Annotated in this window: 52 protein-coding genes (2 of these 52 cut by a window edge); 16 read left to right on the forward strand and 36 right to left on the reverse strand. The window is 38.5% G+C overall.

What is annotated here, in order from left to right; all coding sequences use genetic code 11:
- The 17 genes from bfmS to cysM all read right to left on the reverse strand — a co-directional run.
- Nucleotides 1-874 carry the 5' portion of a sensor histidine kinase BfmS gene (gene bfmS / locus CFY84_RS05940; RefSeq protein ID WP_088823236.1) on the reverse strand. The gene continues 767 nt to the left of window position 1, outside the view, so 874 of the gene's 1,641 nt are visible here — the first part of the coding sequence; the start codon lies at nt 872-874; the stop codon falls past the left edge of the window.
- A 45-nt stretch (nt 875-919) separates the two neighbouring features.
- On the reverse strand, nt 920-1,636 hold the full coding sequence (gene bfmR, locus CFY84_RS05945; RefSeq protein ID WP_088823237.1) for a response regulator transcription factor BfmR: 717 nt from the start codon (nt 1,634-1,636) through the stop codon (nt 920-922).
- Between the two features lie 340 nt (nt 1,637-1,976).
- Complete coding sequence (infC, locus tag CFY84_RS05950; RefSeq protein WP_088823238.1) at nt 1,977-2,525, reverse strand: translation initiation factor IF-3; 549 nt, start codon at nt 2,523-2,525, stop codon at nt 1,977-1,979.
- A 5-nt stretch (nt 2,526-2,530) separates the two neighbouring features.
- The gene (gene thrS / locus CFY84_RS05955; protein ID WP_088823239.1) at nt 2,531-4,453 is read right to left on the reverse strand and encodes a threonine--tRNA ligase; all 1,923 of its coding nucleotides are present in this window, start codon (nt 4,451-4,453) and stop codon (nt 2,531-2,533) included.
- A 161-nt stretch (nt 4,454-4,614) separates the two neighbouring features.
- Nucleotides 4,615-5,166, reverse strand: coding sequence for a ribosome biogenesis factor YjgA (gene yjgA, locus CFY84_RS05960; RefSeq protein WP_088823240.1), 552 nt, complete (start codon nt 5,164-5,166; stop codon nt 4,615-4,617).
- A 2-nt stretch (nt 5,167-5,168) separates the two neighbouring features.
- Nucleotides 5,169-5,438 (reverse strand): HPr family phosphocarrier protein, encoded by a 270-nt coding sequence (locus CFY84_RS05965; protein WP_088823241.1) that lies wholly within the window; start codon nt 5,436-5,438, stop codon nt 5,169-5,171.
- Complete coding sequence (gene rapZ, locus CFY84_RS05970; RefSeq protein ID WP_088823242.1) at nt 5,435-6,286, reverse strand: RNase adapter RapZ; 852 nt, start codon at nt 6,284-6,286, stop codon at nt 5,435-5,437. Before rapZ ends, CFY84_RS05965 begins: the two co-directional genes overlap by 4 nt.
- A gap of 27 nt (nt 6,287-6,313) precedes the next feature.
- The gene (gene panC, locus CFY84_RS05975; protein WP_088823243.1) at nt 6,314-7,162 is read right to left on the reverse strand and encodes a pantoate--beta-alanine ligase; all 849 of its coding nucleotides are present in this window, start codon (nt 7,160-7,162) and stop codon (nt 6,314-6,316) included.
- Between the two features lies 1 nt (nt 7,163).
- Nucleotides 7,164-7,973, reverse strand: a complete 810-nt coding sequence (gene panB / locus CFY84_RS05980; RefSeq protein ID WP_088823244.1) for a 3-methyl-2-oxobutanoate hydroxymethyltransferase — start codon at nt 7,971-7,973, stop codon at nt 7,164-7,166.
- Nucleotides 7,974-7,995: 22 nt separating this feature from the next.
- Entirely contained in the window at nt 7,996-8,499 is a 504-nt protein-coding gene (gene folK / locus CFY84_RS05985; RefSeq protein ID WP_088823245.1) for a 2-amino-4-hydroxy-6-hydroxymethyldihydropteridine diphosphokinase, read from the reverse strand.
- Nucleotides 8,499-9,953, reverse strand: a complete 1,455-nt coding sequence (gene pcnB, locus CFY84_RS05990; protein WP_088823246.1) for a polynucleotide adenylyltransferase PcnB — start codon at nt 9,951-9,953, stop codon at nt 8,499-8,501. The genes folK and pcnB overlap by 1 nt, the downstream gene beginning before the upstream one ends.
- Nucleotides 9,954-10,072: 119 nt before the next feature.
- Nucleotides 10,073-10,417 (reverse strand): ComEA family DNA-binding protein, encoded by a 345-nt coding sequence (locus CFY84_RS05995; RefSeq protein WP_088823247.1) that lies wholly within the window; start codon nt 10,415-10,417, stop codon nt 10,073-10,075.
- A gap of 9 nt (nt 10,418-10,426) precedes the next feature.
- Entirely contained in the window at nt 10,427-11,215 is a 789-nt protein-coding gene (gene mazG / locus CFY84_RS06000) for a nucleoside triphosphate pyrophosphohydrolase (RefSeq protein ID WP_228149605.1), read from the reverse strand.
- Nucleotides 11,216-11,240: 25 nt separating this feature from the next.
- Nucleotides 11,241-13,535, reverse strand: a complete 2,295-nt coding sequence (locus tag CFY84_RS06005; protein ID WP_088823248.1) for a RelA/SpoT family protein — start codon at nt 13,533-13,535, stop codon at nt 11,241-11,243.
- 20 nt (nt 13,536-13,555) lie between these two features.
- Nucleotides 13,556-14,965 carry a 23S rRNA (uracil(1939)-C(5))-methyltransferase RlmD gene (rlmD, locus tag CFY84_RS06010; RefSeq protein ID WP_088823249.1) on the reverse strand — a complete coding sequence of 470 codons (1,410 nt, stop codon included), beginning with the start codon at nt 14,963-14,965 and terminating at the stop codon, nt 13,556-13,558.
- Nucleotides 14,966-14,974: 9 nt separating this feature from the next.
- Nucleotides 14,975-15,793, reverse strand: a complete 819-nt coding sequence (locus CFY84_RS06015; RefSeq protein ID WP_088823250.1) for a 3'-5' exonuclease — start codon at nt 15,791-15,793, stop codon at nt 14,975-14,977.
- Nucleotides 15,794-15,805: 12 nt separating this feature from the next.
- Entirely contained in the window at nt 15,806-16,738 is a 933-nt protein-coding gene (cysM, locus tag CFY84_RS06020) for a cysteine synthase CysM (protein ID WP_088823251.1), read from the reverse strand.
- A 148-nt stretch (nt 16,739-16,886) separates the two neighbouring features.
- On the opposite strand from cysM, the gene CFY84_RS06025 reads away from it, so the two are divergent.
- Together CFY84_RS06025 and rsfS are read left to right on the forward strand one after the other, a co-directional pair.
- A complete protein-coding gene (locus CFY84_RS06025; RefSeq protein ID WP_088823252.1) occupies nt 16,887-19,703 on the forward strand; it encodes an ATP-binding protein in 2,817 nt (938 codons plus the stop codon).
- 140 nt (nt 19,704-19,843) lie between these two features.
- Nucleotides 19,844-20,251: a ribosome silencing factor gene (rsfS, locus tag CFY84_RS06030; RefSeq protein WP_088823253.1), complete on the forward strand. Its 408-nt coding sequence runs from the start codon at nt 19,844-19,846 to the stop codon at nt 20,249-20,251.
- 104 nt (nt 20,252-20,355) lie between these two features.
- On the opposite strand, the gene CFY84_RS06035 is transcribed toward rsfS, so the two are convergent.
- From CFY84_RS06035 to CFY84_RS06045, 3 genes are read right to left on the reverse strand one after another with little or no spacing between them, the layout of a single operon-like run.
- On the reverse strand, nt 20,356-21,807 hold the full coding sequence (locus CFY84_RS06035; RefSeq protein WP_088823254.1) for an NAD(P)(+) transhydrogenase (Re/Si-specific) subunit beta: 1,452 nt from the start codon (nt 21,805-21,807) through the stop codon (nt 20,356-20,358).
- A 3-nt stretch (nt 21,808-21,810) separates the two neighbouring features.
- Complete coding sequence (locus CFY84_RS06040) at nt 21,811-22,137, reverse strand: proton-translocating transhydrogenase family protein (RefSeq protein ID WP_088823255.1); 327 nt, start codon at nt 22,135-22,137, stop codon at nt 21,811-21,813.
- Nucleotides 22,138-22,147: 10 nt separating this feature from the next.
- Entirely contained in the window at nt 22,148-23,275 is a 1,128-nt protein-coding gene (locus CFY84_RS06045) for an NAD(P) transhydrogenase subunit alpha (RefSeq protein WP_088823256.1), read from the reverse strand.
- Nucleotides 23,276-23,993: 718 nt separating this feature from the next.
- Here CFY84_RS06045 and CFY84_RS06050 point away from each other — a divergent pair.
- The 4 genes from CFY84_RS06050 (at nt 23,994) to CFY84_RS06065 (ending at nt 27,214) form a co-directional block, all read left to right on the forward strand.
- Nucleotides 23,994-25,196, forward strand: coding sequence for an MFS transporter (locus tag CFY84_RS06050; RefSeq protein ID WP_088823257.1), 1,203 nt, complete (start codon nt 23,994-23,996; stop codon nt 25,194-25,196).
- A gap of 41 nt (nt 25,197-25,237) precedes the next feature.
- The gene (locus tag CFY84_RS06055; protein ID WP_088823258.1) at nt 25,238-25,795 is read left to right on the forward strand and encodes a GNAT family N-acetyltransferase; all 558 of its coding nucleotides are present in this window, start codon (nt 25,238-25,240) and stop codon (nt 25,793-25,795) included.
- A gap of 569 nt (nt 25,796-26,364) precedes the next feature.
- Complete coding sequence (locus tag CFY84_RS06060; protein ID WP_088823259.1) at nt 26,365-26,859, forward strand: BLUF domain-containing protein; 495 nt, start codon at nt 26,365-26,367, stop codon at nt 26,857-26,859.
- A 103-nt stretch (nt 26,860-26,962) separates the two neighbouring features.
- Nucleotides 26,963-27,214, forward strand: a complete 252-nt coding sequence (locus CFY84_RS06065; RefSeq protein WP_088823260.1) for a hypothetical protein — start codon at nt 26,963-26,965, stop codon at nt 27,212-27,214.
- Between the two features lie 121 nt (nt 27,215-27,335).
- On the opposite strand, the gene CFY84_RS06070 is transcribed toward CFY84_RS06065, so the two are convergent.
- The 6 genes from CFY84_RS06070 to CFY84_RS06095 form a co-directional block, all read right to left on the reverse strand.
- Nucleotides 27,336-28,286, reverse strand: coding sequence for an amino acid ABC transporter permease (locus CFY84_RS06070; protein ID WP_088823261.1), 951 nt, complete (start codon nt 28,284-28,286; stop codon nt 27,336-27,338).
- A complete protein-coding gene (locus CFY84_RS06075; RefSeq protein WP_088823262.1) occupies nt 28,283-28,831 on the reverse strand; it encodes a GNAT family N-acetyltransferase in 549 nt (182 codons plus the stop codon). The genes CFY84_RS06070 and CFY84_RS06075 overlap by 4 nt, the downstream gene beginning before the upstream one ends.
- Before the next feature lie 126 nt (nt 28,832-28,957).
- Entirely contained in the window at nt 28,958-29,971 is a 1,014-nt protein-coding gene (locus tag CFY84_RS06080; RefSeq protein WP_088823263.1) for an ABC transporter substrate-binding protein, read from the reverse strand.
- Nucleotides 29,961-31,310, reverse strand: a complete 1,350-nt coding sequence (locus CFY84_RS06085; RefSeq protein WP_088823264.1) for an LLM class flavin-dependent oxidoreductase — start codon at nt 31,308-31,310, stop codon at nt 29,961-29,963. Before CFY84_RS06085 ends, CFY84_RS06080 begins: the two co-directional genes overlap by 11 nt.
- A gap of 16 nt (nt 31,311-31,326) precedes the next feature.
- Nucleotides 31,327-32,475, reverse strand: coding sequence for an amidohydrolase (locus tag CFY84_RS06090; RefSeq protein WP_088823265.1), 1,149 nt, complete (start codon nt 32,473-32,475; stop codon nt 31,327-31,329).
- Between the two features lie 14 nt (nt 32,476-32,489).
- Nucleotides 32,490-33,491 (reverse strand): MsnO8 family LLM class oxidoreductase, encoded by a 1,002-nt coding sequence (locus CFY84_RS06095; protein WP_088823266.1) that lies wholly within the window; start codon nt 33,489-33,491, stop codon nt 32,490-32,492.
- A 451-nt stretch (nt 33,492-33,942) separates the two neighbouring features.
- On the opposite strand from CFY84_RS06095, the gene CFY84_RS06100 reads away from it, so the two are divergent.
- The 7 genes from CFY84_RS06100 to CFY84_RS06130 all read left to right on the forward strand — a co-directional run bounded on the left by CFY84_RS06100 (nt 33,943) and on the right by CFY84_RS06130 (nt 42,516).
- Entirely contained in the window at nt 33,943-36,564 is a 2,622-nt protein-coding gene (locus CFY84_RS06100; RefSeq protein ID WP_143218767.1) for a TonB-dependent receptor plug domain-containing protein, read from the forward strand.
- Nucleotides 36,565-36,853: 289 nt separating this feature from the next.
- Nucleotides 36,854-38,227, forward strand: coding sequence for an NADP-specific glutamate dehydrogenase (gdhA, locus tag CFY84_RS06105; protein WP_228149617.1), 1,374 nt, complete (start codon nt 36,854-36,856; stop codon nt 38,225-38,227).
- Between the two features lie 194 nt (nt 38,228-38,421).
- Complete coding sequence (locus CFY84_RS06110; RefSeq protein ID WP_088823410.1) at nt 38,422-39,105, forward strand: heavy metal response regulator transcription factor; 684 nt, start codon at nt 38,422-38,424, stop codon at nt 39,103-39,105.
- On the forward strand, nt 39,095-40,483 hold the full coding sequence (locus tag CFY84_RS06115; RefSeq protein WP_088823269.1) for a heavy metal sensor histidine kinase: 1,389 nt from the start codon (nt 39,095-39,097) through the stop codon (nt 40,481-40,483). The genes CFY84_RS06110 and CFY84_RS06115 overlap by 11 nt, the downstream gene beginning before the upstream one ends.
- Nucleotides 40,484-40,673: 190 nt before the next feature.
- Nucleotides 40,674-41,003, forward strand: coding sequence for a copper resistance CopC family protein (locus CFY84_RS06120; RefSeq protein WP_171289039.1), 330 nt, complete (start codon nt 40,674-40,676; stop codon nt 41,001-41,003).
- 308 nt (nt 41,004-41,311) lie between these two features.
- Complete coding sequence (locus tag CFY84_RS06125; protein WP_407640200.1) at nt 41,312-41,623, forward strand: copper resistance CopC family protein; 312 nt, start codon at nt 41,312-41,314, stop codon at nt 41,621-41,623.
- 14 nt (nt 41,624-41,637) lie between these two features.
- On the forward strand, nt 41,638-42,516 hold the full coding sequence (locus tag CFY84_RS06130; protein ID WP_088823272.1) for a copper resistance D family protein: 879 nt from the start codon (nt 41,638-41,640) through the stop codon (nt 42,514-42,516).
- Here the strand turns inward: CFY84_RS06130 and CFY84_RS06135 are convergent, their stop codons facing one another.
- The 4 genes from CFY84_RS06135 to CFY84_RS06150 all read right to left on the reverse strand — a co-directional run bounded on the left by CFY84_RS06135 (nt 42,517) and on the right by CFY84_RS06150 (nt 49,747).
- Complete coding sequence (locus tag CFY84_RS06135; protein WP_088823273.1) at nt 42,517-43,383, reverse strand: SGNH/GDSL hydrolase family protein; 867 nt, start codon at nt 43,381-43,383, stop codon at nt 42,517-42,519.
- A 132-nt stretch (nt 43,384-43,515) separates the two neighbouring features.
- Nucleotides 43,516-44,292: a hypothetical protein gene (locus CFY84_RS06140; RefSeq protein WP_088823274.1), complete on the reverse strand. Its 777-nt coding sequence runs from the start codon at nt 44,290-44,292 to the stop codon at nt 43,516-43,518.
- Nucleotides 44,293-44,403: 111 nt separating this feature from the next.
- Nucleotides 44,404-45,423 (reverse strand): competence protein CoiA family protein, encoded by a 1,020-nt coding sequence (locus CFY84_RS06145; protein WP_088823275.1) that lies wholly within the window; start codon nt 45,421-45,423, stop codon nt 44,404-44,406.
- 97 nt (nt 45,424-45,520) lie between these two features.
- Entirely contained in the window at nt 45,521-49,747 is a 4,227-nt protein-coding gene (locus CFY84_RS06150) for an NACHT domain-containing protein (RefSeq protein WP_088823276.1), read from the reverse strand.
- A gap of 205 nt (nt 49,748-49,952) precedes the next feature.
- Between CFY84_RS06150 and dusA the strand changes: the two genes are divergently transcribed.
- The 3 genes from dusA to CFY84_RS06165 all read left to right on the forward strand — a co-directional run bounded on the left by dusA (nt 49,953) and on the right by CFY84_RS06165 (nt 52,272).
- Nucleotides 49,953-50,981, forward strand: coding sequence for a tRNA dihydrouridine(20/20a) synthase DusA (gene dusA, locus CFY84_RS06155; protein WP_088823277.1), 1,029 nt, complete (start codon nt 49,953-49,955; stop codon nt 50,979-50,981).
- A 93-nt stretch (nt 50,982-51,074) separates the two neighbouring features.
- The gene (gene pnuC, locus CFY84_RS06160; protein ID WP_088823278.1) at nt 51,075-51,752 is read left to right on the forward strand and encodes a nicotinamide riboside transporter PnuC; all 678 of its coding nucleotides are present in this window, start codon (nt 51,075-51,077) and stop codon (nt 51,750-51,752) included.
- Between the two features lie 58 nt (nt 51,753-51,810).
- Nucleotides 51,811-52,272 (forward strand): HIT family protein, encoded by a 462-nt coding sequence (locus tag CFY84_RS06165; RefSeq protein WP_088823279.1) that lies wholly within the window; start codon nt 51,811-51,813, stop codon nt 52,270-52,272.
- On the opposite strand, the gene CFY84_RS06170 is transcribed toward CFY84_RS06165, so the two are convergent.
- From CFY84_RS06170 to CFY84_RS06195, 6 genes are all read right to left on the reverse strand, one after another.
- On the reverse strand, nt 52,256-53,041 hold the full coding sequence (locus tag CFY84_RS06170; RefSeq protein ID WP_088823280.1) for a tRNA threonylcarbamoyladenosine dehydratase: 786 nt from the start codon (nt 53,039-53,041) through the stop codon (nt 52,256-52,258). The genes CFY84_RS06165 and CFY84_RS06170 overlap by 17 nt on opposite strands.
- Nucleotides 53,042-53,104: 63 nt before the next feature.
- Entirely contained in the window at nt 53,105-53,923 is an 819-nt protein-coding gene (locus CFY84_RS06175) for a TatD family hydrolase (protein WP_088823281.1), read from the reverse strand.
- Between the two features lie 19 nt (nt 53,924-53,942).
- Entirely contained in the window at nt 53,943-54,818 is an 876-nt protein-coding gene (locus tag CFY84_RS06180) for a DUF3298 and DUF4163 domain-containing protein (RefSeq protein WP_088823282.1), read from the reverse strand.
- Between the two features lie 82 nt (nt 54,819-54,900).
- Entirely contained in the window at nt 54,901-55,686 is a 786-nt protein-coding gene (locus CFY84_RS06185; RefSeq protein ID WP_088823283.1) for a hypothetical protein, read from the reverse strand.
- Between the two features lie 73 nt (nt 55,687-55,759).
- A complete protein-coding gene (locus tag CFY84_RS06190) occupies nt 55,760-57,352 on the reverse strand; it encodes a peptide chain release factor 3 (protein ID WP_088823284.1) in 1,593 nt (530 codons plus the stop codon).
- Nucleotides 57,353-57,629: 277 nt separating this feature from the next.
- On the reverse strand, nt 57,630-57,671 hold the 3' portion of the coding sequence (locus CFY84_RS06195) for a carboxy terminal-processing peptidase (RefSeq protein WP_088823285.1). It continues 2,145 nt past the right edge of the window; only the last 42 of its 2,187 coding nucleotides appear in the window; its start codon lies off the right edge, out of view; the stop codon is at nt 57,630-57,632.

Below are 57,671 nucleotides of genomic sequence, written 5' to 3' on the forward strand. Positions count from 1 at the left end.
CACTGCCTTCTACAGGCAATCGGGTACTTAAATCGCCCGTTCTAATCTTATTTAAGGCTTTAATTGCTTGTCTAGTTTTACGCTGTAACGGCAAAATCAAACCATAGACGCCCAAACTCAAGAGGAACAAACTTAATAAGGTAATGCCTGCTGCCAACTGTACTGGCATCCAATTAAATAAAGGAACTGGACCAATGGTTAAGACTTCTGATGGGTTGTTCGGTACAGGAGATACAATGGAAATGGTGGTTCCACGCATGGTCGCACTATCGCGATACAACAAAATACTTTGATCTTGGCGTAAGCGACCAATTTGTTCAGAATCGAGCCCTAAACCTAAAATTGATTTAATTTCAACAGAATAAGAAAAATGTTGGCGAATTTTAGCCAAATATTCTTTTTCCTGCCCTGGATAATAAATAAGATAATCTAAGATAAAAATAGGCAACGCCTTCATTTGGCGCTCACCAATTTTATTTACATTGATAAACAGATAATGCTTAGAATCGTTTTTTAATCCAATATAAATATTGGCAACAATGTTTTGCGCATCATAACGAACCACAGCTTGTTGATGGTCAATGCGTTTTTGCTCGGAATGAGAAAGATCAACTTTTGATCTTTCCACCAAATAAATCGGTAACTCTAACAGATCAGATGCATCTGAGATCCAATCTGTTCTTTGTTGATCAGTTGCTTGACGGTCAACGCCTTGCGCAATCACATAAGAAATGCCATCGGTTAATGATTCACGATATTCCTGCGCTCTTTGATAGTTGATAATCTGTACAAGTACATAACCAAACAATGCAACGAATGCAACTAAAATCACAACACCGGCATAAATACGCAGGAATATACTGTGTTTAAACACGAACTTTCTTTCCTTTTAAGATTGAGACAGCAACCTTACGTGCATTTATATTCCATTGGTTTCTTTAACGAACAAGTAACCTTTACTGCGCACGGTTTTAATACGTTTTGGATTTTCTGGGTCATCACCAATTTTTGGACGAATTCTTGAAATACGCACATCAATTGAACGGTCTTGCCCGTCATATTCAATACCACGTAAACGCTCAAAAATGTCTTCACGCGATAAAATGCGACCTGCATTTGATGCAAGTAACCACAGAAGGTCATATTCAGCACTGGTAAAGTCAACAAGCTCGCCATTTAATGTCACTGAACGACCACCGTTGTCAATCACTAGGTCATCAAACTCAATGCGCTGTGAACCTTCTTCTTCAACAGTTTTGTCTGTACGACGCAATAACGCGCGGATACGTGCCAATAACACACGTGGTTGTACAGGCTTCGCAACATAATCGTCTGCACCCATTTCTAGGCCAAGCACTTGATCCATGTCTTCTGTACGTGCAGTCAGCATTAAAATAGGATGATGGTAGTGTGCGCGAACTTCACGGCAAACGGTTAAGCCATCTGCACCTGGCAGCATGACATCAAGTACAACCATATCTGGTTGCTCAGCAATAATGCGTCGAATTGCGCGGTTGCCATCTGGCTCCACAGCCACTTCTAAGCCATTACGAATTAAGTATTCTTGTGTTAAGCGAGCAAGACGCTCGTCATCTTCAACAATTAAAATCTTTGGTAATTTTTCTTCTTGACTCATGGTTATCCCCTGTCAACGCTCTATCTTCTTAGGTACTGATTTTCAAACAGATACGCTAGTGTATAAGGAGCAATATACACATGTTTACATTGTAAACAAGATCATCTTCACCAAACTGATACATGAGACTCATAGTTTGTAATATTACATAAAGTATTGTTTTTAATAAAAATATATAGAAAAAAGTTAAAAAAAAGGCCAAAAAAATAAAAAAAACCGTACAAATATACACGCATAGTTTGTCGATTTAACCATCAAATCCATTTTTTAATTCGGCAATAAAAAAGACCAACTCGCAGATGAGTTGGTCTTTTATCGGTCTTTTTATCGGAATGTCGAATTACTTTTTCTTTTTCGGTCCAAGTAACATACCCATTTGGCGACCTTCCATTTTTGGTGCTTGTTCTACTACACCTAAGTCGACCACATCTGCTTCAACTTTTTGTAATTGTGCAAGACCCAATTCTTGATGCGCCATTTCACGGCCACGGAAACGTAAAGTGATTTTCACTTTGTTACCATCTTCTAAGAATTTTGTGATCGCACGGAGTTTGACATTGTAGTCGCCAACATCTGTTCCTGGACGCAATTTAATTTCTTTTACCTGCACCTGATGCTGTTTTTTCTTCGCATCTTTTTGCTTTTGCTTCAGGTCAAACAAATGTTTGTTGTAATCCATGACTTTACAAACAGGGGGTTCAGCATTCGCCACAATTTCGACTAAATCAAGTTCGTCTTGTTCAGCAGTACGGATAGCTTCAGCTAAAGACACCACGCCTTTTTGCTCGCCATCTGCACCAATTAAACGAACTTCTTTTGCCTGAATTTCATCATTAATTGCAGGTCGATTGCTTTTAGTACCTTGTTGGTTACGATCAGACTGTTTAATCTTTATTACTCCACAATATGCCGGCCACGTTCGGCAACGGCTGTTTTCACTAAATCAATGAAGGCATCAATTGACATAGTACCCAAATTTTTTCCTGAGCGTGTACGAACATTTACTGTACCTTCTTCAACCTCTCGGTCGCCAAGAACCAGCAAATATGGAATTCGTTCTAAAGTACGCTCGCGAATCTTAAAGCCGATTTTCTCATTTCTCAAGTCAGAAATAGCACGAAGACCGTTTTCTTTAAGTTTTGTTACAACATGCTCACATGCATCTGCCTGCACATCTGTAATATTCATAACACAGATTTGTGTTGGTGCAAGCCATGGTGGCATAAATCCTGCGTAATGTTCAATCAGTATACCAATAAAACGTTCAAAACTGCCAAGAATTGCGCGGTGCAACATGACAGGTTGATCACGTTCATTGTCTTCTGTGACATATGACGCATCAAGACGTTCTGGTAAATTGAAATCACACTGTATTGTACCACATTGCCAAATTCGGCCTAAACAGTCCTTGAGTGAAAATTCAATTTTAGGACCATAAAATGCACCTTCACCCGGCAACAGTTCCCATTCAAGACCAGCTTCATCTAATGCATCAGCCAAAGATTTCTCTGCCATATCCCACAAACTGTCATCACCGACACGCTTTTCAGGACGTGTTGATAATTTCATTTGAACTTCTTCAAAACCGAAATCTTTATAGACATCCAAAGTTAACTGGATAAACTCAGCCACTTCCTGACCAATCTGATCACGCGTACAGAAGATATGCCCATCATCTTGTGTAAAGCCACGCACACGCATGATGCCATGCAATGAACCTGATGGCTCGTTACGATGACATGAGCCAAACTCTGCCATACGAATTGGCAATTCACGGTATGATTTTAAACCTTGGTTAAAGATTTGCACGTGACACGGGCAGTTCATTGGTTTAATGGCATAATTGCGACTTTCAGAGTGTGTGGTAAACATGTTTTCTGCATAGTTTGCCGCATGCCCTGACTTTTCCCACAAGACAAAGTCAACAATTTGTGGGGTACGCACCTCTTGATATTTATGGTCTGATTGTACCTTACGCATATATTGCTCAAGCGTTTGATAAATGGTCCAACCATTTGGATGCCAAAACACCATGCCTGGTGCTTCTTCTTGCATATGAAATAAATCAAGCGCTTTACCAATTTTACGGTGATCGCGCTTTTCAGCTTCTTCAATACGTTTTACATAAGCAGCAAGCTGTTTCTTATCTGCCCATGCTGTGCCATAAATACGTTGTAATTGCTCATTTTTAGCATCACCACGCCAATATGCACCTGAAATTTTAGTCAGTTTAAATGATTTTAAAAACTTAGTATTTGGTACATGTGGACCACGACACATGTCGACATATTCTTGATGATAATATAAGCCCATTTGTGTTTCTTCAGGCATATCATCAATCAAACGCAGCTTGTATTCTTCGCCGCGCGCAGCAAACACATCAATGACTTCTGCACGTGGTGTCATTTTTTTAATAACATCATAATCTTGTGCAATCAATGATTTCATACGCTCTTCAATAGCTGCCATATCCTCTAAGGTAAATGGACGTGCAGTTTGAATATCGTAATAAAAGCCTTCCTCGATCACAGGACCAATGACCATTTTTGCTTCAGGAAACAATTGTTTCACAGCATGACCCACCAAGTGAGCGCATGAATGGCGAATAATCTCTAACCCTTCTTCATCTTTTGGGGTGAGAATTTGTAAATCAGCATCGGTGGTAATAAGGTCTGATGCATCAACAAGCTGGCCATTCACACGACCTGCCACTGTGTTTTTTGCAAGCCCAGGCCCAATACTTAATGCAACATCCATCACTGAGACGGCTTGATCAAATTCTTTTTTATCGCCATTTGGTAAAGTAATAATTGGCATAACAAAAATCCTTAAGGAGTGATGCCCCGTACAAAGGAGCATATCACCGCGAGATTATGATCGAGGAAAACCTCAAAATATAAAAACGGTGGTTAAAAAAATTAAAGACCATCATGTATACATACGAGGATGCATGACAATCTTGTGTGATGATGGGCAAACTACCCTTTTGATTTACCTTGATCAGAAAGTAAAGCAACTTGTTGAATATAATTTAACACCTTTTGACGCTCTTCGTTTAGCTCATCTGGTGTAGCTTCTAAATTTTTAGCACGATGATAACGCAACACATGCTGACGAAGCGTGTGCTTTTCTGTGGCGTTATAACCTTTACTAAATTCATGAATGGCTGCATCGCCTTGTTCTAAAATACGGTCAACCCAACGTGACAATTGCGCTTGCTTTTTAATGCCTTGTTGCGGGGTTAAGTAAGAAAGAATAATCGACTCATCTTCATTACGTAATAGTTTACCTACACGTAAAAATTGACGGCGACGTGCTTCAAATGATGTGATTTCTTTTACATCAAGTAATGCATCAATCAAGCGTTCATCTACAGGAAGCTTTTGAATTTGTTTAATGGACAATTCAGACAATTGCTCACCTAAAGCGGCCATACGTTGCACTGCACGTTTTTGCTCGCTTTTACTTGCGCGTCCTTCTAATGAATCAAAGTCTTCACTCGTATAGTTTTTTTGCGGTCGACGTGCCACGTTTACTCTGCCTCGTAAAATTTTGCTGCAAAGAGGGCTTTTACTTCTGCTAAAGCAAGCTCCTCATCTGGACCGTTAACAATCAAACGTAATGTGGTGCCAATACCTGCACCAAGCATGAGTAGCGCCATGATATTTTTTGCATCAATCAAATGATCGCCACGCCCAATTTGAATGGTGGAACGAAATTTGGTTGTTACCTCAATCAGTTTACCTGATGCGCGTGCATGTAAACCCAGCTTATTAATTACATCTACCGTTGTGTCAATCATGACCAGTGCTTCATTTCTCTATGTAAAATTTGAATAGACCAGTCTTTAGCTAAAGCACTTTTTAATCTATCCACCATATATACTGAACGATGTTGGCCACCTGTACAACCTATAGACACAGTTAAATAATGACGATGTCCTTTTGAGAATGCAGGTAACCACTTTTGTAAAAAATGATAAATATCTTGATACATTTCATTCACTTGATCATTTTCAGCCAAGAATTCTTGTACAGGTGCATCTAAACCTGACAATTTTCTTAAATTCAAATCCCAATGTGGATTGGGCAAGTGGCGAATATCAAATACATAGTCAGCATCTAATGGAATTCCATGCTTATAGCCAAATGACTGTAAAATGAGAATTAAATTATCTGACTGACCCAATTTTGATAAAAGCGTATGCTTTAAATCATGAACGCTTTTATCGGTGGTATCAATATTTACAGTTGATCTAAACTGAACTGGCAATAATAAACTTTTTTCTTGTTGAATGCATTCATTTAAGCTTTGATAACGGTTACTAAGCGGATGTGGTCGTCTCGACGCACTAAATCTCGCAATCAATTGCTCATCTTTTGTACTTAAATAAATAATATCAACCGAACCATGCTGCTTCATTTGTTCAAACACAGCATCAAAGTCTTGTAAGTCAGCTTGGGTGCTTCGAACATCTACCCCAAGCGCCAATTGTTCTAAATTATTTTCATGGTCGAGCTTAGCGACAATTTCAGGTAACAATGCAAGCGGAAGATTATCTATACAATAATATCCTAAATCTTCTAACACCTGTAAAGCAGATGATTTTCCTGATCCTGATTGGCCTGTCACAATCAAAATTCGCTTCATGGCATGGTCCTTTAATACACGGTGTATTTAAGTTGCTATAAATTTGACTTTTAAATTATCAATTAAACGCGTTTCACCAAGCTTTGCTGCAACAAATAAAACCACATCTTGATCAAACTGCGTCAGGTGTTCTAAATCAGGTGTATATGCAGACACATAATCAATTTCAAATCCTGCATGGCATAAAGTATGCTTTAGCGTCTCTAAAACATCTGCCAATGCTATACCATCATGTAGCTGCGTTTCCGCTGCCAATAAACTTTGATAAATGGTCGGAGCAATCTGACGTTGTTCCGCTGTTAAATAGCCATTTCGTGAGCTTAATGCCAGTCCATCTGCACTTCGTGTAGTGGGTACAGCTATAATCTCAAGTGGCATATTTAAATCATGAACCAATTGCTTGACCACCACCACTTGCTGAAAGTCTTTTTGTCCAAAAAAGGCATAACTTGGCTGCACAATATTAAGTAACTTGGTCACAATCAATGCTACACCATCAAAATGACCTGGACGTGAATGACCACACAACATATCTGTCACACCAGACACTAAAACCTTGGTTTTCACTTGCGGCTTAGGATAAAGTTGTTCAACCGTTGGTGCAAAAATAATATCACAACCAACATCGGCCAAGAGATGACTATCTTGCTCTAATGTTCGTGGATAATTATCAAAATCTTCATTTGGACCAAATTGGGTTGGGTTCACAAAAATACTGACCACCACAATGTCACATAAATTTTTTGCTTCACGAACTAGGTTTAAATGACCTTCATGTAAATTGCCCATGGTTGGGACAAAACCAATAAGCTTTCTTGCACTACGTGCAGGATGTAATGAAGCTGCAAGTCCATGGATGGTGGTTTCGGTTTTCATGCTACAACTCAATTTGAAAAGTATGTTCAATGGCTGGAAATTGTTGTTCAATCACTGCATGATGATATGCTTGAATTGCATCAATAATTGCATTCGCACCTGATTGTTCAATCATAAAATTACGTACAAAGCGCGCAATGCGACCTTGTGTTAAGCCTAGCATATCTTGGACCACCAACACTTGCCCATCGGTATCTGCACCTGCACCAATGCCAATCACAGGTGTTTGGCTAAATCGCTCAGCCACTTCTTTACCCATTTGCGCAGGAACACACTCTAAAACAAAAAGTGCAGCCCCTGCATCGACCAATTGTTGGCAATCATCAAGTAAGGCATCAGCAGCTTGGCGTGTTTTCGCTTGGACTTTATAGCCGCCAAAAACATTAACTGACTGTGGCGTTAAACCCAAATGGACACACACAGGAACACCATGACGGGTTAACAATTGGACTGTCTCACTCAGCCATGCACCACCTTCAATTTTAACCATTTGCGCACCGGCCTGCATAACCTTTTTCGCATTCAGCAAAGCATCATGTGGGCTTGCATACGATGCAAACGGCAGGTCTGCAATAATCATGGCATAACGGTTTGCACGGCTAACACACGTGGTGTGATAAACCATATCTTCAATGGTGACAGGAAGCGTTGAGTCATGACCTTGCATGGTCATACCGAGCGAATCACCTATTAAAATCGTATCCACTTTCGCAACTTCCATGGCTTTTGCCATGCTTGAGTCATAACAGGTTAGGCATGAGAATTTACGATTTTCCACTTTAAAACGACGTAAATCACTTAAGCTTGTCATGAGGTTTCCTTATTGTATATCTTTATGTTGAAGATGCTGGGGCATGCACAGCCCAATCTGCTGCAAGCACAGGTTTTAATGTAGATGATTTTACGACATCAAGCATTGCTAATTGATGTCCATGAACAATTAAGTTTGGATTTAAATCAAGCAGTGGCAGCAGTACAAAATCTCTCAACAACACCCCAACATGCGGTACGATCAAACGCTCATGATGAATCACTTGATCTGCATATAACAATAAATCTAAATCTAATGTTCGCTCGCCCCAATGACGAAGCCGAACTCGACCGGCTTCAATCTCAAGCGCTTGTAATTGATCAAGCAATGCCAAAGGCGATAAAGAGGTTATAAGCTCAACCACGGCATTAAAGTAATCTGGCTGATCTTGCGGACCCATCGGCGGACTTGAATATAATTGCGATACCCGAACCTGTCCATGCGCCTTTAAGTGTTCAATGGCAGTATTAAATATTGCCACTGAATCACCTAAATTACTGCCAAACCCAATATAGGTGGTATTCATTACTGCGTTGGCCCAAAAACAACTTGTTTTAAATCACGTTGTACACGCTTTCGCTTTAAAATCGGATGCTTAGCATCAATCACTTGGCCTTGATCTGATTTGTGTTCAGCTTGGCTAGGTGACGGTGTTGGGCGTGTTCGCGAACGACTACGACGTGGATGCACTTCTGACTCTTTCACTAAAGGTTCAATTTCAGTGGTTATCGGTGCTTCAATGACAACTTCAGATGTTCTACGACGCTTTTTAACACGGGTACGATTGTATTGAATAATCGCAAGCTCTTTTTCATCTTTCGTCAGAATCTGATATTGATCCCACCACTGCCCCATGCCTTCAGTTGTTTTATCACCTGACTTTTCACGCAATAACAAAAAGTCAAACCCTGCTCTAAAACGCGCATGATTTGCTAAAGACTCAATCTGCTGTGGCTTAGGATTTAACAAACGAACTTGCATTTCCCAAACTTCACGAATAAAAGTTTCCGTAAAACGTGGAATAATGGTCCGTGTCGATTGACGCTTCAGAACATCTAAACCGGCTTGTGCACGCGCTTCTGCAGGCACCATATTGCGGTTCAAATAAAACTGTGTACGCTCTAAGAAGTTATCCCAAAGTAACACTGCATAAAAGAAGGCAGGATTAATATTTTTACCCACTTGAATGCGCTGATCTGTATTTTTGGCAACTAATCCAATAAACGGGGTAATTTCAGGTCGAATTTCAGCAAACAATTGCTTCCAAATATCGAACTGAATGAGCATTGGCAAAATATCTTGTAAGTGCCCCATCGTAAATAGCTTTTGTGACTCGTCATACAAACGATGCGGGGAAATATCACGCAGTAGTTTTGCCATTTCTGGGGTAAATACCGCCAAAATATCTTTTGATAAGCGAAAATCTAATTTTGCTGCAAAGCGAAGTGCACGAAGCATGCGTACAGGATCTTCTTCAAAGCGTTTCGCTGGATCACCCAATAAACGCAAAGTTTTGCTTTTAATATCATCAATCGCATCACAAAAATCAAGCAAAATGCCCTTTCGTGGCTGGTAATACAAAGTATTAATTGAGAAATCACGCCGAATAAAGTCTTGCTCAATCGTGCCCCAATTATTGTCGCGTAGAATCATGCCCTGTGCACTGGTCACCTCTTTTTTAGGTGGTGCACGGAAAGTCGCAACTTCAATTAAATCACGACCAATATAGACATGAGCTAGCTCAAAACGGCGCCCAATGATACGGCATCGGCGACCAAAGACCGATTTAATTTGTGCAGGCGTGGCATTTGTCACTGCATCATAATCTTTTGGCTGCAAGCCGAGCATAAGATCACGAGCTCCACCACCAACGATGTATGCCTCATAACCTGCTTTACTTAAAGTATCAATCACTTCTGTAATTGACGGCGGTAGTTTCTTTATGGATAAACCATATTTTGACGCGCGTAAAGTGTGCAAAAGACGCTTTCTCCTACGTCTGTAATGAATATTTTAATTTTGACTCAAAATCAATCAGTCATCATCGATTAATTTCTCTGTATCTTATACTAAGCATGAGATAGTTTCACCATCAAGTTTTAAAGAACTAGGCGATCTTTATTTTTTTCTAAGATTTTATCACCAATTCCTTTAATCTTTTTTAACTCATCAACCTGCTTAAACGGCCCGTGTTCAGTACGATAATCAACAATTGCTTGGGCTTTTTTATCCCCAATACCCGACATCTTTGCAAAAGCATGCTGATCCGCTTGATTAATGGAAATTTTAGCATTTGCAGATGATTTATCGGTTGTTTGAGTCACGCGAGCTTGTGGCACAGCAGGCTGTTTTTGCTTCCAATCACGATATTGACGATCATATTCTGTATTTGCTGATGCTGAAATGGCACACCATAACAAAGATACAAATAAGATGATTTTCATCACGTGTCCTTATTTCACGATTTCAGTCAGCTTTGCTTGATCCCATAAGGTATCCATTTCAATCACACTTAAATCGGTCAAGGCTTTACCTTGCTGCTGTGCTGCTTGCTCAATAAATGCAAAACGTGTTCTAAACTTGGTTAAAGTTAAAGACAATGCCTGATCACACGATAAGCCCAATTGGCGCCCGACATTCACAAGCGAGAATAAACAATCACCAAATTCTTTTTCAATTTCAACAGCATTTTGTGCTGTCATGGCCTCATGTAACTCGACCCACTCTTCTTGAAATTTTTCCATTGAATCTTCTATGGTGGCAAAATCAAAACCAACAGCAGCTGCTTTTTTTTGAATTTTCTCAGCTTGGGTGAGCGTTGGTCCATGTTTTACTTGATCAAGTACAGACAGTGTTTGTCCACGTGCTTGTTTTTCTTGTTGCTTAATGGCTTGCCATGAGTCGTTAAGGGCTTGCTCAGTTAAAAACGCTGGCTGTTGTTCAAATACATGTGGATGTCGACGAATCATTTTTTGGTTGATTGCGTCTGCAACATCATCAAAAGTAAACGCATGCTGCTCTGCATACATTTGAGATTGAAAAACCACTTGTAATAAGAGATCACCCAATTCATTTTTAATGTCGTCTAAATCGCCTGAGCGTATCGCACTTTCAACTTCATATGCCTCTTCAATCGCATATTTGGTTAAGCTCATTGGAGTTTGCTCACGATCCCAAGGACATTTTTCGCGTAGCACTTGCATGGTGTTTAACAGTTTTTCTAACGATTCAACCGATGACACATGTCGCTCCTTTTACCCATCTAAATTAGTTGCCTTGTACATGGCGTCTAGCACTAATAATGCCCGGCTGCTGTTCTAACCGCGCCAATAAACGGGACAATTGTAACAGACCTTTGACTTCAATCATCAGCTTCATATTGGCAATACCATCACTTTCAGAAATTGTATTCACCTGACGGATGTTAATATGATCTGAAAAAATGACTTGTGTGAGATCTTTTAATAAACCACGGCGATCATATGCCTCAACCACAATTTGTACGCTTTGACCGCGCGTTGGTTGCAATTCCCAATCGGCATCTACAGCACGTTCAGGCTCTTGTGTGATCATACGCAAGTAATCTTGGCAACCTTCTTTGTGGATACTCACACCACGATTAATGGTGATATAGCCCCCAATAAGCTCGCCATGCACAGGTTGGCAACATTGGGCAATATTTAGCTCAACATTGTCTAAACCATCAATTAAAATGCCATGTGCCGATAAAGTATGGCTGGCCCTTGGGTTTAATGTTGGCTTTAAAATCAGCTCAGGCTCATCTTGGTCAATCTTCATATGACGATTAACTTGATTCATGAGTGCCTGTAGACCAATATCCCCTGTCACCAAGCCCACCAAGACATCATCGCCTGATTTGACATTAAAGTGCTGACAATAGTCATTTAAATCAATACTTTTAGGATGAATGGCTAAGCGTTGCAACTCTTTGGTCAGTAATTCATGACCCACTTCCAAATTTTTACTGCGGTCTTGTTGTCTAAACCAATGACGTAACTTGTTTCTTGCGCGTGCAGTTTTAATATAACCAAGTGAACTGACAAGCCAATCACGATTCGGCTCACGGTCTTTCTTGGTCAGAATTTCGACTTGCTCACCTGTCTTTAACGTATATGTCAGCGGTACATAACGCTGATTTACCCGTGCGGCATAGCAATGATTCCCCACTTGAGTATGCACATGGTATGCAAAATCTAAAACCGTTGAACCATGTGGTAATTCTTTGATATCACCGTCACGACTGAACACATATATCTTTTCAAAATCATCAAAGTCTTGAATATTTTCATAATCTTCATCGTCTTTGATATAAGCATTCGACTCATTACGCTCTTGATAGTTTTCAAGCACCAAACGCAATGAATGCAAACGATGATTAAAATAAAAGTCTGTCGCTTTTTCGCCTTCTTTATAATTGAAGTGCGAACATACCCCAAGCTCTGCCTCTTTGTGCATTTCATGGGTACGAATCTGAATTTCTAATGAACGATTTTCAGCAATTACCGCAGAATGTAATGAGCGATAACCATTGGCTTTGGGGTTGGTAATATAATCATCAAACTGATGTGGAATATGACGCCACATTTGATGTGCAATACCAAGCACGTGATAACATTCAGGTACGGTATTTACTAATACACGTAACGCACGAATATCATATAACTGATCAAAGCTGAGATTTTTACTCTTCATTTTACGGTAAATCGAGTAAATATGTTTTACCCGACCGGAAATATCAGCATCAATGTTGATTCGCTTAAGTTCAACTTTTAAACGTTCAACCACAGCATCAATATAATGCTCACGCTCTAAACGCTTTTCGTTGAGTAATTTGGCAATTTCTTTATAACGATCAGGCGCTAAATAACGAAAAGCTAAATCTTCAAGTTCCCATTTAAGCTGTGCAATCCCTAAACGGTGTGCAAGTGGTGAATAGATGGTTAAAATTTCTCGTGCCACGCGCTCTTGGCGTTCTTTTGGTGAATTGGCAAGCTCTCGCAACTCATAGGTTCGTTCAGCCAATTTAATTAAAACCACACGCACATCTTCAGTCACTGAAATTAGCATTTTATAAATGCCTGTTAAGTGTTCACGCTGGTTATTATTAAAATGGTCTTCTAATCGTTTATTTTGCTCAATCAGCTCAGAGAGTTTACCCATGGCCAAGGTGCCTTCAACAAGGTCAAGCACTTCTTTGCCATAATAGGCTTGCACTTCCTCTAAAGACGTCAGTTCTTCTCTGACACTACGATATAGCATAGCAGCTGTAAGCGTGGCTTCATCTGCATGAAGATGCGCTAATATATCGGCAATACCAATGCCCGTTACAAATGTATTGTTGCGGCTCACCACAGTGGCTTCTAGCTCTTTTTGCAAGGTCAGTTTTGACACCTGCTCAAGCTGAGTCAATGGGCTCTTGGTTTGCTCACGCACGCGATCTAGCCAATCTGCTAAATCTCGCTGCTGTAAGGCATGTCCTGCAGCAGTTTCTTCTGAAGACTGTGTCAGTCGCTCAGGTAACTGCTCACGTACTGTGACCATGCCTATCTCCTATCATCATGTCATTCACTTGTATTGTAATGCTGCTCTATTTTTTCAAATAGGGTAATCGATTCCACATGACTTGTATGAGTAAACATATCCATCACGCCGGCTTTTCGCAGTTGATAGCCATGCTGTACTAAAATGCCTGCATCTCGCGCAAGCGTTGCTGGATCACATGACACATAAACGATTCGTTTGGCAGCAAAATTAGAAATGTATTGCATGACTTGATCGGCACCCGAACGCGGTGGATCAATCAGCAATGCATCAAATCCTTGATTCGCCCAAGGCTGCATAGAAAAGTCTTGCGTCAAATCTTGCGCATAAAACGCAATATTCCTCATTTGGTTCAATTTGGCATTGGCCTGCCCACGTTGAACCATTTCTTCACTGCCTTCTACTGCAACAACGCTGCCTGTTTCGCCAACACAACGCGCTAAAGGCAAAGAAAAGTTACCTAGTCCACAAAATAGATCAAGCACACGCTCACCCACCTGAAGATTAAGCAATTTACACGCCAATTCTACCATTTGTTCATTTACACTGGCATTGACTTGCGTAAAATCTGTCGGCAAAAAGTTTAAATTAACAGCAAACGCATCAAGTGAATCCTGTAAACTTGTCAAAGCATACAGTTCGTCTACACGATAGACACTTTGTATACCATTTGGTTGTAAATACAGTTGCCAGTTCCTATCTTTCACAAAACTGATCAATTGGTCAATATCTGTTTGCAAAAGCCGAGCAGTATGACGAACTAATAAGGCAGTTTGATGACGTCCCATGCACAATTCAATATGCCCAATATCAGCACGCCCATGCAGTTGTTGAAGCACTTGATAGATCTTAGGCAAAGCCTGATTTAACTGCAGATCTAACACAGGACATTCATCAATTTGAATCAGATGATTACTTTGTCTTGCACGAAACCCCATCACCAATTTTTTACTTTTGGCAATATAACGCACACCAATTCGAGCACGACGTCGATAATCTGTTTTAAGTGAGCGAATGGCAGGCAACCAATCCTCATCAGCTAAGCTTAAATTTGAAAAATGCTGAAAGTGTGACTTCAAAACCTGCTGTTTCATGGCAATTTGATCATCAGGATGCATATGTTGCAAACTACAGCCACCACACTGTTGAAAATGTTTACAGATCGGTGTTACACGAGAAACAGATGCTGTTTCCACCACATTGAGCATATCTGCTTCTTCAAAGCGTTTGCTCTGCCGCTGAATCTGTGCAGTCACTGTCTCACCAGGCAAAGCATATTGGATAAATACTTTTTTACCTTGTTTTTCAATGGGGTGGTCAGGCTGATCTTTGCTGTAATGAGCTATTCCTCGGCCTTCATGAGATAAGCCTTCAATCTGAAAGGTATAACTCAAATTGACGTCAGCGCGAGTTTTGGCATGTGGTTTCAAACGTTACCCTTATTCATCTTTAAAAATTTGTGCAGTAAATGCCGTATGTTGTGCATTTTTCTTCCAATCAGCCAAAAAATTGATATGTTGTGGATGCTGATGAAGCAGATCAACCGTCGATTGAATTTGAATGTCATGCTGATCAGGCACTAAATGCCCTTTTAAACGCATCCATCTTAAATAAATCAGCCATGTATTGATCACTGTACGTTCACAACCAACACTTAATTCTTGCCAATCTGAAGAACTTAAGTCTTCAGCCATCGTATTTTGACGTTGATATGCTGGTTGCCCCGGAAACCCTAAAAACCGAGCAATATCATCAAGTTTTTGGAAGTTTCGCCCATTAAACATTGCCATTACATCCATTAAATCAATATGTTGCTGATGATATCGATTTTGATAGTTATTAAAACGGCGCTGATAGTCTAATTCACCTTGATCAAATAAGTTCGGGGCAGTTAAACCGTGGTACATGGTGCGATACAAAATCACAGGTAAGTCAAATTGCAATCCATTCCAACTCACAAGCACAGGGTGTCTTTTGTTGAAGATGGACAAAAACTTCTCTAATAGCTCAAGCTCTGTATTGTCTTGTTGGCTGAATGAAAATAAGCGCATACCTTTTTCATCAATCCATAATCCTGATATACAAATGATTTGATGCAGTGGTAAACGTTGAAAATCACTTCCTGTATCTTGTCGACGCAGTTTGGTTAATGCTTGATATTGATTGGCCTCATCAAGCTGAGTTAAACCATGCAATGCAGCGCCAGATTTCAAATCAAGCGCAGTTTCTAGGTCAAAAACCAAAACAGGTAATTTCATTGAAATATAACCTTATGCATCATCTTCGATTGAATATAAACCTGTTGATAAATAACGATCTCCTCGATCGCAAATAATACATACAATCACTGCATCAGGTTGTTCTTGTGCAATTTTCAATGAAGCCCAAATCGCACCACCTGAAGATACACCTGAAAAAATCCCTTCTTGCTTGGCAAGCTTACGCATCATTTTTTCAGCTTCAAGTTGTGGAATATCAATCACACGGTCAACACGGCTTTTGTCATAAATCGTCGGTAAATATGCTTCAGGCCAACGGCGAATCCCTGCAATACTTGCACCTTCTTCAGGCTGCAAGCCAACAATTTGGACATCAGGATTTTGTTCTTTTAAATATTTAGACACCCCCATAATGGTGCCTGTGGTTCCCATAGAGCTGACAAAATGTGTAACTTTGCCTTGTGTTTGCTGCCAAATCTCAGGACCTGTGGTCAAGTAATGTGCTTCTACATTGTCAGGGTTCCCAAATTGATTCAGCACGATCCCTTGTTGTTCAGTTTGCATTTTTAACGCTAAATCACGGGCGCCTTCCATGCCATCTTGCTGACTTACTTCAATAAGCTCAGCGCCATAAGCCAACATAGCGTCTTTGCGCTCTTGACTCATATTATTAGGCATGATCAATTTCATTTTATAACCACGCATTGCTGCAACCATGGCAAGGGCAATGCCTGTGTTACCACTTGTGGCTTCAATTAATGTATCCCCTGGTCGAATATCACCACGTTTTTCTGCTTGCATAATCATATTATATGCGGGACGATCTTTGACTGAGCCTGCAGGATTGTTCCCTTCTAATTTGGCTAAAATAGTTGCTTGTGTTGTTGTACTTAATCGCTGCAACCGAACCAATGGGGTATTTCCAACATAGTGGTCTAAAAGAAACGCTTGTGATTCAAATAAAGTGGAATGATCAAAACTCATAATATGTACCCTGCTTTAGGTGGCCCTATTGTATGAAAAAAAAGAATCCCCTGCACTCATTAAACAAGTTTTTATACAAAGAACCAAAGCAACCCGCTTTGAAAAAGCATGTTAAAATATAAAGCTTAAACATTTCATTGTATCCGTCATGGCAAAATCAAAAAAAACGGTCTTACAACGCTTACAACTTAACCATGCTTATGGGCAGTTGGTTGCTTTTATATTTATACCCATTTTGTTTTTAGCGGGTATTGGGACTTTTTTGGTTATCCAAGAGACACAAACCTCAGCCAAAGAACAACAACGTTATGCTGCCATTGCCATTTTAGCACGCTATCAACATACGGCACATGTATTACTGCAGTCCATAAAAAAAGACCCCAGTTTAAAGCCTAAAGCTGAACATATTTTACAGCGCATGCTCAGTGAACAGTTTTTACAACGGGTCAGTATTGTTGATGCCGCAGGACAAACCCAACTGACCTTAGGTCAGCGTAACTATTTGGCTTGGCCTAAAATATCCAGCCATGAACGCTTTATCGGTCCCATTCCTTATCACCGTAATACCATTTACGGGGCAAGTATAAATATTAATAAACAAGGCGATCGTGCATGGCTGTTAATTGAACTTGACAATGAACCTTTAGAGATTGCGCGTTACCGCATCTTAACGGTTCTTATCATGACAGGATTTATCACTTTACTGTTATTATTCATGTGTTTAAGTTTTTATTCACGGCGTTGGATTGCACCACTTTATGAAATGCGCATGCAGCTGCAACAAATTAATGCAGACAATTTAGATGAGCCTGTAAGTATTCGAAGCAGTGGTGAATTAAAACTATTACAGCAAGATATTGAAAGCACGCTCAAGCGGTTACATTTTAGTTTTTTAGAGCTCAGAGACTATACCGAGCAAACTGAAGATGATTTACGACGTACTTTAGATACACTTGAAGTGCAAAACATTACTTATCGCCAAGCACGCGACCAAGCCATTTCTGCCAATCAATCCAAATCAGTGTTTTTGGCCAACATTAGCCATGAGCTTCGCACACCACTCAACAGTATTGATGGCTTTATTCATTTAATGTTACGTCAAAGTAATTTAACTAATGATCAAAACATCTATTTACAAACCATTCGTAAATCATCTGCCCATTTATTGGCATTAATTAACGATGTTCTCGACTTCTCTAAAATTGATGCAGGCAAACTTGAATTAGAAATGGCTCCATTTAACATTGAAGAAGCCATGTTTGATGTCATGGATATGCTGTCACCACTTGCAGCACAAAAAAATATTCAAATGGCTTTTTATTACGCGCCTGATTTACCATCTCAAGGCATTGGTGACCCATTACGATTTAAACAGATCCTAACCAATTTAATTTCAAATGCGATTAAGTTTACCCCTGAGGGAGAAATTATTGTTCGTGCACGGATACAAGAGCAAAACCGTCAACAGTTTGCCATGTATATTTCGGTACAAGACAGTGGCATTGGTATTCATGAAAATGACCGCAACAAACTATTTGACTCTTTTTCTCAAGTTGATACCTCAATCACACGTCAATTTGGTGGAACAGGCTTAGGGCTTGCCATTTCCAAACAATTGGTGCAAATGATGCACGGCGAAATTGGTTTTGAAAATAACCAAGAATTGACCCCCACAGAAAAAGGCTCGACCTTTTGGTTTACTGCCCTCTTTGAGCGAGAACAAAATAGTCAGCTTGATCTCATGCGTTACCCATCTGTTCAAGTATTGTCATTTATTTCTCATGCAGCAGCAGCAACCTCATTGCGGTTATATCTTGAGTATTATCAGGTACAGCATAAAGAAAGTGCTTCGGTGTTAGATTTATTGGGCGAACTAAACCAAATTGTGCACTACAACGATTTATGGGTCATTGTTGATCACAGTGGAAATACTCAAGCATTATTACAAGAAATAAGACGACGTTATCATGGCAAATTGGCAGTCTATGGCTATCAAATGGCATTAGACCCAGAAATGCTGAGCCTCTACCATGCAACACCGCTCTATCAGCCATTGAGCCGTCAAGCGTTGTTACAATTATTGACGGATCAATTTAACAACAAGCATGAATTGGCCACACAACAATTTTTTGATGGTCAAGGCTTACATGTTTTGGCTGTTGATGACCATATGCCAAACCTTATTGTCCTTGAAGCACTATTGGGTGAACTCAATGTAAAAACCACCAAAGCATTAAGCGGTCAAGATGCTTTAAATTTAATTAAGCAGAATATTGACCAACAAGATCCTCCATATGACTTGGTTTTTATGGACATTCAAATGCCCGTTATGTCAGGGATTGATACCACACGTGCTATTCGCTCTTTAGAGTCAACGTTAACTGACCACAATGCTTTTCCTGTAATTGCGTTGACAGCACATGCACTCTCTGATGAAAAAGAGCGTTTATTGGCTGTCGGAATGAATGATTATGTGACTAAACCTATTCAAATTGAGCAGTTAATTCAAATTCTTACCACATGGACCAGCAACCGATTTACACAAACGCATACTAAAGCCCATGATGTACCACCATCTGCATATGAAACTGATTCAAATATTTTAAATTGGAGCGAAAGCGTCCGACTTGCAGCACACAAAGAAGAATTGGCACTCGATTTATTGCACATGTTGGTAGACAGTTTTGATAATGAAATCGAAGAAATGCGTTTATTGATTGAACTTGAAGACTTCCCTCAACTTGAACATGTTTTACACCGTTTATATGGTGCAACACGCTATGTCGGCACCCCAAAGTTACAACATGTCACGGGTGAATTTGAACAGTTTATATCGACATTGCGAAAAGAAAAACGTAAAGCAGATTCTGATTTTGTGCATGCCACGTTAAAACGCTTTAATGATCTAAAAACAGTGATTGAACAAACCCGTGTTGCCGCAAAGCATAAGCTTAATGCCTCATAATATGGCTGTACAGATTATAACCAATCGCATTTTTTTGAATCAAATGATTGCGTTATGGAATTATGCATTGCAATGTTTGAAATTTCGCCCAAAAAACGCTATATTATACATTGAGTAATTCTCTGGAATAATTGACTTATATGAACTTAGAACCATCGCCCAGCGCTTCTAATTCACAGGAACACGCGATGAATACACCAAACCAACAAGCAAAAGATTGTCTTAAAGTCGTACATGAAGCATTAGCTGATGTAAAAGCAAAAGACGTGATTGAGCTTGATGTTAGTGCAATTAGTGATGTTGCAGATGCAATTGTGATTGCAAGTGGCACATCGACCCGTCATTTAAAAGCATTGGCGCATAATGTTGCTGATGAAGCACGTAAAGCGGGTTACCGCCCAATTGGTATTGAAGGCGAACAAGATGCTGAATGGGTGCTCATTGATTTAGGCTATGTTGTAGTGCATGTGATGCTACCAACAGCGCGTAAATTTTATGATTTAGAAAGCTTATGGCGTTCTACACCAAACGATATTGCAAACGCATAAACAATACAGCAAAGAAAAAGCGACCATGGGGTCGCTTTTTTAGTTCAAATTAATCATTAAAAAAGGAGTGAATCATCACTCCTTTTTTGTACTTAATAATCAGATCAGTGGCCTGTACCATTCACTGATTTAGTCATGTCTTCAACCACTTTTTTGGCATCACCAAAAATCATCATGGTTTTTTCATTATAGAATAAGTCATTATCAAGGCCAGCATAACCTGTTGCCATCGAACGCTTAATCACCATAATGGTACGTGCTTTATACGCCTCTAAAATCGGCATACCATAAATTGGCGAACTTGGGTCGTCTTTTGCCGCAGGGTTAACAACGTCATTTGCACCAATCACAAGGACCACATCAGTTGCTGGAAAGTCTGAGTTAATCTCATCCATTTCCAAGATATCATCATAAGGAACATCTGCTTCAGCAAGTAGTACGTTCATATGACCTGGCATACGCCCTGCAACAGGGTGAATTGCAAAACGTACTGTCACGCCCTGCTCTTTTAAAATGGTCGCTAGTTCTTTAACTGCATTTTGTGCACGACCTTGCGCCATACCATAACCAGGCACAATCACAACACTGTCAGCATTTGACATTAAGAAGCCTGCATCATCTGCTGAACCTGAACGATGGTTACGCTCAACATGCTCGCCACTTTTAGCTGCAGCAGCACCTGCGCTCATTGAACCACCAAACAAAACATTTAAAATGCTTCTATTCATGGCTTTACACATAATATAAGACAAAATTGCGCCAGATGAACCGACCAATGAGCCCGCAACAATCAACATGTTGTTTTCAAGAGTAAAACCAATACCAGCCGCAGCCCAACCTGAGAATGAGTTTAATAGGGATACCACAACCGGCATATCACCACCACCAACAGGTGCAATCCAAACCCAACCAAATGCCAAGGCAAATGCAGTCATGAGCCAAAAAGCAGTCATGTTATTTGCAGCAAAGAAGTAAATACCACAGGCAATCATGGCTGCAAATAAAATTGCTTGTAATGGTTTAACCCAGCTTCCTGAAATGGTTTTTGCCCATTTTTTAGCAGCCAATTTACCATAAGCGAATAATGATGCAGTAAAGGTAATTGCACCCACAAAACAACCAACAAACAGTTCAAAGAAATGAACTTTGCTCATATGTGGCTCTTCAACACCTGCCGCTTGCAATGCATCTGCATGTTGACTGAAGATGTCAACCAAATGGTTGTTATGTAAAATAGCTGCAACAGCAATTAATACTGCTGATAAACCAACTAAAGAGTGCATTAATGCTACTGTTTCAGGCATTTGTGTCATTGGTACAGTACGTGCACGTCCAATACCTACTACCGCACCTAAAGCCATCGGCGCTAAAATCATCCACACAACAACATGGTCAACCACAAAAAATGTGGTGATTACAGCAATCGCCATTGCTACCATGCCATAGGTGTTACCACGAATCGCTGTTTTTGGGCTTGATAATCCACGCAGTGTTAAAATAAATAAAATTGCGCCAACAAGGTAGAACCAACCTGCATATTCTCGAATCAGTTCCATGGATTAAGCCCCCTCTTTTTTCTTGGCTTTTGGCTTAAACATTTCGAGCATACGTGCTGTCACTGCAAACCCACCAAAAATGTTAATACTAGCCAAAAATACAGCCACTGCACCTAAAATACTGACGGTATTAATGCTTTGGAATGCTACATTTGCCTCTACACCAAGCATAGGAAGCCCTGTGGTTTGAATCATTGCCCCTACAATCACAATAGAAGATAGCGCGTTTGTGACGGCCATTAATGGAGTGTGTAGTGCAGGTGTTACGCCCCATACCACGTAATAACCCACAAAAATTGCCAAGACAAAAATAGTAATGGTTTCGATCATGTCCCTCTCCTTAACTGCGCTTTAACAAAACGTGCCCATCATGGCTCACCAAGAGCGCTTTTTGGATTTCATCATCTAATGTAATTTTGAGCTGTTTATTCTCATCAAATAATGTCGTCACAAAATTTAATACATTTCGCGCATATAAAGCAGATGCTTCTTTGGCAACAGTCGATGGAATATTTGGCACACCAAGAATTTTAACGCCATTGTCAGTGATCACTGTTTCATTAACAGCTGAACCTTCAACATTACCGCCTGTTTCAACCGCCATATCTAAAATGACTGAACCTGCTTTCATTTTAGCAATGGTTGCAGCATGAATTAAACGCGGTGCATTGCGGCCAGGTAAAAGCGCTGTGGTAATGACAATATCAGCATTGCTCACTGCTTTATCAACAATCATGGTTTGGTCTTTGATGTATTGTTCACCAGGCGTCCAACCATAACCATTTTTCAAGGCATCTGCAGCACGCTGCTCTTCTTCAGGGGTCATAGGCACATCAAGCCATTTACCACCCAATGACTCCACTTGGTCTTTTGCAGTCGGCCTCAAATCAGTCGCTTCAACCACAGCCCCTAAACGTTTCGCTGTTGCAATTGCTTGTAAGCCTGCAACACCAACCCCCATAATGACGACTTTCGCAGGTTTTACTGTACCTGCAGCAGTCATTAACATTGGGAACAGCCCTTGATATTCATTGGCTGCAAGTAGTACAGACTTATAACCTGATAAGTTTGCTTGAGAGGATAAAACATCCATATTTTGCGCACGCGATAACGTACGTGGCAATAATTCTAAAGCAAATCCAGAAATGCCCTGTTGAGCAAACTGATCTAACTCAGGATTTCTATAAGGATCGAACATGGCAACAACCACGGTGCCTGACGCAATCGGTGTAATTTCTTCACCTGTCGGCGCCCTGACTTTCAAAATAATTTGACTGCCTTCATATGCATTGTCGACAAGGGTTGCTCCAGCTTGTTCATATGCTGAGTCAATATAGGCTGACTTCACACCAGCACCACGTTGTATAACAATGGTATGACCATTTGTAATCAATTTTTTTACGGTTTCAGGCGTTGCCGCTACACGATTTTCACCTGCTACTAATTCGGTTGGTATTCCAATCTGCATGAGTCTTCACCAAGCTAATATAATTTTTTCGAACATCATGGTGTTGCAATAAATTGTTGCTACGCTCTGACATTTGACCCTGATTCTATGTAATCTACACAAAAATACCACCCATTATTTATTTAATAAATGGAGAATATTTCTAAGTTGACATTTTGAATGTCGCATTTCATCGGTAGAATAAGAGGTTTGTCAAAATACTTGATTTGATCTTGCAGTCGCAATTAGCCTTTTGTCTTAACGCAAAATTGCTTTCGATATGAATCACTTATGAAATGGTATGAAAATTTTAAGTGTTTTTACAAAACTTAAATAAAATAACACATAAATATCAAACATTTAATTTGAGTAAAATAAAGCACAAAAGAACAAAACGATCAGATAACACAAACATACCAACCAATCAGGCACACTAGAGTAATTAAAATAAATCGATGATTTTTACATCACATCAAAGTAAAAATAAAATTTATGCATTAAAAAAATCATTTTTTTAGACATTGCCACCAATTAAACATCAGTTTGTATTTTTTAAATTGATAATTATTTCAATATTTTATGTTTAGCATATGAGTAAATTTGATAGCTTTTAATTTTTAAAGCACAAAAGCATATCTCAAACATTAAATACTTGATTATACTTGACGTTTTGGCCTGTCTAACACCTCATGAGCAATGGTTCGAAAGCCACTATAATTAACAAAGGATACTATGTGTAATGCACTCTGCCCAAGATATCAGCCAAGATAAAACATTGCTTTGGTTAATGGCATTGTCTTGTGGTTTAACCGCAGGAGCCAACTACTTTTCTCAGCCTTTAATTTATTCAATTCAACAGGCTTTTCAAGGCACCACAGCGCAAGCACAGCTGACCGTGACATTTGCCCAGCTCTCTTATGCTTTAGGATTACTGTTTTTGGTCCCTTTAGGCGATATTGTCAACCGGACTAAATTTATTCCTTTACTCATGGCACTCGCAGGTGTGGGCTTATTAATTTGTGCGACTGCTGTCAATTTGCCGATGCTTTGGATTGGTACAGCCATTGCAGGATTATTTTCAGTGGCAGCACAAGTTTTAATTCCTTTTGCAGCCATGACCGTCAAACCTGAAAAAATGGGCGAAACCGTTGGTTTCTTAATGAGTGGATTATTGGTTGGAATTTATTTATCAACAAGTTTAGCCGGCATTCTGTCCAATTTGTTTCATTGGCAAGTCATTTATATTGTTAGCGCAATTCTAATTTTTGCCTGTGCTTATTTTTTGCGTCAAAAACTGCCTCATGCAGAACGTTTAAAAATGAAATATGCCGATGTCTTTATTTCAATGAAGCATTTGGTACTTGAAGAACCACGTTTAATTTTACGTGCATTGATGGGGGCTTTTGCATTTGCGTCATTAAGTATTTTGTTTTCAACCATTGCGGTTTACCTATCCTCTCCGCCATTTGAACTCGAAGATACGTTTATTGGTATGGTGAGCTTGGTTGGTATTTTGGGTGCATTGTCGTCTAAATATGTCGGACAATGGGCAGACCGTGGTTATAACATTCAACTGTCTTTTCTCGGTGGGGTCTTCCTGCTGCTGAGTTGGGTTGCCATGTATTTTTCAAGTCATGGTCTGATTTTTTATATTATTGGTTTTGCTGTGGTGAACTTAGGCTTGGCTTTTGTCCATTCATGCAATCAAAATATTATTTATCGGATTCGACCTGATGCCAAATCACGAATTAATGCTATTTATATGACCTTTTATTTCGGTGGTGCCGCATTCGGCTCTGCTATTGGTATTTTTTCATGGAATTATGGCGGTTGGTCATTTACCTGTCTGATTGGTGTGATTTTAAGTTTAATCGCAACAGGACTATGTTTTGTCGATTATGCACGCTTTGCACGACATCAAACTGTAAACAACCAGCAGTAAATTAGTACGATTGCGCATATGAATCTTAGGATTATCCTAGCATGGATTTTGATAATATAAAATTTGAAACAAAGAGACTGTCTATATCGACAATTCAAAAACAAGACTATGATGATATCTATCGAGATATCACCCCAAGTCTTACTCGATATCTGAGTTGGAATCCATCTGAAACCTTTGAAGATTTTGTACAAATTGCCGAAGATTGGCAACAAAATATGCGAACACAAAAAGAACGTTTGGTACTGACCATTCGTGATAAAACAGATCAAAGATTTTTAGGGTTAACAGGTATACACGAATGTTTAACGGTGTTGCCTGCTTTAGGCATTTGGATTAGTGAAAGTGAGCATCACCAAGGTTTAGGCCGTGAAGCTGTACATGGGCTTATTGCATGGGCATCTCAGCATCATATTGAACTGAATATTTCAGGCTTTCTTTACCCTGTTGCCTTAGAGAATCCGCCAAGCCGAAAAATTGCAGAAGCAGCCAATGGTACGTTGATTAGTTATCAACAAGAAAAAAAGTTTATGACTTTAACATATTATATACCGCTAAAACGCGATCCAATTGATTCGACCACATCGTATTTCATTTAACAGATAGTCCATGTCATGAATGGTCAGTGAGCACCTAAACGCCATTCATGATGTGACGAATTTAAAAAGCTTAGCGCGGTATTTGCCATTCATAGTTTTAACGTGAATACAGCGATCTTGATTCTAAAAATTACCGTTTATTATTATATAACCACTTTAAAATTTAAGTAGAGTTGCTTTATTGCCTGTATAAGTTGACACAGCTCAAGGATGCTCCGCTGTAAAAGATATTTCAGCTGATTGTTATTTTCTAAAAACATATTCTAACTAAAAATATGTTATCCATGCCATAAGGTCAAATTTATTTTAAATAGACTGTCAAACTAATCATTAAATATAAACTTTTGGTAGTAGATGCAGCGATTACCTTGAACGTGTCCTTAGTTTGTCAAAAATATGCTGTTTGCCCCACGATTTAAAGAATTTTTTTTATCAAAACACTTATAGAACTTACAAGAAACCATAACAACATAATAGAACGTTCGTACATACTAAGTCAGATAATAACAATGAGAACTTGTTTTTCCTTGCAATTTGAAAAAACATAAAAAAAGTTAAAGGACGGCGTAATGTTAATTCAGCTATGCTATACCAGCACCAAGCGAGAATCCAAAGATCTAATGGCTGATCTAAGTAGCATCTTAACCGAGGCAATTCGGTCAAACCAAAGCCAAAATATCTGTGGGGTTTTATATTATGCCCGTAACTCGTTTTTTCAATGTTTAGAAGGTGAAAAAGAAACGGTCGAGAATACATTTGCACATATTAAAAATGATCCAAGACACACAGATATTGAAGTAGTCAGTTTAAAAGAAATTCATGAAATTAGTTTTAAACATTGGTCAATGAAATATGTACAAAAAAACAAGATGGTCGATCAATTTTTCAAGTCTAAAAATTTAAAATTTTTCCAACCTAAACTACTGAATGAAAAAGAAATTGCTGAATTTATAACCTGTTTAATTCAAGCAGAGATGGCATCGATTGATCAAAAAAAAAGCAAAAAAGTGCCTCTCAAGCGTAAAATAATTCATACATCTACATCAGAAAACCATCTATCATAAATTTTTAATTTGTATAATAATATCCACGCATCATTTTATAGCCACAATTACGCTATAGAATATGTACCAAAAGCTATTTTATTGTTTGGGATTGGAGGGATTAATGCAAAAAGCACTAATTACTTTAAAAGCAAAAGACAATAGCCATACTTTATATTTTGAAAAGGTAGAAGAGTTTTTATCTGACAAAGATAAACAGCCTGCTTATTCTTTATGGGTTAATCGAGACAGTTCAGAAATTGTAGATCCTGACTTATATTTTTTGTTTAACAGCGCACGTCATAAAGACAGCATCACTGTAAACTACATTGAATATAATGTCACTGAAGTTAGCCAGCTGATTAAGCGCTATTAATTTAATCCATGATTGGTTAATTGGTTGGTATGCCGTTGATTCATGTTTGAAACGAAGCATACCAACATCTTGATTTTTATTTTGACTGATATCTATGGGGCTGTATTTTTTTATCTCTCATCTACAACTTTAACTTAGTATGGACGAGCGACTTGTCTTTATATGCTGTACGAGCATGCTGTGGCATGGCCACTTGAACGGGCTTACGAAACCATGAACGTGTTTCATGTATCACAGCTCGGCGCTCTCCTTTGGCTAGAGATTTTTCAATATACCATTGAATCAGCGAAAAGATGCTTGTCACAATAACATACCATACGGCAGCCACCATCAATAATGGAATGACTTCTTGGTTGCGGTTATAAATCATTTGCACAGTGTAGAACAGCTCAGGCATTGCCAATACATAAACAATTGACGTTCCTTTAGATAAACCCACACATTCATTCATAATGGCAGGAATAATACTGCGAATGGACTGCGGTAAAATAATGCGGCGAGTACGGTGCCACCAAGAGAGCCCCAAAGCATCTGCTGCTTCAAACTGTCCTTGATTGACAGATAAAATGCCACCACGAATAACTTCTGCAGTATAAGCACTTTGTACCACCACTAAACCCAATAAAGCAGTTGTGAACTGATCGAGTGCATTAATGGTTTTAAATTGAGCAAAGACCACATGACTAAACGGAATACCAATTGAGATATGCTCATACAGGTATGAAAAGTTATATAAAACAATCAATACCAACAATAAAGGCAATGAGCGAAATAGCCAAATATAAGTCCATGCCAAACCACGTATAAACCATGAAGATGACATGCGCATCATTGCCACCACTGTACCAAACACTAAGCTGCCAATAATTGACCAAAATGTTAGCTTTAATGTGATCAGCAAACCATGCAAAATGGCAGGGTCAAAAAACCATTGCCGAAACACAGCCCATCCCCAGTTTGGATTAGAAAAAATAGATTCTAAAACCACCACCACAATGCTAAGACATATGGCAACGCCCACATAGCGTAAAGGATACCGAGCAGTGACGATTTTATAGGGCGTTTGGCTCATGCGACTGCCTCTTGTTGTAAGGTTTTTATAAAGGGAAGACCACCATTAAAGGGTGCAGCAATATAATGGTCAAAGTTAAAATCGGCTGTAATTTCAAATTGTGGCTGATACCCTAAACTTAAATATAATTTAACAGCAGGAATTTGCCGAAATCCTGTGGTCAGATACACTTTTTTATAGCCTGCTTGATACGCACGCCGTTCTAGCTCCCGAACCACACGTCCTGCAAGACCTTGTTTACGCAATTGATGATGGGACCAAATTCGTTTGAGCTCTGCAGTTTCATGGTCATAACGTTTATAAGCCCCCATGGCAATAATTTGCCCATGACGCTTTAATACAATAAATAGACCATGTGGAGGTAAGTATTTATTCGGGTCGTCATAACGCTCACTTTCATTATGAGAATTTCTTTGATATGCAGCAGCCTGCCCTTGTTTCTCAAAGAAATCCCCATAAATATCGTTATATTCAGCAAACAAACCATCTAAAAATGGCTGTACTTCATCTTCAGCAACCGACATTGCAATAAATTGATCACTCATACCCATCTCATTGATTTTTCAGTCAGTCTTTTCAAATTTAATCCCCCACCATCAACATAACATGTAAATTTCAATGCTTTGTTGTAGTGGGAAATTCAGCTTCAACATGGTGGCGGTTTTACTTATTTAATCACCTAATCCTGGCGGATTAATTTGCGATTGCTCTAGTGCTTCTGCTTGCGTGCCCCAACGATTTAATACTTGTTGATATTCACCGGTTTTAATAAAACCATTGATTGCCACTTGAACAGCATCAACCAAACCTGTGCCTTTTTTCAGGGTTACCCCTAAATCTGCAGGTCGTGTACCGCCACCAAGTGCTGTGCCTACCGAACGGATTTTTGCACCATTCACTGCTTGCCATGCATAAGCCACATTCGGTCCAAAAATTGCGTCTACACGACCTGATTGCAATGCCAAGCTTGCAGATGCACTGTCTCCGTAATACAACGCTTCTGCTGGTTTCAAGCCTTTTTTCTTATTGTCTTGAATCCAATCTAATAAAACCTTTTCTTGATTGGTTCCTGAACCAACCACAATTTTAAGTCCTGCAATATCATCAGGTCCTTTAATCTGCTGAATACTGCTTTTGTCTGCCACATAAAAAGCCAAAACATCACGGCGATATGTTGCAAAATCAAATTTTTCTTTACGCTCTTTGGTCACAGTAATATTTGAAATGGCCGCATCATACTTTCCACTGCTCACTCCTAGTGGCCAGTCTTCCCATGAAGTACGAACCAGTTTCAACTTCAAACCTAAACTGTCTGCAATTAAACGTGCAAAGTCGACCTCTGTACCAATGTCTGTTTTGTTATCAGGTGCAAGTACACTCAGTGGCGGCAAACCTGTAATCGCAGCCACAGTAAAGTAACCCTCATTCACAAACTTATAATCATGAGGAATTTTTGCAATTGCAGCTGGATTTTTTGCGGTATTGATCGGTACTGTATTGGCTGTGAGTTTGGCAATTTCTTGTTCATGTAACGCACTTTTCTCAACCGTTGGACTGGCTGTAGATGCCACTTGCGATGCAGTACCGGATGATTTAGAGGCATCAGGTTGACCACAGCCTGCTAAACCTAGCCCCAATGACACTGCCAAAAGGCTCAATACAAAATAGCGTGGTTTAACTTGCATGAAGGTTGTCCTGTTGCTGTGTTTCTATAGGTTGTTCAAATTGGTTGTGCGGATGATTGAGCCCTAAACTTGAGCGTAACGTGGTACCTGGATATTCAGTACGATACAGTCCGCGCTGTTGCAAAATAGGAATGACCTGTTCAATAAATACGGTCAATGTATTGGGTGTTGCACCTGAAATAATAAAACCATCTGTGGCTTGTGCATTGAACCAAAGTTCCAATTGATCAGCCACAGATGTTGCTGTACCAGAAAATAACGGTCTTGGCGTGGCTGACTCTAATGCCACTTGGCGTAAGGTCAGTCCTTTCTCTTGGGCATGCTTTTTAATTTCATCTGTGGTGCTTTTAAAACTGTTCTCTCCTAAAGTGCCTAAATCTGGGAATGCATCATCAAGTGGATATTGTGTAAAGTCATGATGCTCAAAAAAACGACCTAAATAATTTAATGCATCATCAATAGTGACCAATGCCGCTGTATCTTGATATTGCTGTTCTACATCTTCATCAGAACTCCCCACCAACACACTAATGCCTTGAAAGATTAATAAGTCATCGACATGACGACCATATTGAATGGCCTGATTTTTGACAGACTGATAAAAGGCTTGTGCTTCTTCGATGGTAGATTGATGCGTAAAAATCGCATCAGCATGTTTTGCAGCCAAATTACGTCCAGCACCTGATGCACCTGCTTGAAAAACAATCGGACGTTCTTGTGGTGTACGACCTACATTTAATGGCCCTGCCACTGCAAAATGTTTGCCTTGATGGTTTAAAGTATGTAGTTTTTTCGGGTCAAAAAATTGTCCAGTCTCTTTATTTCGAATAAATGCACCTGTGCCCCAAGAATCCCACAATCCTTTAGCAACCTGTAAATATTCATCTGCAATTTCATAACGTTCACTGTGTGCAGGATGCACTTTGCGGCTGTGATTTTTGGCTGTGCCTTCAAGGGGAGTAGTCACCACATTCCAACCTGCACGACCACCGCTAATATGGTCTAAACTTGCAAATTGGCGTGTCACTGTAAAGGGTTCACTATAAGAAGTAGATACCGTACCCACCAAACCAATATGCTGAGTGACTGATGCCAAAGCAGATAGCAACGTAATTGGTTCAAAGCGATTTAAAAAATGTGGAATTGATTTTTCATTAATATATAAACCATCAGCAACAAACACAAAGTCAAACTTTGCTTGCTCTGCTTGTTGTGCAATATCTTTGGCAAATTCAAAATTAATGCTTGCATCGACCACTGCATCAGGGTGACGCCATGCCGACATATTGCCATTGGCACCATGTAAAATCGTACCCAATCGAATGTGTTTTTGACTCATGTTTAGATATCCTATCTTATGGCTGTTGTTGTTTTAAATGATCAAGCACTTGCTGTGCCAACCGAACAAAATACTGTGCTGCAGGCAAAATTAAAGCTTCATCAGGTTGATATTTTGGATGATGTAAACCATAAGCACTGTTACTGCCAATGCTGACAAATACCCCAGGCACCTGTTCTAAATACGCTGCAAAATCCTCACCGATTAAATACAAAGGCAATGCTTCAATCTGATAACCAGCTTCTTTTGCCACCTTTTCACTAAACTCAGCCCATTTAGGGGTATTAATTAATGCTGCTGGGCCATGGTCAATTTCTAAGTTCGCAGTCACCCCATGGGTTAGTGCAACACCTTGCACAATTTGCGACAAATGTTCGCCTACTTGGGCACGTACAGCTTTAGAATGTGTACGAATTGTGCCTTCTAAATGGACACTTTCAGGCAGTACATTCCATGTGGTGCCGCCATGAATTTGCGTAATACTCACCACACAAGTATCTAAATTATCAACCACTCGGCTAGTAATGGTTTGTACTGCTTGCACCAACTGTGCGCTCGCAACAATAGGGTCTTTGGTTTCATGCGGACGGCCTGCATGACCGCCCTTGCCTTGAATTTTGATATTAAAACGATCCACATTGGCATAAAACGCCCCTGCCCGTGTACCAAATGTGCCAACAGGCAATTCAGGAATATTATGAAAACCAAAAATTGCAGCAACACCGTCTAATACACCTGCATCTAGAACCTCATATGCACCTGTATAATTTTCTTCTGCAGGCTGAAAAATAATACGCACTGTGCCATGAAGTTCTGCTTCGTGTTGCTTCAATAAAATTGCAGCACCCAAAATAGTTGAAGAGTGAATATCGTGCCCACAGGCATGCATAACACCTTGGTGCTTTGAGGTGAAGTCTTGTTCTACTTCTTCAAAAATTGGCAATGCATCAATGTCTGCTCGTAAAGCAATTATTGGATGACCTGAACCAATTTCAGCCACTAAGCCTGTTTTTAACCCCCATGATGCAGATGCAATACCGTATTCACTTAACCATGCTTTTAATTTTTTCGTGGTTTCAAACTCATGATTCGACAGTTCAGGAGACGCATGTAATTGACGACGCCAATCGATCAACTGCGCTTCAAAGCGTTGTAAATTTTGCATGTTCTACTCCGAGTTTATCCAGCCAATGCCAATCGGTTGGCAATGGCAATTAAAGACTGTAAGCGTTTTTCATGATTCGACAGTGGAAACTCGACAACAAATTCATCAATGCCATATTGAGTATGTAAATTATGCAGTTGGGCTTGAATATCGGCTGCTGTCCCAGCCAAAATATTCAGTTGTTCTTGTTTTAACCCAACAATTTTTGCTTTGGCTTGTCGTGCAAATTCAATCGCACTGTCTTCGCTAGGTACTTTGACTCGTTGTCCGTTGTCCAGTTCAAGTGTCCACACGGTCAATTGACTCACCGCTTGCTGAGCTTCTGCACGTGTATCACCAATCACCACTTGTACCGCCACCAATGCTTTTCGACCTTGCGATGCATTAAAATAAAGCTCAAGTGCACTTTTTAAACGTTCAGGATCGCCATTTAAATGTGCAGCAAAAACAAAATTCCAATCTAGTTTTGCGGCCAACTCAGCACTTTCATCACTTGCACCCAATAAAAAACGCTCTGCTGCAACTTTCGGTACAGGGGTGGCAATGATTTCGCCCACCTTTGGGATATTCTGTGGTTGTAAATATTGGGTTAAACGTGTGAGTTGCTCGCTAAATGTACCTTTCTTTTTTAGGTCAGTACCCAGTTGTAATGCCTGTGTCGATACTGGAAAGCCACCTGGTGCTTTACCAATGCCTAAATCCACACGACCAGTCGCTAAACTGGCTAAGATATTAAAGTTTTCAGCCACTTTATACGCACTATAATGCTGTAGCATCACACCGCCTGAACCAATTCGAATACGTTTAGTTTGCCCAAGTAACCATGCAATTATAATTTCTGGTGATGGGCTTGCCAGTTGTGGCGTGGCATGATGTTCAGCAATCCAATAACGATGAAAACCCAATTGTTCAGCCACCTGAACCAGTTGTAATGTATGTTGAAAAGTTGCTTCTGCCGTGGCTTGCTCAGATTGTGGGCATTTATCGAGTATGCTTAATTTATACGGTTGGCCCATTATTGTCTGATCTACTGTGTCGTAAATAATTAAAATGATTAAACAATGACTAATCATTAAAATTAAAATATTAAATATGGTTAAGGTTATATAAAAAAAAGAAAAACATGCAGTGCCATGACCTCAACCTAAATCGTTATAAATATATTAAAAATAAAAATAATTATTATATTTTTAGATAAATGCTTTTCTTTAAAAAAATATATTTAAATAACTTTTTAATATTTAATAATAAAAAAAATATATATACATTAAAAACACAGAACAAATACGTTGAGTAAATACTTCATTCAAACAATGAATTATGAATTGACAATATATTGGCAAAGGAATTTAAAAATGCAAACTCATTATGGATTAAATCAAAATACTTATTATTTGACGCCATTTAAAATAAATAGCAGTTAGTTTATTTATTTATCCTAATTTAAATATTTATATATCAATTTTCTTGAATACTTCAAATCATTCAGGCGGCTTGTCTATACCCATTTTTTACCCGTATCAGATTTTGCTGAATGCACCTAGAGAACAAAATACCATGCTGCAAACCAAGTTCGCGCCTCTCGCAACCCATTTATTTGACTTAACCCGATCATCACATTTTTATCGATCAATGGTTGTGGCCTTAACTTTAGGTGTCACAGGATCTGCTTTTGCGGATGACAATGCCAATCAAAAAACAGAACAAGATGATGCCCAAGCCACAGAAAAAGTCGTGGTGGTCGGCAGCCGAAGTGGTATCCGTACAGTCACCAAAAGCCCTGCACCTGTAGATGTCATTAGTGGTGATCAACTCCAAAAACAAGGAAATACCTTGGCGCTTCGAGACATTTTAGCCAAAATCATCCCATCATTTAGTGTAGCAACCGTTCCGAGTCAACCTGATGGTTATGGCTCAGTGGCACGCTCAGCAGGACTAAGAGGCTTTGGCGGTGGTCACACTTTGGTGTTGGTCAATGGTAAGCGACGACATGTAGGTGCATTGGCAGTCAACAAATATGGTTTTGTAGAAGGATACCAAGCGGCAGATTTAGATTTAATTCCCATCAATGCCATTGCACGGATTGAAGTGCTGCGTGATGGCGCAGCAGCGCAATATGGTTCAGATGCCATTGCAGGTGTCATTAATATTGTTTTAAAGTCTGCTGATCATGGTGGCAGCATTACCACCACCTATGGCGGTCGCGAGCATTACTCAGGTACCGACCGAAATGGTGAAACATTTCAGCTCAGTGGCAATGTAGGTACAAAATTAGGAAGTGATGGCTTTGTTAACTTTGGCTATGACATTAAAAACCAAGATGCTACCACCCGTGCAGGACAAGTATCCGGTGATATTTACTCAAAAGTAAATGGTCAAAGCGACCCACGTGAAGCCACATTTGATCGCAATGTAAATAAACTTGGCTTACCTTCTGTTGAACAGTTAAATCTATCTTTAAATGCTGAACTGCCTTTAGGCGATGCAGCCAAACTTTATACATTTACCACAGCAGGTTGGCGTGATGCCATTACAGGCGCATCATATCGTCGTCCAAATTCACGCTCTGCGGTCACGGAAATTTATCCAAATGGCACCACCCCTGTTATTGCGCTTGATGAACGAGATTATCAAAGTGTTTGGGGCGTTAAAGGTGATAACTTCTTGGGTTGGGCATGGGATGCAAGCACCTCCTATGGCAAAGATACACAAAAGCATTCCACCAGCAGCAACTTAAATCCATCACTTGGCACAGCAAGTCCCACATCCTTTGGCTTACAGAAATATGAAACCTACCAATGGTCAAACAACTTAGATTTCCGCCGTGCTTTTGACATTGGATTTGGCTATAAACCATTAAATGTGGCATGGGGCTTAGATTATCGTAAAGAAGGTTGGTCATCCAAAGCCACTGACCCATTGGCGTATAAAAACGGTGGGTATATTTACACCACAGGAGATAATGCAGGTTCAACGGCCACTGTAGGGACCTTTGGTGCACTTGTGTTGTTGCCTGAAGATGAGGCTAAAATTAAACGCAGTAATACAGCCGCCTATCTCGATTTATCTTTAGATGTTACGCCAAAATGGCTCGTAGGCATTGCAGGCCGCTTTGAGCATTATGATGACAGCTCGGGTAATACGCTTAATGGTAAAATTAACAGCCGTTATGAAATTACACCTGAACTTGCTGTACGCGGGACCATTGGCACAGGCTTTATTGCACCATCACTATACCAACAAGGCTTTGCAAGCACAGGTATTGTCAGCACTATTTTAGATGGCGTACGCTCGGATGTGTATTCTAAAATGGTTCGAACTGATTCTGCGTTAGGGCAAGCTTTAGGTGCTAAAGCATTAGATCCAACCAAGTCCACCAACTACTCATTGGGTTTAACCTATACGCCACTTAAAAATTTAAATATTGCAGTTGATGCATATCGTATTGAATTAAAAGACCGTATTAGTGCAACTGCAGGACTCACAGGGACAGGCATTAATTCTATTTTAGCGGCCAATGGTTTCTCAAACGTCAACTATGTGACGTATTATGCCAACCTGTTTGATACAGTCACCAATGGTGTTGATGTCATTGCAGATTACACCCAACAATTAGAACAATTTGGTAAATTACGTTGGAGTTTGGGCTTTAATTTTAACGAAACACGCATTACAGGCATTGCTGACAATCCTAGCCAATTGCAAGGCATTAACATTGATCGTATTACCCGCCGAACCAAAGGCATGATCACAGATGCAGACCCAAAAACCAAATTTACAATTGCCACCAATTGGTTGTATAAAAAAATTGATATTAATGCCCGCCTATCCCGTTATGGCAGCTATATTTCGCCAAGTGAAACTGTAGAAACAGATCAAAAATTTGGTGCAAAATGGATTGTTGACTTAGATGCAACCTACCATGCTACTGAAAATCTATCTTTCACCTTGGGGGCAGACAACCTATTTAATACTTATCCTGACAAATCAAACGTCATTGATTCATTGGGTGAAAACTACTATGCACAATTGTCACCTTTTGGCTTATACGGCGGTTATTATTATGGACGAATTAGCTATCGCTTTTAATTTAAATCGATGACATTCAATACCTCAAACAAGCCGCTGTAACTAGCGGCTTTTGTCATTTTATAGTGCTGTGTTTAATGGCATGACATTGTTCACAAGCCGCATTGATCAAGTATTGATGGCCATATCATTCATTTTTTCAGATCAGCACAATGAAGTCATGATGTTTTAAATTCACAATTGATTGAATTGGCTATTTTTTTTCTTAATTTTCAGTTTACACTATATTTATGCATGTTATTTCACACTTTGACATGAATAAAGTTGAATACGTGCATGACCACAGCCCATATTTAAAACCAATAACGAGGACCTCAGCTTGAAATACAATAGCCTTAACGATTTCCTAACTGCAGTCAAAGCACGAGATCAACATCAACCTGAGTTTTTACAAGCGGTTGAAGAAGTATTAACCAGTTTATGGCCTTTTATTGAAAAGCATCCTCAATATGCAAGTTATGGCTTATTAGACCGTTTGGTAGAGCCAGAACGTATCATTCAATTTCGTGTGTCATGGATTGACGACCAAGGTGAAACTCAAGTCAATCGTGCATATCGGGTACAATTTAACTCAGCCATTGGTTCTTTCAAAGGCGGAATGCGCTTTCACCCATCAGTGAACTTGTCTATTTTAAAATTCTTAGGCTTTGAACAAACATTTAAAAATGCATTAACGACCTTACCCTTAGGCGGTGGTAAAGGCGGTTCAGATTTTGATCCTAAAGGAAAATCTGAAGGTGAAGTGATGCGTTTTTGCCAATCTTTAATCACAGAGCTATATCGCCATTTAGGTCCAGATACTGATATTCCAGCAGGTGATATTGGTGTTGGTGGCCGTGAAGTCGGTTATATGGCGGGGATGATGAAAAAACTCAGCAATAACACCGCATCTGTATTTACAGGTAAAGGAATTTCTTTTGGTGGTAGCTTGGTTCGCCCTGAAGCGACAGGATATGGCACAGTTTACTTTGCCGAAGAAATGCTAAAAACACGTGGTGAAAGCTTTCAAGGCAAAACCGTTGCCATTTCAGGCTCTGGTAATGTTGCACAATATGCAGCAGAAAAAGCCATGTCTCTTGGTGCAAAAGTGGTGACATTATCCGATTCAAACGGCACGCTTTATGTGAAAGATGGCTTAACTGATGCCCTTTTAGCCGAAGTCATGGACATTAAAAACAGATTGCGCGGTCGTCTATCAACATTTGCAACACAACATGGCTTTGAATTTTTTGAAGGCCAAACGCCATGGCATATTGCTGTAGATATTGCTCTACCATGTGCAACACAAAATGAACTAGACACGCAAGATGCAGAAAAACTGATTCAAAATGGACTAATCTGTGTGGCTGAAGGTGCGAATATGCCATCCACCCTTGGGGCAGTTGAAGCGTTTATTGCAGCAAATATTTTATATGCACCTGGCAAAGCATCAAATGCAGGTGGTGTAGCAACTTCAGGTCTTGAAATGTCTCAAAATGCCATGCGCTTGTCATGGACACATGAAGAAGTGGATGCCCGCTTACAACACATCATGAAAGACATTCACCAAAACTGTGTCAAATACGGAACAAAAGAAGATGGCAACGTCAATTATGTAGATGGTGCCAATATTGCAGGTTTTGTTAAAGTGGCAGATGCCATGCTTGCACAAGGCGTTTTATAAGCTCATTAATATGCTGTGAGTACACGCTCACAGCATATGCTTTTTTATTCAGCTCACTTTACTTTGCCACCCCTTCCCCGCTTAACTCATCTCTTTTGACCATCACATGACCTCAAAATGACATTTTTGTCATCTCATACAGAATAGTTTCATTTCAAGGTATGATGAAATCAATCTAGTAATTTGTATTGATGATGAAGATTTTATTGGTTGAAGATGAACAAAAAACTGGCGACTATCTCAAACAAGGACTTACAGAAGCAGGCTATCTGACCGATTGGGTCACAGATGGCATAAGTGGACAACATCATGCATTAACTGAAGATTATGACCTCATTATCTTAGATGTTATGCTGCCTGAGCGTAATGGGTGGCAAGTCATTCAAAGCATTCGTGAACATGGCAAAATGCTACCGATTTTATTTTTATCTGCCCGTGATGATGTTGAAGATCGTGTTAAAGGACTTGATTTAGGTGCTGATGACTATTTAGTGAAACCATTTGCTTTTGCTGAATTATTGTCTCGCGTGAAAAGTCTATTACGCCGTGGACAATCTAAAGAGGATCAATACCTCATTACCATCGCAGATCTTGAACTTGATGTCCGTAAACGACGCGTCACACGTGCAGGACAACGCATTGATTTAACTGCCAAAGAATTCGCGCTAATGGAGTTATTTATGCGACGACCAGGCGAAGTATTACCGCGTGCCTTAATTGCTTCACAAGTGTGGGATATGAATTTTGACAGTGACAGTAACGTGGTTGAAGTTGCCATTAAACGCCTGCGTACTAAAATTGATCATGGTTTTTCACCTAAATTGATTCAGAATATTCGCGGTATGGGCTATTTATTAGAGATTGATGATGCCTCGTAAAATTGTCAGTAGCATTGGATTTCGTATCGCCATTCTATTTTCTCTGTCTAGCATTGTAATTTCAGGCTTAATGGGATTGATGGTACACCGATTGGTGATTCAACACTTTGAATCCCAAGATCGCATGCAACTTGAAGGTAAAGTTCAGCTCATTAATAACTTATTTGCGCAAAACCCCTTAAATACAAATACTTTACAATTGGATTTAAAAGATGCTTTGGTGGGACATCATAATCTGATTTTTCAGATTGAACGCCCGCAAGGACATATCATTTTTAGCTCTGCAATTCAGCCTATTTATCCGATGCAATCTAAAAATGATCCAACATCTTGGGTTGAATGGCAATTTGACAATAAAACCTACCGCGGATTAATTAGCCATCAAGCGCCTGCTGCACAGCATACACCATCCGTTCGTATTATTATTGGTATGGATAAATCCGAACATCAGCATTTTTTGGATCATTTTAAACAACAGCTGTTACTCATTGGGGGTCTAGGCACACTGATTTTAATGGCACTTGGTTGGTTTGCCATTTGGCGTGGTTTATTTCCACTACAAAAAATGACGCATATTGCAGAACGAATTTCCGCACAACATTTGTCTGAACGACTCCCTACCCAACATATTCCAACCGAATTATATGCATTAACCACTGCCTTTAATGCCATGCTTGACCGTTTAGAGTTTGCATTAGAGAAGTTATCTGATTTTTCGTCTGATCTTGCCCATGAGATGCGTACACCAATCAATAATCTAATGACACAAACCCAAGTTTGTTTATCACGCCCCCGTGACTTACAAGTTTATCAAGACATCTTATATTCGAATTTAGAAGAATTTGAACGCATTGCCCGTATGGTTTCTGACATGCTGTTTTTAGCTAAAGCAGAACATGGATTAAGCTTAAATCAAGCTAAATCTGTCGACTTAAATCATGAAATTAGTGCTTTATTAGATTTTTATGATGCTTTGGCTGCTGAAAAACACATGCAATTTATACATACAGGTCAAGTACTACATATTCAAGGCGATGCAGCAATGTTACGGCGTGCTTTGAGTAATTTAATTTCAAATGCAATTAAATATGGCATATCTCACTCGAACATTACCATCCATACCACGATAAATGCAGAACACCAACCTCAACTTTTGATGACCAATCAAAGCCCTGAGCTGACTTCATCACAAATTTCACGTTTATTTGACCGTTTTTACCGTACCGATGCCTCAAGACAACGGACAGTAGAAGGGACAGGACTTGGACTTGCCATTACCCAATCTATTTTGCAAGCACATGAAGCACATATTGATGCGACCTTTCAGCATGGCGCCTTAACATTTACCATCACCTTTAAGCACTCGTCTCAAAATTAAAAATATTTCAATTAATTTTATGTTTCATATATTACTTTTATGTAATTAAAGTGTATATTATTCCTCACTATAATTCACATAGTTGATATGAATTCACTTTTTAAACCATATCATGATTAATTTTAATAAATTTTAAGAGATAAACTCCATGCTTTTAATTCAAAAATCTTTCAAAAAACGACGTCATGTCATGTTATTTATTTCCCTGATCATGGCATCTGTGAGCACATTTGCACATGTTCATTTGGCCAGTGCTACACCCTATGCCAACTCATTCTTAAACCAACAACCGCAAAAAATCACCCTACACTTTAGTTCTGATGTGGTATTAACCAATGTCAAATTACTCAATGAAGAAGGTCATGACATCAAATTAAATCATGCATTTAATCATGACTTAAAAAAGACCTTTCATATTGCTGTGCCACATTTAAATTCAGGCAGATATATTGTTCGGTTATCTATTGCTGAAAAAGGTGGACATGATATGCATAGCGAATATAGTTTCTCGGTTAGATAACCACCTCACTCACGTCATCACCCTGATGTATTGAGCTAAATTTCACATGGATTGTGACTCCCCCATCACATTTAATCCAAACCAACATCAAGACCAAACAACAACTCAACCTCCTCTAATTATATATTCGCTTTTACAATAAATGACTCGATTGTCATTCTTCAGTCATCGATGTGTACAAGATGCCATGCCATAATCACCTCATACTACATTCATATATTCTTTGAAATGTTCAAGAGAGCAAGCTCATGTCTTTTAAAAACTCAATATTAAAATCTGTACGTCATGCTGCCATTTTTGCAACAGTGATGATGACTTCTGTCGCTGCATTTGCCCATGCCCATTTAGAAAGTGCAACGCCAGGCATCAATGCAACAGTTTCAGGCCAACCGCAAGCCATTACATTAAACTTTTCAGCAGATGTAATGCTCATGAATGTGAAACTGATCAATGCTCAAGGCCAAGCCATTCCATTAACTTATCAAATCAGTAACGAACTTAAAAAAAGCTTTCAAATTCCCGTATCAACTCTAACTACAGGAAAATATACCGTGCAGTGGTCAGCAATGGGGAAAGATGGTCACAACATGAACAGTGATTATAGTTTTTCAATTCAATAATAGTGTAAACACGAATGGATGCACATCTTTGGATCATTTTCACATGGATTGTGAAAGTATTTTTATATTTAGGCTTGTCTATGAGTGTAGGCGGCCTATTTTGTTATCATTATTTTTGTCATGAAAAGCATAGCCAAATTGCTGTATTTCAATACATCAGATGGGGTGCAGTGCTTGGCTTGATAAGCAGTGTACTTAGTTTTTTATTGTTAATTGCAAGTTTTGCCCAAACAGGGTTCAGTGGGCTATGGAATGCCACCTATTTTTCACTGTTGATGAATACGCCTGTTGGCATGGTGCATACCTTACGAATTTTGAGCTTTTTGGCTTTAGTTGTGGTTATTGTGCTGCCATGGCAACACAGGTCAGCATGGTCTTTTGTTAAAAAACTACTGATTGCAACGCTTTGCATCCCCATTATTATCAGCTTTTCACAGCTTGGACATGTCACCAACTTAGCCGTGTATGCCCAAGTACTTGTATCGTTTCATGTCGCTACCATGTCTTTGTGGATGGGTTCACTGTATCCATTGTGGTGGCTAAATCGGCATACCCATCGTTTCACATTTAAAACACATGTTGAACAATTTGGGCAAATTGCTTTGGGCGTTGTCGGCATCTTGATTGTCTGTGGGGTCAGTGTGTTATTTCTACTTTTACCGAGTATCATGACGTTATTTACCACACCTTATGGCAATACCTTGCTTGTTAAGCTGCTTTTGGTATTCAGTATTTTGGTGTTGGCTACATGCAATAAGCTTTATTTTACACCACGCTTAGACCAGCCCAACATGTATAAAGTATTTAGATCTGTTTTAACTTTTGAAATGCTGCTTGGCTTTGCCATTTTAGTTACCACAAGCTTTATGACCACTGTGGTTGGAATTGATTGATTAAGACGGCTGAATAACATTAAAAATGGCTTTTGCTGTGGCTTCAGCCCCTGCTAAATTGGGATGAAAATCCGCACCCTTCTTCGATTTAAAACCATTCACCCATGGTGTTTGGCTACATACACTGTGCACTTTTGAAATTGTTGCCATATCCACCAAAGTAACAGCCGTTTCTTTTGCAACATCACGGGTAATTTGTGCCAATTGATCTGCAACTGCTGTGACATGTGCTACTTGATCTGCGGTTAAACCGAGTGCTGTGCATGTTCCCTCTACAGGCACAACCACAGGATAAGTCACAACCACAATATGTGCATGTGGTGATCGACGTTTAATTTCTTGAATAGTGGCTTTTAACAACTGAGCCAAATCAGCAAAACGTTTGTGGTCTCTTGGTATTTTTCTTTTTAATACTGAGCTGATTGCATGAGCTACAATATGCTGTTGGTTTTGATATGCCATCCATGTTAAATCACCAATATACCCCACATCATTACCACCTGCGGTGAGTGTGACAAGCTTGGTATCAGGACCAAGTGCATCGATTTGTGGACCAAGCATACGCTGCCCACCGTTTAAAATATGGCGTACTGTAGCCCCTGAAGATGTCATGTCTGTAAATGACGATATATTCAGTAAGCGTGCCAATTGCTGTGGGTAACCATTGACACTGCGCTGTGAAATTATAGGGCTATTGGGGGCACGTTCACCGAGCCCTAGCCCTGCAGCAAATGAACTGCCTAAAGCAACATATTCAGCATTTTTTTTCACAGGCAAACGGCGCTGATGTAACCAAAATGCCGTCCCCAACGCTGTTGTACCTAATGCGGTATAGGTTAATAACTTACATACAGAAAAATGTGCCATGGTCTTGTTCTAATGAATCAGCTAAAAGAATAAAATAATTATTTGACCTGATCAGACGAGATTAAAGTACACATTTGTATCACTTTAATACGCTGTTTAGGCTTAATGTATCTATATAGTTGCTTGTAATGACTAATCATCAATCCCGCTGTAATTCCAATCTTTAGGAATATTCGGTTGTTTCGGTGCTCGATTTAAATCAATATTTAAAGCACGACTACTTTTCGTGGTTTTAGGATTTTTTCCAGACAAGGATGCGCTGTAGTTATAACGAAATTGCCACTGCATCGCTTTTAATGGACGAATGGACACCGCTAAATTGTATTCGTCATGACAGTTGCCTTTTGCTTGTTTATAGTCTTGCTCTGAAAAACAGGCACGCATGGTTTGCTTTAAACTAAATGGATAATTGCCAATAAACTGCTGTGTTTTTCCGTTGTTTAATAACTCATAAAAATTTGCACGCTCCATGGTTGCACCGCCACCAGAGTATAGTTCTGAGTATGAGTGAATCCGTGCAATTGCAAAGCGATTGTCTGCTATTGGAAAAAGTTTTGGATAAACATATAGTTTTGAGTTATTCAGCGCAATTTGATCAGCAGAGAGTTTTTGCGTCAGATCAATTTTCCAATGCTGCAATAGTTTCGGTTGAGCATCTGTGGTGGTAAACACTGCAACTTGGTCATCTGCCAATAACCAAAGGTGTTGGTCTGCGGTGGTAACGCTTTTCCAACGTTCAGGATGGGCACAAAGGCTTTGCTGCTGAGCACAAATATCTTTTTGTACTATAGGGCTTATTTTATTTTTGCTGCTGAATGATTGAATATCCAATGGCGCTGCCCAAGCTTGAATGGCAATTAAGCTGCTTGCAACAAAGAAACCACACTTGCGAATAATTTTTTTTGTCATGGTCTTAAGTTGTATTTTAATTAGTAAGCTCATATTACAATTTATGAGGTATGCAATTAAACAAGTAATACTTAGACAATATAACAAATCATACAAAACCAATATATAAAGCTATAACGATTTAACTTTATACCAATCACACTCGGCAGCCTGATTTGAACCACATTTAGTTTTTTTTGCTTTACAATAAATTGGCTGATTACCATCAAAACTCCAATTTTCCCCACTATATTTACACAAATAACAGTTTTTGATTGGTACTTTATTTTGAGATGCTAATCTAACTTGAGAGATAAAAAACTCTCCATGGGAATAACCGTATTGTATGCTTGAATTTACAAACTCTAAATCAGTTTCAATCAAATTATAATAAACAATTCTTTGCTTAAATTTGGCTATTTTAGTTTCAATATCTGATAGATATGTTAATTCTAAAAAAGATTTTCCTGAATCCCATACATAAAAGGCAAAAAACTGCTTTTTCATACAGACACATTCGCTTTCTGGTATTACAGCTATACCTTGATTAAACCCTAAAAAAAGTGCGTCATTCTCAGTTATGTGATAGTTTTTAATTTTGTCAATATCTTCTTCAGAGTTAATAGGAATTTCTATTATTCGCTTACCAGAAGATTCTTTTTTTTCACTTAGAAAATGAGTTACAGCAATTTCTACATATATAGTCTCTTTAGGACTAGATTCACGCAAAAGTAAAATATCTGGTATAAAATTATTATCTTTCTTTTCTACTTTCACCTTAGAGTAATAATTTGTTAAATCATATCGTCTACTTGTGAAACCAAGACCGCAGTACTTACGAATAACTCTTTTAAATTTATGACATCTTTTTGGTATACTAAATTCAATATAAAATGGGTCATTTTCTTTTAAACAATTATTATATGTTTCAAAAAAAACTTGCTTACCTAAACAGTGCAAGTAAGTTTCGCCATTACATTCTTGTATGTTTTTATGTGCAAAATGTGGTTTTTTAACTTTTCCATTAACTTTAGCTATTAATAATTTTCCACAGCCAAAACAGAAAAAATCATTAAATATACTCTGACCAACTAAATCAATTGCTTTTATCGCTTTCCCTTGTTTATTTTTTGCATATTGATATCTTGCCATTAAGTTTAACTCTATTTAGTTAATAAAATTAACGATTTTATTGATCATAAATAAAATAGCTATAGATCATCAAAAAAAATTTCTTAATATTCGATATTTAACTGTCTGAAACTTTCCCTCGTTTATTTAAATCAATAACAATAACCTTTATACAATCTATTCCTGTCCACTCATGAGCAATTGAATACCAGTAATTTTGCAAAGCCTCTTCTAACCCATCTAAACCTACATTTTTACTTTGGATTTTCCATTTCTTATCTGCATTTTGGGCAACTAGTAAAAAAATGCCACATCCAGCTGTGGTTTCACGTAAATAATCACCCACTAGTTGGTTTCTTAATCTTTCACATAGTTTTGGACCTGTCCAATCTTTATCAAGGATTTTTAATTCAATCGGTACCGGACTAGTAATCATAAAATGATCTAAACGAATATCAGTTCGTTGACTATTTGCAAGCTCATATTCTTGAGTAATTGAAAATTTTCCTATCCCTTTTTGCTTTAATTCACGAGCAATAAGATTTCTCATTTCTGTTTCTTTCTTAACTCTTTTCCATGTCAACCAAGCACTATCATCTCCATTTTCAAGCCAATCTTTTAAATCAATTGTCTTTAATACTGCTAGATTAAATAACTCTTTATGTGTTTTGGGCTTAATACTGCCTGATATCTCAAAGTCTCGTATTTGTTCGATATGCCATGCATCTATATCCCCACAAGATAAAGCAATGTCATAAGCTATTCTTTCTAGCCAAATCCGTCTAGTCTCACAAATGGTTTCCTTTGAAAGTTCTTGAATAGCATGATAGCTTTCAGCACATGGAATTTCTTTTAAATACTTAAAAAGTAGATCTCTAGCATCCTGTGCATTATCTCTTAATGTAGGCGAGTACGCTCCTGTATTAGCTCTATGCAAATCTTCTTCTATTTTTATGTATTTATTCATTAAAGCATGCAACATTTTTAAATATTTTATTTTTTTAAACTCATTGTCTCCTGCCCGACCATTGATAGCATGGATTTTTCCTAATAAATGACAAACGAAAATTTGGGCTGAATTTACAGCATCTATCTCAGGTAATGACTTTAACCAGTTGGTTAAAGAAAGAATTCCATTTTGAGGATCACTATCTACATAAAGTGCATACCACCAAGCTTTCTGCTCGTTAGAATTTGATTTAGCTACCATTTGCTTAGCAAGTAAAATAAAATTTTCTTTACCAAGAGTAGAATTAATTAATATTTGTACAGCATATGTCCTTTGGTCTTTGTGCAAAAAAACGGGGGAATTCTTCTTAAGCCAATCTAATATCTTAGGAGCTATATCGTTATGCAACCATGGTGTATGATAAAATATGTCTTGTATAACATGGTTATAGCTATTTTTTATATCATGAGCAGCTGATTCAAACTCCCAAACCAACTCTTTATTGATGGCTTCAATAACTTTATTTGGAAAAAGTTGGTATAACTTCTCAAACCATGAAGGGAATCCTGGGCTGTCCCATGTAATATATCTAATTGCATTGTTTATTTCGTTATCATTTAATTTTTTAAAAAAATTTAAATCTTCACTAAATTCAATTTCTAAACCAGCCAAACCAAAAATTAAATTATCAGGAGTTGAATTCTTCTTCAAATTGCTATCTTCTGAATATAATTTTGGTTTATATATGCGCCAAAATTTTTTTGCTGAATCTTTATAGGCATTTGCGACATTTTCACCAAACTCAGGAATTAAACTACCCCAATTTGCATAAGCACTATGAGATTGAGTTTTTTTTTCTATTGAGTTCATTAACCAAACATGATTATTGCTTAATTGAGCATTTAGAGTAGCAGGTGTATTAAAAATCTGTTCTGGATTATTTTTTAATCGATTAATCCAATCTAATCTAGACTGAATTGTCTCGGCTCTTTCTTTTTCTCTTAATAACTGTATATCTTTCCATTTTTGTTGGTCTTCTATATAAGTATCATCTAATACTGGATTCAATAATGAATTTACATGTTTTTTAAGATCTGGATAATTTGTACTCTTTTCCTGTATTTTCTCTAATATATCAACACACTTATTTTTTTGATTATAAATAGCAAATGCTCTGTTTATAATTACAATTTGATCATCACAAGTTTTTTCATCAAGATAATTTAATAAACGATCTAAACTTTTATCATTAAATTCCCAAAAGTGTTCTTCATCACAAACATTAAAATCATTTAGTAGCCTTCCACCATTGTTAGTACTAACAATATATTTTCGTGATCTATCTATTGCACACCAATACAACTTATCATTTAACTGCTCCCACATTGGAATATTAGATTCCAAATAGTTACTTTTTATAGAGACACTAAAATCTTCATGATATTTTAATGCTATTGAATCTATTAAAATATTAATTGTTATTTTTTCAAGAGCGAAATCGCTACGTTCTTTTACTAACTTTTCAATAATTTTGAATGCAATATCTAAAGTCCATGCATATTGTTTAGAAAGCTCATACTCTCTAGCTCGATAACATGGTTGTGTTCTTAATAGTTTTTCAATACCAATTAATAATTCAAAGATCAATCGCTCTTCACATTTTTGTATGAAGTAAGTCAAAGATTGATTTAAATCATCATATTGATATTGTTTTTTGTCATTGGCTATTTGCAATGAATCTATAAGTAATCGAATGATACTTTCATCTGGCTCAATTTCACTGACAAGTTCCGCAATTAGTTTTCTATCTAAGGGTTTTTTCTTGTTAAGATCCGTCCACAACTCATATTTATTTTGATCATTGCTAGACCCTATAATCGCTCGGATAGATATTCTTCTCAAATATACATCTCGGCTAGAATCTAAGGCAATTAATTTTAATGTAGTAGTCGCTTGAGTGTATCTGCCTTGCCAAGCCATTTGTGCTAGAAAAAAGATGGCATTATCATTGTCAATATATTGATTTATCAAAGATACTACTAGTGTTTCTAAATCAGCGTTTGCAATTTTTGTAACAGCACTATTATAACTAATTGTACAACCATCTTTATTATTAACTATTCTATCTATATATTTTGATAAAACTTGTTTGCGTACTTCTAACGATAGCTGAGAAGGATCTCCACTTTCAAAAATGATTTCTGGCTGATATTGAATTACTTTTTTACATATTTTATCATCTAAAACTGCCAACCAAGGTAATAACGGACGAAGCGTGGGCACTATAATTTTTTTATCAAACTGCTCCCGAAAAAATAATTTTTCAACTGATAATCTATCATCACCATTTAGTAATTTGAAAAACCATTGAGACGCCAAGAATTCTCGAATATCTCTATGCCTAAAACTTACAGCATCATATAAAATATCATTAAATATTCCTGACTGTAATAGACTTGTTACTTCTTCATTATTCCAATCTGGTAAAAGTGTTGATGCATTTATTACTTTATCATTATCATGCATAGAAGATGGCGTAGCTATATTCATGTTACGCATCAAAATAACTGCTGCTGCAAGACGTTGAGCTCCTTCATATAATTTTTCAAAGTTAATCGTATTAGATTTTCTGTCTAGTGTGTGTCTTTCTCTTAAACGTTGCTCAATATTATATTTAATAATATTTAAACGAGAGTCTAATTTATTGTCACTTCTCCATTTCAAAATAATATTATCTAAATCAAAAGGTCTTTCAGCTAAACTTAATAGATCAAACCTTTTAATTTCATTTATTAACTCAGCAATATTATGTACAGAACGCTGCTGGCAAAACTGTTGTATATCTTCATATTTTAAAGGATTTAACTGATAGACCTTCAAAGAGCTTTTATCTGTATTGCCATCTAAAGGAAAAAATAATTCTGAATCTAATAACGTTGCATCTTCTGTATATCGCCAACTATAAGGTCGACTTGAAATATAAACATGGCATCTTTGAGCTGCACTTTTGACTTTTTGTACAAATTTTTTAATTTTACTTTGAAATTCTTTTGGACCTCTTAATCGAGCTTCATCAACTGAATCTAAAAAAAACCATGCATCATCAGTAGATGAAATCCAATCTAAAAATAAACTTTCATCCCCTACTTCGAATGATGTTGTAAGTTCATTATCAATATCCTCAATTCTTATAAAAAATGAAAATTTTCTAGCTTGTTCTAATTTTTCAGCCTGCTTTTTAAATTCTAATGTTTTACCAGCTCCTGCCTCAGCTAAAACGACACACCTGTATTCTTGTAATAATGCACTCCATTGAATGGATTCTTCTGCGTTTAATTTTAAAGAGTCATCAGGAATTATTTGAGAAAATTTCCGATCAAGATTTATATAAGTCATATAATTAAATAACTTGAAATTTTATAAACATAATAATTAATGTATGAAAAAAATCCTATAAAATATTAGTAAACTTCGAATATTAAATTTGTGTTCATTGACAAACCCCTTAGATTCTTTTCTAATCACTCCTCTTTTGCGATCTACTGTTTTAATCAACTAAGCTATAGTGCGTCGCCAAATCATCATGCCTAGGAGTAATAGAATGACTGAATCTCATCTTAAAACAGAACCATTACCTACTCCTCGTATATCAGTCGCACCAATGATGGATTGGACCACCAAAGACTACCGTTACTTTGCACGTTTATTTAATCCCAATGTGGTGCTATATACTGAAATGGTCACCACAGGCGCTATTTTATTTGGTGATGCAGTACGGCATTTAAGTTTTAATACAGAAGAACAGCCTGTGGTATTACAGCTTGGAGGGTCAAATCCAAAGGACCTCGCGCTTTGCAGTAAAATGGGACAAGACTATGGCTACCAAGAAATAAATTTGAATGTTGGCTGCCCAAGCGACCGTGTACAAAATAATAAGATTGGTGCATGTTTAATGGCTGAACCTGATCTCGTTGCAGAATGTATTGCGGCTATGCAAAATGCGGTTGATATTCCAGTGCACGTGAAACACCGTATTGGCATTGATGATATGCAGTCTTATGAAGAAATGCTGCATTTTGTAGATACTGTGGCGGCAACAGGTTGTCAGCATTTTGTGGTTCATGCACGAATAGCACTATTAAACGGGCTATCGCCAAAAGAAAACCGTGACGTTCCACCACTTCGCTATGAAGATGTATACCGTTTAAAACGAGAGCGTCCACATTTATATATCGAAATTAATGGTGGCATAAAAACTGTAGAAGACACCAAGCTGCATTTACAACATGTGGATGGCGTGATGATTGGACGTGAGGCTTACCATAATCCGTACGTGTTAGCTGAACTTGGGCATGCTTTATGGCAAGATCCATTGCCCAATCGTTTTGACATTATGGAACGCATGATGCCTTACATTGAACAGCGTTTAGCAAACGGCGCACCTATGTCTATTATTACACGGCATATTCTTGGCTTATTTCAAAACTTGCCAGGTGCAAGAAAATGGCGCCAAGCACTCAGCGGTGGTAAAGCCAAAACAGTTGATGATATTTTGTTTGCCATTCAACAGATGCAAGAAGCCATCGAACGCACAGAATTGTATCTAGCCACTCATCAACGCGAAGATTAGTATCATCAGCAAGGCAAAGAGGGTTATCACCCTCTTGTCAGCTGATCTAATTCAGCGCATCATGCCTAAATCATTATTCAACCACCATTGCTCATGAAATTACTGCAGAATTGGACGCGTTTTGAAAAAATTTGGTTGCTCAGTTTTACCACCATTCAATTCATTTTATATTTTTGGTGGCAGCAACATCTGATTGACTTAATTTGCGCATTGTCCAATATGCTGTGCGTTGTCTTGGTGGCCAAAGGGCGCTTGGAAAACTTTTTCTTTGGCATGATAGCAACTTCGCTATATGCCTATATTTCTTATCATAATCAAATTTATGGTGAAGCCATGTTAAGTGGCTTATTTTACTTTCCAATGCAATTCATTGGGCTGTATTTTTGGCTTAAACATCGTGAAAAAACCACCAAGCAAAGTGATGTTCAAATTAAGCAACTGTCTATTCAAGGTTGGGGCATCATGCTGCCTTTAGTATGTATCTGTGCTTTAGGTTACGCAGAATTATTGGCATATTTAAATGCCCAACAAGTTCATCTTGACTCATTCACTGTTGTCATTTGTATTTTTGCTCAGATTTTAATGACCCTTCGCTATACTGAACAATGGTTATTGTGGATGAGTGCCAACATTTTAGGCATGATTATTTGGGTGAATGCAGAAAATTATGCCATGGTGATGATGACCTGTGCATCGTTATTCAACTCACTATATGGTTGGTTACATTGGAAAAAACAAACCAAACAATCTGCTTCTGTGACATCAAACTGAAACATTTGACCTATAATTTAAATTGTTCACTTCAAAATAAATGATTGGAACACATCTCATGAGTTGTATTTTTTGTAAAATGGTCAATAAAGAAATTCAGCACCACATTGTGGCTGAAAATGAAAATTTTCTTGCGTTTTTATCTTTATTTCCCAATACATTAGGTACAACAGTTGTGATTCCAAAACAGCATTACAGCAGCTATGCCTTTGACCTTGATGATAATATTTTATCTGAACTAGTTAAATTCACCAAAACTGTGGCTAAAACATTAGATTCATTTTTTCCTGATGTTGGACGTACAGCCATGGTTTTTGAAGGTTTTGGTGTTGACCATGTACATGCTAAGCTCTTTCCAATGCATGGCACAGTCGAAGCACAAGAAACATGGCGCTGTATTTCTTCACCCATTGAACATTATTTTGACCAATACGAAGGCTATATTTCTTCGCATGATTCAAAACAAGCAAGCCATGATGATTTAGCACAGCTTGCTGCAAATATTAGAGCGCATGCATAGCGCGCTTTTTCAATATATGATCTAATTTCTTAAGCACTTCTGCCACAGCAATCATGGCAAATGTTGATGTCACCACCACAGCAGAGCCATAACCACCACAGCGAAGGCCTGCTGATTTCACCATTTGATGGTGAGTCAGTGGACTTTCATTTGAATACACACAGGTAATACCAAACTTTTCTTTTGGCTTTTTACAAATGCCTTTTGCCCGAAGTTGGCTACGCAGCTTTGCAAGCATTGGGTCTTGCTCAGTTTTAGATAAATCCGCCACTTGGATATTTAACGGATCACGCTTACCGCCTGCCCCACCTGAGACCACCAACGGTAACTTATGAAAACGGCAATGTAACATGAGTGCAAGTTTGGCTTTTACATCATCAATGCAATCTAAAATAACATCAGGCTGATATGCCATAAGCTCAGGTAACGTATCACTTGATAAATAATCATCTACTAAATTAAGTTTAATTCGAGGATTTATTTCACGACAGCGTGCAGCCATCACTTCAATTTTTTCTAAGCCTAAAGTGGATGTCAACGCAGGTAACTGACGATTAATATTAGATGCTGACAACACATCCATATCAACCAACGTTAATTCAGCAATTCCTGTACGGGCAAGTGCTTCTACCGCCCAACTGCCTACACCGCCAATCCCAATCACCATGACATGACTTGTTTCATAATGAGCAAAGGCCGTTTCTGTATACACTTTTGCCACGCCTTGAAAACGGCGCTCATATTCATCAGGGTTGGGGAAATCAGTCATGCTTTTGCCTCATAATCATCTGAAGCTATTTTAACGTGTTTTATTGGCTTCGTCTTGTGGCTTTCATGAATGCAGTTTTAAAGCAGTTTGTGTGTTATGCCATAACTGTGCTGCAACTGATGTGGGTTCTTGCTGAAAAATATCTACCAATGTTTGATAAACATATACTAAGTTGGCTGGTGTATTCCGTGTCCGCACTGTAGATGACTGCTGACAACATAGCGGTGTCATATCAGGGCAATCTGTTTCAATGACCAAAGATTCTAATCCTACAGTATGCACAGCACGATGTAATTTTTTAGCATTTGGATTGGTAATTTGCCCCGTCACACCCACTTTAAATCCTAAGTTTACAAATGCTTTGGCTTCTTCAACACCGCCACTAAATGCATGTGCAATACCACCTTGTTTAAAGCGATGTTGTTTTAAAATCTTTAATACATCGGCATGTGCTTTACGAATATGTAAAAGAACAGGTTTATCATACTGCACCGCTAAATCAAGCTGAGCATGAAAAAACTGCTGTTGCTTGGCATACATTTTAGGGTCTTTATGTTGCGCTAAAAATGTGTCTAAACCAATTTCACCAATAGCAACACAATCATTTAATTGTAAGCGTTGCTCAAGCAGGTCTAAGTCGGTCATTTGATGGTGTTCAATATAAAAAGGGTGTAAACCTGGGGCAAAATAGCTACGAGGATAACGTCTCCGATCTTGATTTAACCATTCATGTACAGCATATAAATCATCAAAACGTGATGCTAAAAACCCAATCAACACCAACGCATCCACTCCTGCATTTTTCGCAGCAACAGCCAAAGCTTCACGGTCTGCATCAAATTCAGAAACATCAAAATGCGTATGGGTATCAAAAAGTTGCATAATGGTTCCTTGTGATGATTTAAGGTAAATATTGTGGCTGAATTACACCTTTTAACTTGTTATAAGGAATGGTTAATGTAGGCATACCTGCGGCATAAGGACCAATTTCATATTCGCCATATTGTAAAACCAATCCAGCTTTTGAAAAATAAAAATTGTGTGCTGTACTAAATTCCCAAGATTGTTCATATTGGTCAACATTCTCTGCCAATCCTTCAGCTTTGACCCAAGCACTAAACTGCTCATGTGCAAGTTGATCAAAGATTTTACGCTGACCTTTTTCAATCACATGATCAAGCTCAATTTGACGTTTTTGATTTAAATCAAAAACAAAATATTGTTGTGTACTCGCACCATGTGCGCCACCTAAATAGGAATAAGAAACCAGCTTAATGGTTACAAGCCCTTTTTTACTCTGTATGACTTGCGGTTCAATTTGAAAGGTAATTTCTGTGTTGGCACTGAATTTTTTAAGCTCATCTACAGCATGGCTAAATTCATTGGCGTATTGCTGAATTTGTGCATTAAAGGTGGCATCTTGCGCCACAACATCTGAAGCAGCGGGCATTTCACCTTGTGCAATTAAAGTTAAAGCAATATTTTGCCGTAATATTGCAAGAGTTGCTTTTTGGATCGCAAGATCAATAAATTTCTGATTACTTTGTAATTGTTTTACCAAAAATTCAGGGCAGCCACGTCCTGAACACGCTGGCAATTGGATTTGCATACTTTGAATGCTGGCATTGAAAGCAGGTGCTGCAGGTTGAGCTGATGTGTCATTGGCGGTCTTTTTTTGTTCTACATTTGCTGATGATTCTTTTTTTTCACAGCCTGTGATTAAAGCACTACTGAGCACAATACCAACCAACAACCCGTGCTTTTTTAAAAATGTCATTTATCGATTCGCTCTCAAGATTAACGATATGATCTCAATCCAATTTATTAAAATATGTCAACGTTACATTGTCTTTATCATTTCATAAAAATAGGGTTTGATATACCTCATTTTTTAATATTTGCTTGGTTTGTTGCTGTGTTAAATAAATATCAAGTTGATCTGCTCCAGCAACCACTTCACTGCTTCTAAAATGTAGTCCAACCCCAGTTTGGTCAAAAAACCAATCGGCTTGTGTCCACACAAGTTGTTTCGGTGCCGACACTTGAATCAGTTTAGGTTGTTCTTTTAACCATGCTTGATAATACTGCTGAATCATGACATTACTATTTTTTTGTTCTTTTACTTGAATGAGATCAGGCAAATGCACACGTTTTTTTTGACTTAAGTCTGCCACCATAAAATAACGACGGTCACTGACTTGAATCATTCCTTGCTGTGTGTCTAAACCCAACATGAGCAAAACATATTGTTTTTTCTGTTGCACCAAATGACTATGTAAGCTGAGCTGATATGACAAATTGCCAGCAAACTCTTTTTGCCAGCGTGTAGATGCTTGTACATAGGCATCAATGGTGGGCTGTAGCGATAAAGCAACCTTATTGGCTTGGATTTGTGATTGAATGACCACGCTTTGCTGCTCATTCAACCATGTATTGAACCATGGATTGGAGGTTTGCAAGGTTTGAATTGCAATCACAGGGCATGCTTTTGCATAACATTGCTGTACTTTAAACGCTGCAGGTTGTTCCTTGCTTGTTAATTGAGCCACCTTTTCAGCAGCTTGAGCATCGGTTTGATGTGGCTGACCACAAGCACTAACCATACACGCTGTCAATAATCCTAAGCCAATTAAACGAAATCGCATACCCACCACCTTTTTTATTATATGTACTCAAGATAAGAAAACAGCATCTAAAAAGACGCTGTTGACTGTATGATTAGTGCTCTCGTGTGCTTCTAAACTGCACATCCGGCCAGCGCTCTTGCATGATTTGCAAATTGACTCGGCTTGGTGCTAAATAGGTTAAATGTCCACCGCCATCAACTGAAAGTTGATCATGCGCTTTCTTTTTAAAGTCATTTAGCATTTTTTCATCATCACAATGAATCCAGCGAACCGTATTTACATTCACCTGCTCATAGACGCAGTCCACTTTATATTCTTCTTTTAAACGGTAAGCGACCACATCAAATTGTAAAACACCCACTGCACCGACAATTAAATCGTTATTAATTTGTGGCATAAAGACTTGAGTTGCACCCTCTTCTGAGAGTTCTTTCAAACCTTTTTGTAATTGCTTTGACTTTAAAGGATCTTTCAAACGGACACGGCGGAACATTTCAGGAGCAAAATGTGGGATACCGGTAAAATGTAAATTTTCACCATCTGTAAATGTATCGCCAATTTGAATCGTGCCGTGATTATGTAAACCAATAATGTCCCCTGGCCATGCTTCTTCTAAATGCTCACGCTCACCTGCTAAAAAGGTTAAGGCATCAGAGATTCGAATATCTTTACCAATTCGAACGTGATTCATTTTCAAGCCTCTTTCATATTTACCTGAGCAAATACGCATAAAGGCAATACGGTCACGGTGTTTTGGATCCATATTGGCTTGAATTTTAAATACAAAACCTGAAAAACCTGCTTCTGTTGCTAAAACTTCACGCTCTTGAGTTGGATGTGCTTTAGGTTCTGGTGCCCAATGAATAAATGCATCTAACACATGATCTACAGCAAAATTACCCAATGCAGTACCAAATAAAACAGGCGTTTGCTTGCCTTGTAAGAACAGATCATGGTCAAGCTCATCCGCTGCCATTTGAACTAATTCAAGCGATTCTTCAAATGACTTAAATGCCATATCACCAATTTTTTCACGAAGATCTGGATAATCATAGCCATCACGCACTTCAATATCTGTAATGGTTGAACCAAATCCTGCTTTATAAATATACGTTTTATTGGTGGCAATATGATATACACCTGCAAAATCACGTCCCATACCAATTGGCCATGTGATTGGAACACAACGAATTTTTAAAACGTTTTCAATTTCATCAAGTAGCTCTAAAGGCTCACGAATCTCACGGTCCATTTTGTTGACAAATGAAACAATAGGCGTATCACGCATACGACATACGTCCATCAATTTAATGGTACGTTCTTCGACCCCTTTTGCACCATCAATCACCATCAGTGCCGAGTCAACAGCAGTTAAAGTGCGATATGTATCTTCAGAGAAGTCTTCATGTCCTGGTGTGTCTAATAAATTGATTGTGTGCTGTTTATATGGAAATTGCATCACTGATGTGGTGATTGAAATCCCACGTTCTTTTTCCATTTCCATCCAATCCGATGTGGCTGAACGGTCCGATTTACGGCTCTTTACCATACCTGCGACTTGAATAGCTTTACCCCACAGTAAAAGCTTTTCTGTCATGGTGGTTTTACCCGCATCGGGGTGAGAAATGATGGCAAATGTACGACGCTGCGCCACTTGTGCTGTTAATTCTTGCTGAAAACTCATGAACAAATACCTACTGCGACAATGCAGTACTCAGAATAAATATAAGATGAAATTGCGCCTATTCTATCAGATAGGAACAATTTTTGAATGTTGACGAATCAACGCTATTTAGACGAAAACTACATTGGCCTGTCACACTTGATATTAAATAATATTTACTTATTATACATGGCTCACACTATGGGTCAGTAAATTTGTGTCATTTGATGGCAATAATTTCTTTTTCATAGCCATGAACAAGGGCTGAATCAATTCAGCCCTTGTTTAATCTGAAACATTACTTTGGTTGTTGTAAGCCTGCATAATCAATTAAAACATT

This window comes from Acinetobacter apis (genome assembly GCF_900197575.1).
Classification (GTDB): domain Bacteria; phylum Pseudomonadota; class Gammaproteobacteria; order Pseudomonadales; family Moraxellaceae; genus Acinetobacter; species Acinetobacter apis.

Excerpts from the sequence above, each read along its gene's own strand:
- bfmR (WP_088823237.1), bottom strand. The coding sequence starts at position 1,636 with ATGAGTCAAGAAGAAAAATTACCAAAGATTTTAATTGTTGAAGATGAC.
- thrS (WP_088823239.1), bottom strand. The coding sequence starts at position 4,453 with ATGCCAATTATTACTTTACCAAATGGCGATAAAAAAGAATTTGATCAA.
- CFY84_RS05965 (WP_088823241.1), bottom strand. The coding sequence starts at position 5,438 with ATGATTGACACAACGGTAGATGTAATTAATAAGCTGGGTTTACATGCA.
- rapZ (WP_088823242.1), bottom strand. The coding sequence starts at position 6,286 with ATGAAGCGAATTTTGATTGTGACAGGCCAATCAGGATCAGGAAAATCA.
- panC (WP_088823243.1), bottom strand. The coding sequence starts at position 7,162 with ATGAAAACCGAAACCACCATCCATGGACTTGCAGCTTCATTACATCCT.
- panB (WP_088823244.1), bottom strand. The coding sequence starts at position 7,973 with ATGACAAGCTTAAGTGATTTACGTCGTTTTAAAGTGGAAAATCGTAAA.
- folK (WP_088823245.1), bottom strand. The coding sequence starts at position 8,499 with ATGAATACCACCTATATTGGGTTTGGCAGTAATTTAGGTGATTCAGTG.
- CFY84_RS05995 (WP_088823247.1), bottom strand. The coding sequence starts at position 10,417 with ATGAAAATCATCTTATTTGTATCTTTGTTATGGTGTGCCATTTCAGCA.
- CFY84_RS06005 (WP_088823248.1), bottom strand. The coding sequence starts at position 13,535 with ATGGTCACAGTACGTGAGCAGTTACCTGAGCGACTGACACAGTCTTCA.
- CFY84_RS06015 (WP_088823250.1), bottom strand. The coding sequence starts at position 15,793 with ATGAAATTACCTGTTTTGGTTTTTGACCTAGAAACTGCGCTTGATTTG.
- cysM (WP_088823251.1), bottom strand. The coding sequence starts at position 16,738 with ATGAGTTTTGATCATTCCACTTTATTTGAATCACAAGCGTTTCTTTTA.
- CFY84_RS06025 (WP_088823252.1), top strand. The coding sequence starts at position 16,887 with ATGGCAAAATCAAAAAAAACGGTCTTACAACGCTTACAACTTAACCAT.
- rsfS (WP_088823253.1), top strand. The coding sequence starts at position 19,844 with ATGAACTTAGAACCATCGCCCAGCGCTTCTAATTCACAGGAACACGCG.
- CFY84_RS06035 (WP_088823254.1), bottom strand. The coding sequence starts at position 21,807 with ATGGAACTGATTCGAGAATATGCAGGTTGGTTCTACCTTGTTGGCGCA.
- CFY84_RS06040 (WP_088823255.1), bottom strand. The coding sequence starts at position 22,137 with ATGATCGAAACCATTACTATTTTTGTCTTGGCAATTTTTGTGGGTTAT.
- CFY84_RS06045 (WP_088823256.1), bottom strand. The coding sequence starts at position 23,275 with ATGCAGATTGGAATACCAACCGAATTAGTAGCAGGTGAAAATCGTGTA.
- CFY84_RS06050 (WP_088823257.1), top strand. The coding sequence starts at position 23,994 with ATGCACTCTGCCCAAGATATCAGCCAAGATAAAACATTGCTTTGGTTA.
- CFY84_RS06055 (WP_088823258.1), top strand. The coding sequence starts at position 25,238 with ATGGATTTTGATAATATAAAATTTGAAACAAAGAGACTGTCTATATCG.
- CFY84_RS06060 (WP_088823259.1), top strand. The coding sequence starts at position 26,365 with ATGTTAATTCAGCTATGCTATACCAGCACCAAGCGAGAATCCAAAGAT.
- CFY84_RS06065 (WP_088823260.1), top strand. The coding sequence starts at position 26,963 with ATGCAAAAAGCACTAATTACTTTAAAAGCAAAAGACAATAGCCATACT.
- CFY84_RS06070 (WP_088823261.1), bottom strand. The coding sequence starts at position 28,286 with ATGAGCCAAACGCCCTATAAAATCGTCACTGCTCGGTATCCTTTACGC.
- CFY84_RS06075 (WP_088823262.1), bottom strand. The coding sequence starts at position 28,831 with ATGAGTGATCAATTTATTGCAATGTCGGTTGCTGAAGATGAAGTACAG.
- CFY84_RS06080 (WP_088823263.1), bottom strand. The coding sequence starts at position 29,971 with ATGCAAGTTAAACCACGCTATTTTGTATTGAGCCTTTTGGCAGTGTCA.
- CFY84_RS06085 (WP_088823264.1), bottom strand. The coding sequence starts at position 31,310 with ATGAGTCAAAAACACATTCGATTGGGTACGATTTTACATGGTGCCAAT.
- CFY84_RS06090 (WP_088823265.1), bottom strand. The coding sequence starts at position 32,475 with ATGCAAAATTTACAACGCTTTGAAGCGCAGTTGATCGATTGGCGTCGT.
- CFY84_RS06095 (WP_088823266.1), bottom strand. The coding sequence starts at position 33,491 with ATGGGCCAACCGTATAAATTAAGCATACTCGATAAATGCCCACAATCT.
- CFY84_RS06110 (WP_088823410.1), top strand. The coding sequence starts at position 38,422 with ATGAAGATTTTATTGGTTGAAGATGAACAAAAAACTGGCGACTATCTC.
- CFY84_RS06115 (WP_088823269.1), top strand. The coding sequence starts at position 39,095 with ATGCCTCGTAAAATTGTCAGTAGCATTGGATTTCGTATCGCCATTCTA.
- CFY84_RS06120 (WP_171289039.1), top strand. The coding sequence starts at position 40,674 with ATGTTATTTATTTCCCTGATCATGGCATCTGTGAGCACATTTGCACAT.
- CFY84_RS06125 (WP_407640200.1), top strand. The coding sequence starts at position 41,312 with ATGATGACTTCTGTCGCTGCATTTGCCCATGCCCATTTAGAAAGTGCA.
- CFY84_RS06130 (WP_088823272.1), top strand. The coding sequence starts at position 41,638 with ATGGATGCACATCTTTGGATCATTTTCACATGGATTGTGAAAGTATTT.
- CFY84_RS06135 (WP_088823273.1), bottom strand. The coding sequence starts at position 43,383 with ATGGCACATTTTTCTGTATGTAAGTTATTAACCTATACCGCATTAGGT.
- CFY84_RS06140 (WP_088823274.1), bottom strand. The coding sequence starts at position 44,292 with ATGACAAAAAAAATTATTCGCAAGTGTGGTTTCTTTGTTGCAAGCAGC.
- CFY84_RS06145 (WP_088823275.1), bottom strand. The coding sequence starts at position 45,423 with ATGGCAAGATATCAATATGCAAAAAATAAACAAGGGAAAGCGATAAAA.
- CFY84_RS06150 (WP_088823276.1), bottom strand. The coding sequence starts at position 49,747 with ATGACTTATATAAATCTTGATCGGAAATTTTCTCAAATAATTCCTGAT.
- dusA (WP_088823277.1), top strand. The coding sequence starts at position 49,953 with ATGACTGAATCTCATCTTAAAACAGAACCATTACCTACTCCTCGTATA.
- pnuC (WP_088823278.1), top strand. The coding sequence starts at position 51,075 with ATGAAATTACTGCAGAATTGGACGCGTTTTGAAAAAATTTGGTTGCTC.
- CFY84_RS06165 (WP_088823279.1), top strand. The coding sequence starts at position 51,811 with ATGAGTTGTATTTTTTGTAAAATGGTCAATAAAGAAATTCAGCACCAC.
- CFY84_RS06170 (WP_088823280.1), bottom strand. The coding sequence starts at position 53,041 with ATGACTGATTTCCCCAACCCTGATGAATATGAGCGCCGTTTTCAAGGC.
- CFY84_RS06175 (WP_088823281.1), bottom strand. The coding sequence starts at position 53,923 with ATGCAACTTTTTGATACCCATACGCATTTTGATGTTTCTGAATTTGAT.
- CFY84_RS06180 (WP_088823282.1), bottom strand. The coding sequence starts at position 54,818 with ATGACATTTTTAAAAAAGCACGGGTTGTTGGTTGGTATTGTGCTCAGT.
- CFY84_RS06185 (WP_088823283.1), bottom strand. The coding sequence starts at position 55,686 with ATGCGATTTCGTTTAATTGGCTTAGGATTATTGACAGCGTGTATGGTT.
- CFY84_RS06190 (WP_088823284.1), bottom strand. The coding sequence starts at position 57,352 with ATGAGTTTTCAGCAAGAATTAACAGCACAAGTGGCGCAGCGTCGTACA.